46 protein-coding genes are annotated in these 49178 nt (G+C 67.1%); 27 read left to right on the top strand and 19 right to left on the bottom strand.

Going from position 1 to position 49178, the window contains the following annotated elements; genetic code table 11:
• The first annotated feature begins 229 nt into the window (after nt 1-229).
• Nucleotides 230-1006, top strand: coding sequence for a pyrroline-5-carboxylate reductase family protein (locus OS124_RS0105265; protein WP_010138328.1), 777 nt, complete (start codon nt 230-232; stop codon nt 1004-1006).
• A 158-nt stretch (nt 1007-1164) separates the two neighbouring features.
• Here OS124_RS0105265 and typA read toward each other — a convergent pair whose 3' ends face one another.
• Both typA and OS124_RS23755 read right to left on the bottom strand, forming a co-directional pair.
• Nucleotides 1165-2982 carry a translational GTPase TypA gene (typA, locus tag OS124_RS0105270; RefSeq protein ID WP_010138329.1) on the bottom strand — a complete coding sequence of 606 codons (1818 nt, stop codon included), beginning with the start codon at nt 2980-2982 and terminating at the stop codon, nt 1165-1167.
• 71 nt (nt 2983-3053) lie between these two features.
• Nucleotides 3054-3839 carry a GNAT family N-acetyltransferase gene (locus OS124_RS23755; RefSeq protein WP_050900816.1) on the bottom strand — a complete coding sequence of 262 codons (786 nt, stop codon included), beginning with the start codon at nt 3837-3839 and terminating at the stop codon, nt 3054-3056.
• A gap of 127 nt (nt 3840-3966) precedes the next feature.
• On the opposite strand from OS124_RS23755, the gene OS124_RS27320 reads away from it, so the two are divergent.
• Together OS124_RS27320 and mgrA are read left to right on the top strand one after the other, a co-directional pair.
• Nucleotides 3967-4104 (top strand): hypothetical protein, encoded by a 138-nt coding sequence (locus OS124_RS27320; RefSeq protein WP_168161439.1) that lies wholly within the window; start codon nt 3967-3969, stop codon nt 4102-4104.
• 180 nt (nt 4105-4284) lie between these two features.
• Nucleotides 4285-5319, top strand: coding sequence for an L-glyceraldehyde 3-phosphate reductase (mgrA, locus tag OS124_RS0105280; RefSeq protein WP_010138331.1), 1035 nt, complete (start codon nt 4285-4287; stop codon nt 5317-5319).
• A gap of 80 nt (nt 5320-5399) precedes the next feature.
• On the opposite strand, the gene ssb is transcribed toward mgrA, so the two are convergent.
• Complete coding sequence (gene ssb / locus OS124_RS0105285) at nt 5400-5948, bottom strand: single-stranded DNA-binding protein (protein WP_010138332.1); 549 nt, start codon at nt 5946-5948, stop codon at nt 5400-5402.
• Between the two features lie 308 nt (nt 5949-6256).
• Between ssb and OS124_RS0105290 the strand changes: the two genes are divergently transcribed.
• Entirely contained in the window at nt 6257-6847 is a 591-nt protein-coding gene (locus OS124_RS0105290) for a lytic transglycosylase domain-containing protein (RefSeq protein WP_010138333.1), read from the top strand.
• A 266-nt stretch (nt 6848-7113) separates the two neighbouring features.
• Nucleotides 7114-7698 carry a hypothetical protein gene (locus OS124_RS0105295; protein WP_010138334.1) on the top strand — a complete coding sequence of 195 codons (585 nt, stop codon included), beginning with the start codon at nt 7114-7116 and terminating at the stop codon, nt 7696-7698.
• Between the two features lie 222 nt (nt 7699-7920).
• On the opposite strand, the gene OS124_RS0105300 is transcribed toward OS124_RS0105295, so the two are convergent.
• From OS124_RS0105300 to miaA, 6 genes are all read right to left on the bottom strand, one after another.
• Nucleotides 7921-10008 carry a dipeptide ABC transporter ATP-binding protein gene (locus OS124_RS0105300; RefSeq protein WP_010138335.1) on the bottom strand — a complete coding sequence of 696 codons (2088 nt, stop codon included), beginning with the start codon at nt 10006-10008 and terminating at the stop codon, nt 7921-7923.
• A 123-nt stretch (nt 10009-10131) separates the two neighbouring features.
• On the bottom strand, nt 10132-11328 hold the full coding sequence (locus OS124_RS0105305) for an ABC transporter permease (protein WP_010138337.1): 1197 nt from the start codon (nt 11326-11328) through the stop codon (nt 10132-10134).
• A 13-nt stretch (nt 11329-11341) separates the two neighbouring features.
• Nucleotides 11342-12385, bottom strand: a complete 1044-nt coding sequence (locus OS124_RS0105310) for an ABC transporter permease (RefSeq protein ID WP_010138338.1) — start codon at nt 12383-12385, stop codon at nt 11342-11344.
• A 129-nt stretch (nt 12386-12514) separates the two neighbouring features.
• Complete coding sequence (locus tag OS124_RS0105315) at nt 12515-14155, bottom strand: ABC transporter substrate-binding protein (RefSeq protein ID WP_010138339.1); 1641 nt, start codon at nt 14153-14155, stop codon at nt 12515-12517.
• Nucleotides 14156-14523: 368 nt separating this feature from the next.
• On the bottom strand, nt 14524-15318 hold the full coding sequence (locus OS124_RS0105320) for a helix-turn-helix transcriptional regulator (protein ID WP_010138340.1): 795 nt from the start codon (nt 15316-15318) through the stop codon (nt 14524-14526).
• A gap of 80 nt (nt 15319-15398) precedes the next feature.
• Nucleotides 15399-16271, bottom strand: a complete 873-nt coding sequence (miaA, locus tag OS124_RS0105325; protein WP_010138341.1) for a tRNA (adenosine(37)-N6)-dimethylallyltransferase MiaA — start codon at nt 16269-16271, stop codon at nt 15399-15401.
• A gap of 110 nt (nt 16272-16381) precedes the next feature.
• Between miaA and pyrH the strand changes: the two genes are divergently transcribed.
• From pyrH to lpxB, 13 genes are all read left to right on the top strand, one after another.
• Nucleotides 16382-17113 carry a UMP kinase gene (pyrH, locus tag OS124_RS0105330; RefSeq protein WP_010138342.1) on the top strand — a complete coding sequence of 244 codons (732 nt, stop codon included), beginning with the start codon at nt 16382-16384 and terminating at the stop codon, nt 17111-17113.
• A gap of 162 nt (nt 17114-17275) precedes the next feature.
• Entirely contained in the window at nt 17276-17839 is a 564-nt protein-coding gene (gene frr, locus OS124_RS0105335; protein WP_010138343.1) for a ribosome recycling factor, read from the top strand.
• A gap of 56 nt (nt 17840-17895) precedes the next feature.
• Nucleotides 17896-18660: a polyprenyl diphosphate synthase gene (gene uppS / locus OS124_RS0105340; RefSeq protein WP_010138344.1), complete on the top strand. Its 765-nt coding sequence runs from the start codon at nt 17896-17898 to the stop codon at nt 18658-18660.
• A 4-nt stretch (nt 18661-18664) separates the two neighbouring features.
• Nucleotides 18665-19453 (top strand): phosphatidate cytidylyltransferase, encoded by a 789-nt coding sequence (locus OS124_RS0105345; RefSeq protein ID WP_010138345.1) that lies wholly within the window; start codon nt 18665-18667, stop codon nt 19451-19453.
• 1 nt (nt 19454) lies between these two features.
• Nucleotides 19455-20648: a 1-deoxy-D-xylulose-5-phosphate reductoisomerase gene (gene dxr / locus OS124_RS0105350; RefSeq protein WP_010138346.1), complete on the top strand. Its 1194-nt coding sequence runs from the start codon at nt 19455-19457 to the stop codon at nt 20646-20648.
• A complete protein-coding gene (rseP, locus tag OS124_RS0105355) occupies nt 20645-22003 on the top strand; it encodes an RIP metalloprotease RseP (protein ID WP_010138347.1) in 1359 nt (452 codons plus the stop codon). Before dxr ends, rseP begins: the two co-directional genes overlap by 4 nt.
• A gap of 277 nt (nt 22004-22280) precedes the next feature.
• Nucleotides 22281-22412, top strand: a complete 132-nt coding sequence (locus OS124_RS28160) for a hypothetical protein (RefSeq protein WP_272941942.1) — start codon at nt 22281-22283, stop codon at nt 22410-22412.
• Nucleotides 22413-22560: 148 nt separating this feature from the next.
• Complete coding sequence (bamA, locus tag OS124_RS0105365; protein ID WP_010138348.1) at nt 22561-24909, top strand: outer membrane protein assembly factor BamA; 2349 nt, start codon at nt 22561-22563, stop codon at nt 24907-24909.
• Between the two features lie 37 nt (nt 24910-24946).
• Entirely contained in the window at nt 24947-25600 is a 654-nt protein-coding gene (locus tag OS124_RS0105370; protein ID WP_010138350.1) for an OmpH family outer membrane protein, read from the top strand.
• Between the two features lie 127 nt (nt 25601-25727).
• Entirely contained in the window at nt 25728-26204 is a 477-nt protein-coding gene (fabZ, locus tag OS124_RS0105375) for a 3-hydroxyacyl-ACP dehydratase FabZ (protein ID WP_010138351.1), read from the top strand.
• A 3-nt stretch (nt 26205-26207) separates the two neighbouring features.
• Nucleotides 26208-27008 (top strand): acyl-ACP--UDP-N-acetylglucosamine O-acyltransferase, encoded by an 801-nt coding sequence (gene lpxA, locus OS124_RS0105380; RefSeq protein ID WP_010138352.1) that lies wholly within the window; start codon nt 26208-26210, stop codon nt 27006-27008.
• A 3-nt stretch (nt 27009-27011) separates the two neighbouring features.
• Nucleotides 27012-27866 (top strand): LpxI family protein, encoded by an 855-nt coding sequence (locus OS124_RS0105385; protein ID WP_010138353.1) that lies wholly within the window; start codon nt 27012-27014, stop codon nt 27864-27866.
• Entirely contained in the window at nt 27866-29023 is a 1158-nt protein-coding gene (lpxB, locus tag OS124_RS0105390) for a lipid-A-disaccharide synthase (protein ID WP_010138354.1), read from the top strand. The genes OS124_RS0105385 and lpxB overlap by 1 nt, the downstream gene beginning before the upstream one ends.
• A gap of 147 nt (nt 29024-29170) precedes the next feature.
• Here lpxB and mnmA read toward each other — a convergent pair whose 3' ends face one another.
• Nucleotides 29171-30316 (bottom strand): tRNA 2-thiouridine(34) synthase MnmA, encoded by a 1146-nt coding sequence (gene mnmA, locus OS124_RS0105395; RefSeq protein ID WP_010138355.1) that lies wholly within the window; start codon nt 30314-30316, stop codon nt 29171-29173.
• A gap of 165 nt (nt 30317-30481) precedes the next feature.
• On the opposite strand from mnmA, the gene sciP reads away from it, so the two are divergent.
• From sciP to OS124_RS28165, 5 genes are all read left to right on the top strand, one after another.
• Entirely contained in the window at nt 30482-30760 is a 279-nt protein-coding gene (sciP, locus tag OS124_RS0105400; RefSeq protein ID WP_010138356.1) for a CtrA inhibitor SciP, read from the top strand.
• Between the two features lie 94 nt (nt 30761-30854).
• A complete protein-coding gene (gene ctrA / locus OS124_RS0105405; RefSeq protein WP_010138357.1) occupies nt 30855-31574 on the top strand; it encodes a response regulator transcription factor CtrA in 720 nt (239 codons plus the stop codon).
• 116 nt (nt 31575-31690) lie between these two features.
• A complete protein-coding gene (gene ligA, locus OS124_RS0105410) occupies nt 31691-34114 on the top strand; it encodes an NAD-dependent DNA ligase LigA (protein WP_010138359.1) in 2424 nt (807 codons plus the stop codon).
• Complete coding sequence (gene recG / locus OS124_RS0105415) at nt 34111-36201, top strand: ATP-dependent DNA helicase RecG (protein WP_010138360.1); 2091 nt, start codon at nt 34111-34113, stop codon at nt 36199-36201. The genes ligA and recG overlap by 4 nt, the downstream gene beginning before the upstream one ends.
• Nucleotides 36202-36328: 127 nt before the next feature.
• Nucleotides 36329-36451, top strand: a complete 123-nt coding sequence (locus OS124_RS28165; protein ID WP_272941943.1) for a hypothetical protein — start codon at nt 36329-36331, stop codon at nt 36449-36451.
• Nucleotides 36452-36652: 201 nt separating this feature from the next.
• Here the strand turns inward: OS124_RS28165 and OS124_RS0105425 are convergent, their stop codons facing one another.
• Both OS124_RS0105425 and OS124_RS0105430 read right to left on the bottom strand, forming a co-directional pair.
• Nucleotides 36653-38059, bottom strand: coding sequence for a methyl-accepting chemotaxis protein (locus tag OS124_RS0105425; RefSeq protein ID WP_010138361.1), 1407 nt, complete (start codon nt 38057-38059; stop codon nt 36653-36655).
• 57 nt (nt 38060-38116) lie between these two features.
• On the bottom strand, nt 38117-38566 hold the full coding sequence (locus tag OS124_RS0105430) for an iron-sulfur cluster assembly scaffold protein (protein ID WP_010138362.1): 450 nt from the start codon (nt 38564-38566) through the stop codon (nt 38117-38119).
• Between the two features lie 78 nt (nt 38567-38644).
• Between OS124_RS0105430 and hisI the strand changes: the two genes are divergently transcribed.
• Nucleotides 38645-39004, top strand: coding sequence for a phosphoribosyl-AMP cyclohydrolase (gene hisI / locus OS124_RS0105435; RefSeq protein ID WP_010138363.1), 360 nt, complete (start codon nt 38645-38647; stop codon nt 39002-39004).
• A gap of 3 nt (nt 39005-39007) precedes the next feature.
• On the opposite strand, the gene gluQRS is transcribed toward hisI, so the two are convergent.
• The 4 genes from gluQRS to OS124_RS0105455 all read right to left on the bottom strand — a co-directional run bounded on the left by gluQRS (nt 39008) and on the right by OS124_RS0105455 (nt 43314).
• The gene (gene gluQRS, locus OS124_RS0105440) at nt 39008-39886 is read right to left on the bottom strand and encodes a tRNA glutamyl-Q(34) synthetase GluQRS (RefSeq protein ID WP_010138364.1); all 879 of its coding nucleotides are present in this window, start codon (nt 39884-39886) and stop codon (nt 39008-39010) included.
• Nucleotides 39883-40503: a class I SAM-dependent DNA methyltransferase gene (locus OS124_RS0105445; protein WP_010138365.1), complete on the bottom strand. Its 621-nt coding sequence runs from the start codon at nt 40501-40503 to the stop codon at nt 39883-39885. Before OS124_RS0105445 ends, gluQRS begins: the two co-directional genes overlap by 4 nt.
• Before the next feature lie 197 nt (nt 40504-40700).
• A complete protein-coding gene (gene trmFO / locus OS124_RS0105450) occupies nt 40701-42044 on the bottom strand; it encodes a methylenetetrahydrofolate--tRNA-(uracil(54)-C(5))-methyltransferase (FADH(2)-oxidizing) TrmFO (protein WP_010138366.1) in 1344 nt (447 codons plus the stop codon).
• 481 nt (nt 42045-42525) lie between these two features.
• A complete protein-coding gene (locus tag OS124_RS0105455; protein ID WP_010138367.1) occupies nt 42526-43314 on the bottom strand; it encodes an enoyl-CoA hydratase in 789 nt (262 codons plus the stop codon).
• A gap of 55 nt (nt 43315-43369) precedes the next feature.
• On the opposite strand from OS124_RS0105455, the gene OS124_RS0105460 reads away from it, so the two are divergent.
• The 3 genes from OS124_RS0105460 to rpsI all read left to right on the top strand — a co-directional run bounded on the left by OS124_RS0105460 (nt 43370) and on the right by rpsI (nt 44911).
• Nucleotides 43370-43792: a PaaI family thioesterase gene (locus tag OS124_RS0105460; RefSeq protein ID WP_029375196.1), complete on the top strand. Its 423-nt coding sequence runs from the start codon at nt 43370-43372 to the stop codon at nt 43790-43792.
• A 165-nt stretch (nt 43793-43957) separates the two neighbouring features.
• Nucleotides 43958-44419 (top strand): 50S ribosomal protein L13, encoded by a 462-nt coding sequence (rplM, locus tag OS124_RS0105465; RefSeq protein WP_010138369.1) that lies wholly within the window; start codon nt 43958-43960, stop codon nt 44417-44419.
• 3 nt (nt 44420-44422) lie between these two features.
• The gene (gene rpsI, locus OS124_RS0105470; protein WP_010138370.1) at nt 44423-44911 is read left to right on the top strand and encodes a 30S ribosomal protein S9; all 489 of its coding nucleotides are present in this window, start codon (nt 44423-44425) and stop codon (nt 44909-44911) included.
• Between the two features lie 722 nt (nt 44912-45633).
• On the opposite strand, the gene OS124_RS25970 is transcribed toward rpsI, so the two are convergent.
• The 3 genes from OS124_RS25970 to ppk2 all read right to left on the bottom strand — a co-directional run bounded on the left by OS124_RS25970 (nt 45634) and on the right by ppk2 (nt 48987).
• A complete protein-coding gene (locus OS124_RS25970; protein WP_010138371.1) occupies nt 45634-47433 on the bottom strand; it encodes a methyl-accepting chemotaxis protein in 1800 nt (599 codons plus the stop codon).
• Nucleotides 47434-47504: 71 nt separating this feature from the next.
• Nucleotides 47505-48125 (bottom strand): TetR/AcrR family transcriptional regulator, encoded by a 621-nt coding sequence (locus tag OS124_RS0105480; protein WP_010138372.1) that lies wholly within the window; start codon nt 48123-48125, stop codon nt 47505-47507.
• Nucleotides 48118-48987 carry a polyphosphate kinase 2 gene (gene ppk2, locus OS124_RS0105485; RefSeq protein WP_010138374.1) on the bottom strand — a complete coding sequence of 290 codons (870 nt, stop codon included), beginning with the start codon at nt 48985-48987 and terminating at the stop codon, nt 48118-48120. Before ppk2 ends, OS124_RS0105480 begins: the two co-directional genes overlap by 8 nt.
• Nucleotides 48988-49178 lie beyond the last annotated feature (191 nt).

Below are 49178 nucleotides of genomic sequence, written 5' to 3' on the forward strand. Positions count from 1 at the left end.
CCTCTGTCGATGGCTAAGGGGCAATGTCCGTACGTCATTGAAAAGAAACCGATCACGTTGCATCTATATTAGCAAGAGCCGACACCGACGCCTCGCATGGGTGCGACGCCTCTATGCGGCGCCAGTCTGGTACTCGAATACTCGTCCGGGCCAGTAGAACTTCAGCCTCCCCCCACGCTTCCCGCCAGCAACCCACACCTGCTAGCCTCCCTCCAAACAGGAGGCCCCCATGACCATCACCTACGGCATTATCGGTTCCGGCATGCTGGGACAGGCCATGGCGCAGGGCGCTCTCTCGGGCGGCGTGGCGGGCAGCAGCCTCTGGATGGCGAACCGCTCGGGCCAGCCGGTGCCGCTGACGGGCGGGGCAGGGGTCACGTTCACCGCCGATCCGCAGGAGCTGGCTGAAGCCTGTGACGTCGTCCTGCTCTGCATCCCGCCTGCCGCCATGCCCGCGCTGAAGATCGACGCCTCCGACAAGCTGGTGCTTTCGGTGGTCGCCGGGCTGACGCTCGCGGGGATCTCGCAGGCCACCGGCAGCGCCCGCGTGATCCGCGCGATGTCCAGCCCCGCCGCAGCCCAGTGCCTCGCCTACACCCCATGGGTCGCCAGCGCAGAGGTCACTGAGGCCGACCGCGCTGCCACCCGCAGTTTCTTCGGCGCCATGGGGCAGACGGACGAGATCACCGACGAGGCCCAGATCGACCATTTCACCGCCATGACCGGCCCGGTGCCGGGCTTCGTGGCCTATGTCGCCGACAGCATGATCCGCCACGCCACGGCCCAGGGCATCGCCCCCGAGGTGGCCGACCGCGCCATCCGCCAGCTCTTCCTCGCGTCCGGAGAGATGCTGAGCCAGGGCGCCAGCCCGGCGGCCCGGGTGCAAGAGATGATCGCCTACGCCGGTACAACTGCCGCCGGACTGGTGGCGCTCAGGGACAGTGCCTTTGACCAGGCGCTTTCACAGGCGCTCACCGCCGCCGCGGACCGCGCCAGGGAAATCTGAAACGGGCACCATCCGGCACGAAGAAGGGCGCCGGAGAACCTCTCCGACGCCCCTTGTTCATCACCAGGCTGAAAATACTCCCGCCGGAGGCGATCCGGCGGCAGCCCGCAGGCGCGCGACCCGATCAGCTGCGCGGCCTGATCAACTGCGCGGCCTGATCAGCTACGCGACTGGCGCTTGCGCTCATGCGGATCCAGGTAGCGCTTGCGCAGGCGGATCACGTTGGGCGTCACTTCGACCAGCTCGTCGTCGTTGATATAGGCAATGGCCTCTTCCAGCGACAGGGTGATCGGGGTGGTCAGGCGGACCGCGTCATCGGTGCCCGAGGCGCGGACGTTGGTCAGCTTCTTGCCCTTCAGCGGGTTCACTTCCAGGTCGTTCTCGCGCGAGTGCTCGCCGATGATCATGCCCTGGTAGACATCCGCCTGGGCGCCCAGGAACATCCGGCCACGCTCTTCCAGGTTCCACAGGGCGTAGGCCACGGTCTGGCCCTGCTCCATCGAGATCAGCACCCCGGCGCGACGGCCCGGGATGGCACCCTTGTAGGGCGCCCAGGAGTGGAACACGCGGTTCAGAACGCCGGTGCCGCGGGTGTCGGTCAGGAACTCGCCGTGATAGCCGATCAGCCCGCGCGAGGGGATGTGGGCGATGATCCGGGTCTTGCCCGCACCGGCTTGACGCATCTCGACCAGGTCGCCCTTGCGCGCGCCGGTCAGCTTCTCGATCACCGCGCCCGAGTATTCGTCATCGACGTCGATGGTGGCTTCCTCGATCGGCTCCAGCTTCTGGCCGTTCTCGTCTTCGCGCAGGATCACCTGCGGACGCGAGATCGACAGCTCGAAGCCTTCGCGGCGCATGTTCTCGATCAGCACGCCCATTTGCAGTTCGCCGCGGCCCGAAACCTCGAAGGCCTCGCCGCCGGGGGTGTCCTGCACCTTGATGGCGACGTTGGTCTCGGCTTCCTTCAGCAGGCGGTCGCGGATGACGCGGCTCTGCACCTTCTTGCCGTCACGACCGGCAAGCGGGCTGTCGTTGATGCCGAAGGTCACGGTGATGGTCGGCGGGTCGATGGGCTGGGCTTCCAGCGGCTCGTCCACGGCCAGGGCGCAGATGGTGTCGGCGACGGTCGACTTGGTCATGCCGGCCAGCGACACGATATCGCCGGCGATGGCCTCTTCGATGTCCTGCTGGGCGAGGCCACGGAAGGCCTGGATCTTGGTGACGCGGAACTGCTCGACCTTCTGGCCGATGCGCGAGATCGTCTGGACGGTCTGGCCGACCTTCAGCTTGCCGGATTCGACGCGGCCGGTCAGCATGCGGCCGACGAAGGGGTCGGCGCCGAGGGTCACTGCCAGCATGCGGAAGTCGTCGTTCTGCTTGGCCAGCTGCTTGGGCGCGGGAACGTGGTCGACGATCAGCTTGAAGAGCGCGTCGAGGTTCTTGCGCGGGCCGTCCAGTTCATTGTCGGCCCAGCCCGAGCGGCCCGAGGCGTACATATGCGGGAAGTCCAGCTGATCCTCGTCGGCATCCAGGCTGGAGAACAGGTCGAAGACCTCGTCCAGGGCGCGGTCGGGTTCGGCGTCGGGCTTGTCGACCTTGTTCAGCACCACGATGGGGCGCAGGCCCAGGGCCAGCGCCTTCGAGGTCACGAACTTGGTCTGGGGCATCGGGCCCTCGGCGGCATCGACCAGCAGGACCACGCCGTCGACCATCGAGAGAATCCGCTCAACCTCGGCGCCGAAGTCGGCGTGGCCGGGGGTGTCGACGATGTTGATCCGGGTGCCTTTCCATTCCACCGAGGTGGCCTTGGCAAGGATGGTGATGCCGCGTTCGCGTTCCAGGTCATTGGAATCCATGGCGCGTTCGGCCACGGCCTGGTTGGCACGGAAAGCACCGGATTGTTTCAGCAGCTCGTCGACGAGCGTGGTCTTGCCGTGGTCAACGTGGGCGATAATGGCGATGTTGCGCAGATCCATGTGGGGTCCTCTTGGGGTCTCGCGCAGGCCCTAGCCCGGGAAGGGCAGAAAAGAAAGGCCCAAAGCGGGGATCAGCCGATTAGGCGGCCCAATGGCGCAAGAAAGCGGCTGGCCAGCCATGTATGGCCCGCCGCCTCGATCCGGGCACCGCTGCCCAGCTTGAAACGGGCCAGTCCGGGGCTGTCGCGGTTGACGGGGCCGAGGTCCAGCCGGGTGATGCCCTGCGCCGCCAGCCAGCGTCCGGCCTCCCAGAGCAGCAGGTTGTGGGCCGAGGCGGCGCGACCTTCGGGCCCGCTCCAGCCGATGTGGTAGCTGGCGCCGGGGGCGTGCAGCAGGAAGAGCTGGGCGGCAAGCACGGATGTGCCGCGCCGGGCGAGGAACAGCCGGGTCTGCGGCCAATGCAGCGCGAACTCGGGCGGCAGGGCGCGGTAGCCCCGGGCGCATTGCTGCGCGGCCTCGGCCTGCAGCAGCCAGTGGGTCGGGTCTCGGGGCAGGGGGGCGTGACAGACCCGCAGCCCCTGGCTTTCCGCGTGGCGCAGCCGGTTGCGCCACTTCTGATGCTGCCCGGCCCGTTGCAGATCGCCGGCCTGGGTCAGCCGCAGCACCGCGCGCGCCTGCGGGGTCAGCAGGCGGATCGCGCCCGAGCCACGCAGCGCCCCGTCCTGTACCTGCGAGGCGGCCGAGATCACCGCCGCGGCGGGCAGGCTGGCAAGATCCGGCAGCACCATGGGCTGGGGCAGCCAGAGCAGGCGCAGCGGCCCGAACCGCCGGCGCAGGGCAAGCGTGCCGCAGGGCAGGCGTCCGACATCCGCCCCCATCCCCTGGAGGGTCGTAGCGTAGTGGGGATGGCGGTGCATCCGTCCGTCCGGCCCAGGATCTGGCCCAGGTTCTGGCCAAGGATCCGGCCCAGGTTCTGGCCACGGATCGGGGATGTGCTCATGTCGCATGTCGGAATTAAGGCGATGAAAACCTTCGCGAGGGTTAATGGCGACGATGAAAGAGCCCGCCTCTCCCCTGCCACCCGCGCCGCGCCCCACATGGCAGGCGGCGCTGCTGCTCTGCCTGATGCTCTCGCCACCGGTCTGGGGGCTGCTGAGCCTTGCCGCGGCGCTCTGGCCATAGGCGCTGGCCCTATACACTGGCCCTTAACGCCGGTGTCGGACAATGCCCTTACGGCCCCGGCGCAAGACCCCGGCCCCAGATGCGCTGCGAACAGAAAGCCGCCGATCCGGGCCGGAGGGTCTTTACCTTTACGGCGAAATGGCGAACCTCCCTGTCATGCGCTAACAGAGGAGGTCTCCCATGACCTATGTCGCGGCCGAGAGCCGATACGATACCATGCCCTACCGCCGCCTCGGGCGGTCCGGGCTTAAGCTGCCGGCGATCTCGCTGGGGCTGTGGCACAACTTCGGCGACGACACGCCGCATGAGACCAAGCGCGACATCCTGCGCACTGCCTTCGATCACGGGGTGACCCACTTCGACCTGGCCAACAACTATGGTCCGCCCTACGGCAGCGCGGAAACCGCCTTCGGGCGCCTCATGGCCGAGGACTGGCGTCCCTACCGGGACGAGCTGATCCTGTCGACCAAGGCCGGTTACGACATGTGGCCCGGCCCCTATGGCAACTGGGGGTCGCGCAAGTACCTGACCGCCTCGCTGGACCAGTCGCTGAAGCGGATGGGGGTCGACTACGTCGACATCTTCTACCACCACCGTGCCGATCCCGAGACGCCGCTGGAAGAGACCATGCTGGCGCTGGATGCCGCCGTGCGCGCGGGCAAGGCGCTCTATGTCGGCGTGTCTTCCTACAACTCCGAGCGCACCCGGCAGGCCCATGCGATCCTGCGCGAGCTGAAGACACCTTTCGTGATCCACCAGCCCAGCTACAACATGTTCAACCGCTGGGTCGAAGAGGACGGGTTGCTGGAGACGCTGGACGATCTCGGCATGGGCTCGATCGTCTTCACGCCGCTGGCGCAGGGGCTGCTGACCGGCAAGTACCTCAAGGGCATTCCCGAGGGATCCCGCGCGGCCCAGGGCAAGAGCCTGAACCCCGACCTGGTGGATGAGGCGATGATCGCCAAGCTGAACGGGCTGAACGAGGTGGCACAGGCGCGCGGCCAGACCCTGGCGCAGATGGCGATCGCCTGGGTGCTGCGCGGCGGGCGGGTGACCTCGGCGCTGATCGGCGCCTCGCGGGCCTCGCAGGTGGTGGACTGCGTCGGCGCGGTCGCCAACCTTGATTTCACGGACGAGGAACTGGCCCGCATCGACGCCAACCTGACCGACAAGGAAGTCATTCTGGGCGGCTGGAAGGAAAGCTCGGAGGTCTGAGGGCGACCTGCCCGAGGCCTGAAAGAGGAACCGCCGCCAGGAAGACCCTGGCGGCGGTTTTCATTTGGTCCCGGTGTCGATCAGAACGGGATCTCGTCGTCGAGGTCGTTGCGGCCACCGCCGCCGCCACCCTGGCCACCGCCATAGCCGCCGCCCGAGCCGCCGCGGTCGTCGTAGCCGCCACCCGAACCGCCGCCGTAGTCACCGCCGCCGTAGCCGCCGCCACCCTGGCCGCCGCCGTAGCTGCCGCCACCGCCGCCCTGGCCGCCGCCTTCACCGCGACCGTCCAGCATGGTCAGCTCGCCCGCGAAGGGACGCAGGACGATCTCGGTCGAATAGCGGTCCTGGCCGGACTGGTCCTGCCATTTGCGGGTTTCCAGCTTGCCCTCGATATAGACCTTCGAGCCCTTGCGCAGGTACTGTTCGGCGACGCGGACCAGCGGCTCGTTGAAGATGGCGACCGTATGCCACTCGGTGCGCTCGCGGCGCTCTCCGGTATTGCGGTCTTTCCAGTTTTCCGAGGTGGCGATGCGCAGGTTGCAGACCTTGCCGCCGTTCTGGAAGGACCGGATTTCGGGATCGCGTCCCAGATTGCCGATCAGGATGACCTTGTTGACGGAACCGGCCATGGCGCTTCTCCCTCTGAATGTAGCCTGTCGCGCCCGAATCCGGCGCGGATGTTCGAAGCGTTACATCAAAGCGGGCGCTAAAGGGCAAGAAGCTTGCCCGGTTCCCCCTGTCGAATGGTGCCGGGGCGGGCAGAAGACCGCTTCGGCGGCGCCCTGCCGCCTCCTGCGCTTCGGGGGTGCCCTTTTCCGCCCGATGGCGCTAATCTGCGCGCCAGGTTCCGGGGACGGGGACCGCGACAGGAGACGATAGACGGGGCCGGGGGGATGGACCCGAGCAGAGGCCCTGAAACAGATGACTGGGGACAGAGATGATCAAGCCCGCCATGCTGGCCTGCCTTTGCGCGGGTCTTTGCCTTTCCACATTTCCCGCCACCGCGGATGTCCTGGCATCCCAGGCCCGCAAGAGCCAGTTCGGCGCCCAGACCAGCCTGCTGGACCGGCGCGCCTCGACGCAATACGCGGCCTCGGTCCGGCTGACGCCCCAGGCGATCCGCACCCCGACCAAGTGGGATGGCGTGGCCTGGGAAGGCAGTTACAACGGACCCTACCTGGACATGGCGAAGTCCGCCGCCCTGCGCCACGGGATCCCCGAAGGCCTGTTCCTGCGCCTCGTGCAGCAGGAAAGCGGCTGGAACAGCAACGCGTTGTCGCACAAGGGCGCACAGGGGCTGGCGCAGCTGATGCCGGGCACCGCGCAGATCCTCAAGGTCGATGCGCTGGACCCCTACGAGAACCTCGACGGCGGCGCCCGCTACCTGGCCATGCAATACCGCGACTTCGGCTCCTGGCCGCTGGCGCTGGCGGCCTACAACGCCGGCCCCGAGGCGGTGCGCCGGCACGGCGGTATTCCGCCCTACGCCGAGACCAAGGCCTACGTGGCCGCGATCTGGGGCAGCTGAGCGCCCGCCACCCGGGTCTTATCCGCTTTTCCGGGCCCCCTTTCCCGGCCCAGCGGACCCTGGCGCCCTCTGCGGGTAATGATCCCGGGCGCGCGCAAATGCTTTTGCGGCGCCCCTGGTTCCCAAATTTTTTGGCATTTCAGCGCGAAAGTTTCCGGAACCCGGGCAGGGGGGAGACGTTCTCTTTCCACACCGCGACGCAACAGCGTGCCACCCCGCTCCGGGAGGCAGCGCCGCGTCGGAGAAAGATCGAAAAGGAACTCACCATGCGTAAGACCCTGCTCATTCCCGCCATCGCCGCAGCTTCGCTGACCGCCATTCCCGCCTTTGCCTACGAAGGTCCGGTCGCCTCGGTGACCGCCGATGTCGCCGAAGCTTCGGTTGCCGAAGGCAAGGTGCCCGCAAGCTACCTGCCGCGCGTCTCGGAAGATGTCGAGATGGCCATCGCCAAGCATCTGCCCGAGATGGTCGAAGGCGGTGAAGGTATCGCCATCGAAGCCTCGGTGCTGGGCCTGGACCTATCGCCGAACATGGGCACCATGTCTGCCCAGATCGCCGTCTTCGGCCAGAACGGTGACATCATCACCAGCTTCCCGGTCGAGCTTGAAGCCGATACCGCCTACGACGGCACCGACCCCGAGATCTACTACGGTCCGATGGTCGACAAGTTTGCCGAGATCGCGGCCGACCGCGTGATGGATCTGCCGATCGTCGACGGCAAGCTGGTCGAGGGTGAATCCCCGAAGGGCAATGACGACGGTGACGATGCGCCCGCCGGTGGTGACGAGGACGCCGCATCCGACAACGATGCGGGCGACGCGGCCGACGACACCACCTCGTCCGATAGCTGATCTCCGGCCCCTCGGAATACTCAGTCTGACGAAAGGCCCTCGCGCAAGCGGGGGTCTTTTGCGTTTCTGGCCACCGTTGCGGGCCTGATCCCCAGGCAGGCCCGGGCAAGAGGCAGGCCCGGGCAAGAGGCAGGCCCGGGCAAGAGGCAGGCCCGGACAAGAGAAAGGCCCGGGCAAGGCCCGGACTTTCGCGCAGTCGTTGCCCGCCGGGGGCGGGCGGGACTATTCGGCGGCGACGCCGGTCTCGGTGGTGATCACCGGCTCCATCTCAGCGAATTGCGCGTCGCTCAGGTGACACTTGATCTGGTGGCCGTCGAAATCACGCATCGGCGGCACCTCGCTGTCGCACTTGCCGCCCGGCACCATCTGCTTCCACCGGCAGCGGGTCTGGAAGGGGCAACCCGGCGGCGGGTTGACCGCCGAGGGGATGTCACCCTCCAGCACGATATGCTTCTTCTTCACCGAGGTATCGGCAATCGGCACCGCCGAGAGCAGCGCCTCGGTATAGGGGTGATAGGGCGGCGAGAAGACCTCTTCGGTGGTGCCCAGTTCGACCACATGGCCGAGGTACATCACCATCACCCGATCCGAGAGATAGCGCACGATGGACAGGTCGTGGCTGATGAACAGCAGCGTCGTCTTCTGCTCGCGCTGGATTTCCATCAGCAGGTCGGTCACGGCGGCCTGCACCGAGACATCCAGCGCCGAGACGGGTTCGTCCGCCACCACGATGCGTGCATCCCCGGCAAAGGCGCGCGCGATGCCGACGCGCTGCTTCTGCCCGCCCGACAGCTGGCGCGGCATCCGTTCGGCGAACTCGCGCGGCAGCTTGACGAGATCCAGCAGGGTCAGCATCCGGTCGCGCCGCTCGGCCGTCGAGCTGCCATGGCCGAAGACCTCGAGCGCGCGCATGATCTGGCGCCCGACGGTCATCGAGGGATTGAGCGTGTCGAAGGGGTTCTGGAACACCATCTGCACATCAGCCACGGTCTTGGTGTCGCGCTTCTCGATGGCGGTCGACTGGATCTCTCGGTTGTCCAGCACGATGGTGCCCTCGGTGGCTGTCTCAAGTCCCATCAGCACCTTCGCGAAGGTCGACTTGCCGCAGCCGCTCTCGCCGACGATGGCCAGGGTCTCGCTTTCGCGGGCCTCGAACGAGAGCGTCTCGTTGGCCTTCACCACCTTCTTCTCGCCGCCCTTGAACAGGGCCGAGGCGGCGACCTCGTAGTACTTCTTCAGGTTGTCGATCTTCAGCACGGTGCGGCCGATCTCGGCCTTGGCATTGGTCACGGCAGCGGCAATCGGCGCATCCCAGTTGATCTCTTCCTGGCGCAGGCAGCGGGTCTCGTGGCGCTCGTCGCCCTTCACCGGCCGCATCAGGATATCCTGCGCGTCGCAGCGCCCGGCTTCGAAGTAGTCGCAGCGCGGGCCGAAGTTGCAGCCCTGCGGGCGTTCGTGGGGCAGGGGGAAGTTGCCTGGGATCGCCACCAGCGGCCGGTCGGTCTTGGACGCGCCGGGCAGCGGGATCGAGCGGAACAGGGCCTGCGTGTAGGGGTGCCGCATCTGGTCGAAGACATCCTCGATGGACCCACGCTCGACCGCCTCGCCGGAATACATCACGCAGAGCCGGTCGCAGGTTTCCAGCACCAGCCCGAGGTTGTGGCTGATAAACAGCATCGAGGTGCCGTATTTCTTGCCAAGGTCCTTCACCAGCTCGACGATGGCCCCCTCGACGGTGACGTCCAGTGCCGTGGTCGGCTCGTCCAGGATCAGCAGGGCGGGTTTCGACATCAGCGCCATGGCGATGACGATGCGCTGCTGCTGGCCGCCCGACAGCTGGTGCGGGAAGCTCTTCAGGATGCGCTCGGGGTCGGGCAGCTTGACGTCCTCGATCACCTGCAGGGCACGGGCGCGGGCCTCTTTCTCGCCAATGCCCTCGTGGATCATCGGCACTTCCATCAGCTGCTTGCCGATGCGCATCGCGGGGTTCAGGCTGGCCATCGGCTCCTGGTAGATCATGGCGATCTCGTTGCCGCGGATCTGGCGCAGCTCCGAGGCCGACATCTCGGCCAGGTCGCGGCCCTTGAACTTGATCGAGCCGCCGACCACGCGCCCGTTGACGCCAAGATCCTGCATCACGCCAAGCGCCACGGTGGACTTGCCGCAGCCGGACTCGCCCACCAGGCCGACGGCCTCTCCGGGCCGGACAGAGACCGAGAAGTCCATCACTGCGGGGATTTCCCGCAGGCGGGTGAAGAAGGAAATCGACAGCCGGTCGATCTCCAGGATGGGTCCGTCATAGTCGCTCATGACACCTCTCCTCGGGAGCGCTTCGCTACTCCCATCCGATGGCTAAAAATACTGCGGGGGCCGCCATTGTACGCCATTGGTTCAAGTACAATGGCGGCGGGGCTGGCCCCCGGTCCCGCCGTCTCAGTCTTTCAGGCTTTCTTCCCGCAGACCGTCGGCCAGCAGGTTGAGACCCAGCACCATGCTCAGAAGCGCCACGGCGGGCACGATGGCGGGATGCGGGTAGATCGACAGCAGCTTGCGGCCCTGGTTGATCGTCGTCCCCCAGTCCGGGCTCTCGGGCGGCAGGCCAAGGCCGAAGAAGCCGAGCGTGCCCAGCAGGATCGTCGTATAGCCGATGCGCAGGCAGAAATCGACGATCAGGGGCCCCCGGGTGTTGGGCAGGATCTCCCACAGCATGATGTACCACGGGCCCTCGCCGCGGGTCTGGGCGGCGGCGACGTAGTCGCGCGTCTTGATGTCCAGCGTCAGGCCCCGGACGATGCGGAACACCGTCGGCGCGTTGACGAAGACCACAGAGACGAAGACCACCAGGATGCCGCCGGGCACGTTGAAGAGGTCCAGCGCTGCGGGCAGGAATCGCACCGGTGTCGCGGGGTCCGAGATCACTGACAGGTAGGCCCAGCCCAGCACGAAGAGCAGCACCGCCAGCATCACGTTGCGCCGCGCCGGCTGGGTGCGGTAGCGGGCGTTGATCAGCACCGTCAGGAAGAGGATCGGGAAGAGGAACAGCACGATCGCCATGTAGCTGGGGATACCGGTCTGCACCATTTCGGGGGTCACCAGCAGGTAGAACAGCAGGATCACCGGGAAGGCCAGGATCAGGTTCGCGGCGAAGCTCAGCGCGCTGTCCAGCCTGCCGCCGAAGTAGCCTGCCGGCAGGCCCAGGGTGATGCCGACCATGAAGGCAAAGAGCGTCGCCAGCGGGGCGATGCGGATCACCACCCAGGCGCCCTCGACCATGCGCGAGAAGACATCCCGCGCCAGGGTGTCGCCGCCCAGCAGATACCAGGCGAAGTCGTCCTCTCCGGCGCCGCGCATCGGCGTGCCGGGCACCTTGTTCTTCATTCCCGTCGCGGTCGAGAGCGGATCATGGGTGAGGATCCAGTCGAACAGGCCGACCGCTAGGGCGGTGTAGACCCAGAACATGACCAGGCCGAAGCCCACCATGCCGATGGTGTTGTCGAACAGCTTGCCGTAGAGGCCCAGACGGCGCTTGAAGGCGATCGACAGGGTGAAGGTGACAAGAAGGGCGATCCAGACCGGCAGGAAGCGGATCAGCAGTTGCAGGGCGATCTGGCCCCAGGACAAGGGTTCCATGCGCGGCGCCTCCTCAGGAAATCCGAATCCGGGGGTTCAGGTAGACATAGCCGATATCCGAAATCAGCTGCGTCACCAGGACCACCAGTACCGAGACGACCGAAATGCCGAGCAGAAGGTCGATGTCATTGTTGCCCGCCGCCTGCACCAGCGCCCAGCCCAGCCCCTTGTAGTTGAACAGCGTCTCGACCACGACGACGCCGTTCAGCAGCCAGGGGAACTGCAGCATGATCACGGTGAAGGGGGCGATCAGCGCATTGCGCAGGGCGTGTTTCAGCACGATGTTGCGGAAGCTCACGCCCTTGAGGCGCGCGGTGCGGATGTATTGCGCCGTCATGACCTCGGCCATCGAGGCCCGCGTCATCCGCGCGATATAGCCCATCCCGTAAAGCGAGATGGTCAGCACCGGCAGGAAGAAATTCTCGAAGGTCGCGTCTTCCATGGCCGCCGTGGCGGTGCCCTTGAACCACTTCAGGCCGACGGCGGACGAGGCGAAGACCGCGATCAAGATCACGCCCGAGACATATTCGGGCGTCGCCGTTGTCGCGATGGACAGGGTCGACAGGCTGCGGTCGGTCTTCGATCCCTCGCGCATGCCCGCCAGCACGCCGATGATCAGCGCCGAGGGCACCATCAGCAGCATCACCCAGAGCATCAGCTTGGCGGTCATCCACAGCCGCACCCCGACGATGGTCGAGACCTCGTCGCGGAACACCCGGCTGTCGCCCCACTGGCCCTGCAGCACGCCGCAGAAGCGCGGCGCCGTTTCCGCCGTCCTCTCGGGGGTGATGCAGCGCCCGGTGATGCGGCCGTCACGTTCGTTGGTCCAGCCCGGCACCACCCCCAGCCATTCGCCGAAACGCACCGGCATGGGCTGGGCGAAGCCGTTGTTGGCCAGCCAGGAGACGACCTCCTCGTCGGACATCCGGCTGTTGCCCTCGAACTTGGCGACCTTTTCCAGGTTCGGTGGCAGGTTGGTCAGGAAGAACACGATGAAGCTGAGGCAGAGCGCCGTCAGGATCATCACGCCGACCCGGCGGAGGAGGAAGAGAAGCATGCACAGTTCCTGTCAGTGGCGTCCGGGTTGTCGGCGCTTGGCGCGTGGGGCCCGGTCTTCGGTCTTGGCGGCCGCAGGACGTGAAACGGGGCCACGGACAGACCGTGACCCCGCGGATCAATCAGCGGATCAGGCCGCGATCCACCACTTGTAGTGGTGCATCTCGAAGGTCGGGTGCTGGTCGGCACCCATGACCTCTTCCTTCGAGTGGCGGAACAGCGAGCGCCAGTAGGGCTGCACCATGACGCCTTCGTCCAGCATGATGGTTTCCAGCTTTGCCATCACCTCGCGGCGCTTGTCCGCATCGGCGATCGAGAGCGCTTCGTCGAGGGCAGCGTCGAACTCGGGGTTCGACATCGCGGTCTCGTTCCACGAGGCGCCCGAGCGGTAGGCCAGCGACATGGTCTGCACGCCGAGCGGACGCATGTTCCATTCGGTTGCCGAGAAGGGGTAGACCAGCCAGTCGTTCCAGAAGGTCGAGCCGGGCAGGATCTCGCGCTTGATGTTGATGCCGGCGTCGCGCATCTGCGCGGCAACGGCGTCGCAGGTTTCCGACTGCCACTGGTCGTCGATCGAGATCAGCGTGAACTCGGTGTCGGCCATGCCCAGCTCTTCCAGCTTGGCCATGGCGGCCGCCGGATCGGTGGGGATGGCGGGGACCTCGGCATATTCCGGGTGGATCGGGCAGACGTGGTGGTTCTCGGCGACGGTGCCGTAGCCGGCATAGCCCAGCTCCAGGATCACCTCGTTGTCGACCGCCTGGATCAGGGCGCGGCGCACCTCGGGGTTGGTGTAGGGTTCCTGGGCGACGTTGAAGCGCACGCAGATGGTCGCCGCGGTGACCGCCTCGGACTTCTTCCAGCCCATGGCATCCAGCACCTCGATGAATTCGCCGGTGGACTGATAGGTCATGTCGATCTCGTCGGAATCGGCAGCCGCCACCCACGAGGCCATGTCGGTGCCGAAGTCGATGAACTCGATCCGGTCCAGCCAGGCGCCTTCGCCCCACCACTGGTGATCGGTGTTCTTGACCAGTACCTGGGTCACGCCGACCTCGTTGGTTTCGGGCAGGAAGGGGCCGGTGCCGATCGGGTTCTCGGAGGGATCGCCGCCATCGTAGCTCTGGTGGACCACGGCGGCCGGGTAGTCGGCGAAGCCGGCGATGATGGTGATGTCGGGGCTGGCGCAGACCAGCTTGACGGTATGCTCGTCGACCACGGCGATCGCGCCCTCGCGGGCCATGCCGGTTTCGCTGTCGATCAGCGTCGACATGCGCGAGGCCATCGAGTTGCCGTCGACGCCCTGTTCACACCAGCGCGCGATATTGAAGGCGACGTCCTCGGCGGTGAAGGGATCGCCGTTGTTCCAGGTCACGCCCTGGCGGACGTTCAGCGTGTACTCGGTCGCATCCTCGTTGGCTTCCCAGCTTTCCAGAAGCCGGCCTTCGAAGGTGCCGTCGTTCTGGTACTCGACCAGGTATTCCAGCCAGCCCCGGGCGAAGTTCGCCATCTGCGACCAGTCGAAGTTGCGCGGATCCTTCAGCGCCTTGGTCTCCATCTGCACCCGCAGCGTCCCGCCCGCGGTCGGCGTCGCTTGCGCCGCGGCAGGCTGGGCGAGGCCGCCAAGCGCGTAGATCCCGGTGGTGGCCACGCCAAGCGCCGAGCTGCGCGCCATGAACTCGCGCCGGCTGAGCTTTCCGGCCTTGAATTCCTCGGCATACATGCGGGCGGCGGGGTGGATCCGGTCCTGCTTCTGGGGTTTTTCGGTCATGTCATTCTCCCTGTGACGTACATCCGGGTGCCCCGCGAGGCGCTTGCCCCCACGAGATCGACTGAATCGCTGCAACGGCCCTGTGGTGCCTGGCGGGCGAGGTCCGGTTGCTGGATCCACTCCGGCAGGAAAATCGCCCCGGGTCAATTCAAGTCTCCGGTCTTTGGTAGTCCAGATGCGACATGATTGTCATCCAAAAGCGACATCTCCTGCCGCGTCAGGCACTTGCGCCGCCTGATTGCGCGCCGGCACGCCTCTGCTCAGGTGCACTGGCGCACCTGTGGCCGGAGGTATCTTCTGACAGGCCTGACGTCTGGACATGCCGGGAAGATGGAGCGCTTCCATGACAAGTCCACGACGGATCGGAACTATCTTCGCCGCCGCAGGCCCGAGGGCGTCTTGCCGGTGTGTTTCTGGATGAACCGGGTGAAGTAGGCCGCCGAAGAGAAGCCCAGCATTTCCGAGACCAGCCCGATCGGCAGGGTGCCGTCCTGCAGCATCAGCCGCGCCTCGTAGAGGCTGCGGCCGGTCAGGATATCGGCTGCGGTCAGGCCTGCGGTCTGGCGCAGCGTGCGGGTTAGGTGCGTGGGGGTCACCCCCAGGGCGAGGGCGAATTCGGCCATCGACTGGCCCGAGCGGAAGTCGCGCTCGACAAGGGCGCTGAAGGCGGCGGCGAGGCGGTCGGCGGCGCGCGGCGTGCCGGTGGTGGCGGGTTCGGCCGCCAGGGTCCGGCGCAGCCAGACCGAAAGCAGCCCGGCATGGGCCTGCAGGGCCTCGGCGCCGAAGGGCCGGTGCGTCGCCTGCTCGCGCTGCATCGCCTCGATGATCGCCACCAGCTCGGCCTGGGTCAGGCTGTCGCGCAGGCGCAGCTGCACCGGTTCGCTCGGCAGCTGCAGCCCGATCTCTGTGGGCACGGAAACCGCCAGCCCGTAGCTCTGTTTGCCGATGTCCAGCATCATCAGCGTGCCGGCGGGCACGAAGAGCGCCGTGTTCATCGTCAGCCCGCGGCGACGGCCCAGGACGATGGTCCGCCCCTGTCCCTTGCTGAGATAGACGAAGAGATGCGAGGGGCGGGCGTGCGGAAGTTCGAGCCGCCAGCTCTCGTTCGCGGAGAGCTGGGCGAGGGTCTGGCTCCTGACCGTTGGGGGCGCATAATCTGCCAAGTGCGGATCTGTCTGTTCAGTGAAAGACCTGGGGCGGCTCACAGGCGGAAATAGAACGGGATTGCACTGATAAGTAAAGGCTACGCGGCGGGTAGGACCTGCCATGCCGACATGCGGGCGCGGAACCAGGTTCGTTGCCGTTTTGCATACCTGCGCGTATGTATTAGGGCGCTCTCACGGGCCGCGTCAAAGGAAATTTCCTCACGCAGATAGGCAATTAGCTCTGGCGCACCGATGGCCTTCGATGAGGGCAGGGCAGGGTCCCATCCGGCCAGGTTGTCCCGCGCCTCGTCCAGCGCACCCTGGGCGAGCATCTGGTCGAACCGGGCCTCGATGCGCGGGCTCAGCCAGTCCTTCGGGGCCTCCAGCACCAGCCGGGTGCAGGCCTCGGGCGGCAGCAGCGGCGGCGGCGTCTCGGCCTGCCAGGCGGTGATGCCGCGCCCGGTGGCCCGCAGCACTTCCCAGGCGCGCTGCACGCGGGCGGGGTTGTTCAGGTCGAGGCGGGCGGCGCTTTCGGCGTCCAGCGCGGCGATCATCGCCGGCAGGTCGGCCTCGCGCAGGGCATTGCCCTCGGCGCGGACCTCGGGCGGCACTTCGGGTATCACCGCCAGCCCCTCGGTCAGCGCGGAAAGATAGAGCCCGGTGCCGCCGACGATCACCAGCCGTTCGGGGCCCGAAAGCAGCCCCTCGACCTCGCGCAGCCAGTCGCCGACGGAATAGGGCTGCAACCGGTCGACATGACCGAACAGGCGATGCGGCAGGGCGGCCTCTTCCGCGGCGGAGGGGCGGGCCGAGAGCACGCGCCAGTTGGCATAGACCTGCAGCGCATCGGCATTGACGATCACCCCGCCGCCATCTTCGGCGATCCGCATCGCCAGGGCCGACTTGCCCGAAGCGGTCGGCCCCGCGATGAGCACATGGCGGTCTGCCGGCACCTGTTCTGCCTGTCTCATCCGCACTGGCCCGCCTTCCTGTCGATCTGTCCCAATTCCCGCATTGAACCTGCCCGCCTTTTCCGACATTTTGCGCGCGATCCTAGTCCCCCGCCGTGAAGGAGCGCAACATGGCCGATACCGAGCAGGACCCCACCTACAAGCGGGTGATGTTGAAGATCTCGGGGGAGGCGCTCATGGGCGACCAGGGCTACGGCCTGCATCCGCCGACCGTCGAGCGGATCGCCAAGCAGGTGCAGAGCGTGCACGAGATGGGCGTCGAGATCTGCATGGTGATCGGAGGCGGCAATATCTTCCGCGGCCTCGCCGGCTCGGCCCAGGGCATGGAGCGCACGACCGCCGACTACATGGGCATGCTGGCCACGGTGATGAACGCGCTGGCCATGCAGGCCGCGCTGGAGGGCCTCGGCGTCTACACCCGGGTGATCAGCGCGATCACCATGAACGAGGTGGCCGAACCCTACATCCGCCGCCGCGCCGTGCGTCACCTCGAGAAGAAGCGGGTCTGCATCTTTGCCGCGGGCACCGGGAACCCCTATTTCACCACCGATACGGCCGCCACTCTGCGCGCCAACGAGATGGCCTGCGAGGCGATCTTCATGGGCAAGAACGGCGTCGACGGGGTCTATGACAAGGATCCCAAGACCAACCCCGATGCCAAGCGCTACGATACCGTCAGTTACGACGAGGTGCTGCAGAAGAACCTCAAGGTGATGGACGCCTCGGCGATCGCGCTGGCGCGGGACAACCACAAGCCGATCATCGTCTTCCCGCTGGACGACCCGAACGGCTTCCGCGGCATCCTGCAGGGCAAGGGCGCCCATACCCTCGTCAAGGGCTGAGGCCCGGCCCAGTGTCAGGCCAGCCTGTCGCGCCGGGAGCGACCCCGGTGCCGACCCTGGTGCCGGCCGGCGCCGCGACGATTGTCGCAAATCACTATACATCCCGGGTGCGCTGTCCTAGAACGCCCGGAAAGACGAACCAGCTCAGCGGGCTATATTACCATGTCTGAAGATTTCGAACTCGACACCGACGACCTCAAGCGCCGCATGGATGGCACCATGTCGAACCTCAAGACCGAATTCGCCTCACTGCGGACCGGCCGGGCCTCGGCCTCGATGCTGGAGCCGGTGATGGTCGACGCCTACGGTCAGCCCACCCCGATCAACCAGGTCGGCACCGTCAACGTGCCCGAGCCGCGCATGGTGACGATCAACGTCTGGGACAAGGGTCTCGTGAACAAGGTCGAAAAGGCGATCCGCGAAAGCGGCCTGGGCATCAACCCGCAGCTCAACGGCACGATCATCATGCTGCCGATCCCCGAGCTGAACGAGGAACGCCGCCGCGAGCTGACCAAGGTCGCCGCGCAGTATGCCGAGCATGCCCGCATCGCCGTGCGCAACCTGCGCCGCGACGGCATGGACCAGATCAAGAAGGCCAAGGCCGACGGCATGTCCGAGGACGACCAGAAGCTCTGGGAAGCCGAGGTCCAGGAGCTGACCGACGCCTATATCAAGAAGGTCGATCAGGCGCTGGAGACCAAGCAACAGGAAATCATGCAGGTCTGAGGCATGCGGCCGGGCGACCTGCCCGGCCCGGCCGGCCGCATCAGGGGGAGGGGCGCATGGCGGACGAGGCGAAAGCCCTCGCGGAGCAGACCGGGAACCTCCCGGCGGGCATCGGTGGCGCAGGCCCCCGCCATGTGGCGATCATCATGGATGGCAACGGGCGCTGGGCCACGATGCGTGGCCGTCCGCGGCTGTTCGGCCATCACGCCGGGGCGCGACGGGTGCGCGAGATCGTCCGCGCCTGTCCCGACCTGGGCGTCGGCTACCTGACCATCTTCGCCTTCTCGACCGAGAACTGGAAACGGACCCAGCTTGAAGTTGCCGGGTTGATGGCGCTGTTCCGCAGCTACATCCGCAAGGAGGCACGGGCGCTGCGCGATCACAACGTCCGGGTGCGCTTCATCGGCGACCGCCCGGGGCTGGACAAGAAGCTTCAGGTGCAGATGGACGAGCTGGAAGAGATGACGGCGCATTGCACCGGCACCAACCTGACCATCGCGCTGAACTACGGCGGACGTGACGAGGTTGCCCGCGCCACCCGCCGCCTTGCCGAAGATGTCGCCGCCGGCCGCCTGGCCCCCGAATGCGTCGACGAGGAAACCCTGCCGAAGTACCTCGATACCTGCGTGCTGCCCGATCCCGACCTGGTGATCCGTACCAGCGGCGAGGCGCGGATCTCGAACTTCCTGCTCTGGCAGTCCGCCTATGCGGAATACGAGTTCATCGATACGCTCTGGCCCGACTTCACCCGCGAGGTCTTTGCCGGGGTGCTCGAGAACTTCGGCTCTCGTGACCGCCGCTTCGGCGGCGTGAAAGGCTGATCCGATGGCAGATCGCAAATGGTCCGACCTGGCGCCGCGCCTGGTCTCGGGGCTGGTTCTCGTTGTGGCCGGCCTGCTGGTGATCTGGGCCGGAGGCCTCTGGTTCAAGCTGTTCATCGCGCTGGTCTGCGGCGGCATGGTCTGGGAGCTGGCGCGGATCTGCGCCCCCGGCGAGGATGGCGTGGCACTGCAGATGGGCGGCGTGGCGGGGCTGTGCCTTGCGCTGGCGGTCTTCGTGCCCGGCGGCTTCGCGCTGCCGCTGCTGCTGGCGCCCTCGATGGTCGGCCTGTCGCTGGTGCCGCGTCGCCGCACGCTGTTCCTGGTGTTCTGCGCCATGATCCTGATCGCCGGCTACGGCATGGTCCGGCTGCGTGCCGACCAGGGCGCGCTCTGGCTGGGCTGGCTGGTGGCCGTCGTCGTCGTCACCGACGTGGCGGGGTACTTCGCGGGCCGGATGATCGGCGGGCCGAAGTTCTGGCCCCGCGTCAGCCCCAAGAAGACCTGGTCGGGCACCATCGCGGGCTGGGTCGCGGCGGGGCTGGTTGGTCTGGGCTTCGGGCTGTGGATGAACGAAGGCGTGACCCTGGCGGGCGTATCTATCGCATTGTCCATGGCCTCGCAGATGGGTGACATGGCCGAAAGCGCGCTGAAGCGGCGCGCGGGCATCAAGGACAGTTCGAACCTGATCCCCGGGCATGGCGGGCTGATGGATCGCTTCGACGGCATGCTGGGCGCCTCGCTCATGCTGCTGCTGACCGGGCCCTGGACGGGGCTCTTCTTCATCGCGGGGTAACATGCGCCGGATCACGATCCTGGGGGCCACGGGCTCCATCGGACAGAGCACCATCGACCTGATCGCGCGCCGGCCCGGCGACTTCGAGGTCGAGGCGCTGACCGGCGGCCACAATATCGACCAGCTGGCCAAGGACGCCCGGGCGCTGAACGCGAGGCTTGCGGTGACCGCCCACGAAGAGCGGCTGCCCGAGCTGCGCGCGGCTCTGGCGGGCACCGGTATAGAGACGGCGGCGGGGCAGGGGGCGCTCATCGAGGCCGCCGAGCGGCCTGCCGACTGGGTGATGTCGGCCATCGTCGGCGCTGCCGGCCTGGCCCCCGGGCTGAAGGCGCTGGAGCGCGGCGCGGCGCTGGCGCTGGCCAACAAGGAAACCCTCGTCTGCGCCGGGCCGCTGGTGCTGGAAACCGCCAGGCGCGCGGGCGCCGAGCTGCTGCCCGTCGACAGCGAGCATTCGGCCATCTACCAGGCCCTGCTGGGCGATGATCCGGCCTCTGTCGAGCGGGTCATCATCACCGCCTCGGGCGGGGCGTTCCGCGACTGGCCGCTGGAGAAGATGCGTGCCGCGACGCCCGAGCAGGCCGCGACGCATCCCAACTGGGACATGGGGCTGCGCATCACCGTCGATTCCGCCTCGATGTTCAATAAGGCGCTGGAACTGATCGAGGCGAAGGAGTTCTTCGGCTTCTCCCCCGACCAGCTGGAAGTGCTGATCCACCGCGAAAGCCTGGTGCATGCGCTGGTCGGCCATGTCGATGCCGGGCTGATTGCCCACCTCGGCCCCGCCGACATGCGCCACGCCATCGGCTATGCGCTGAACTGGCCTGACCGCGCTGCCCTGCCGCTGGAGCGGCTGGACCTCGCCCGCATCGGCAGCCTGTCCTTCGAGGCCCCCGACCCCGAGCGTTTCCCGGCCCTCGGCCTCGCCTACCGGGTGATGGAACGCGGCGGCCTGTCGGGCTGCGCGCTGAACGCGGCGAAGGAGGTGGCGCTGGATGCCTTCCTCGCCCGCCGCATCGGCTTCATGCAGATGGCCGAGGTCGTCACACGCGTTCTTGACCGGGTTGAGACCGATTCCGGTCTCATTGATGCCCCGTTCAGCCTTGATAACGTGCTGAACATGGACCAGATCTCAAGGCGTTATGCCGAAGAGAGCATGGCACAGGTGCGCAAGACAGGGACGGTTCAGGCCATATGACGAGTTTTCTGCCCGAGTTCGGGAACATGCTTTACGTGGTGATCGCCTTCGTCGTGGCGCTGTCGATCATCGTCGCGATCCATGAATACGGGCATTACATCATCGGCCGGATCTCGGGCATCAAGGCCGAGGTCTTCTCGCTTGGCTTCGGGCCTGTGCTGTTCAGCCGGGTTGATCGCCACGGCACCCGCTGGCAGGTTGCCGCGCTGCCCTTCGGCGGCTACGTCAAGTTCCTCGGCGATGGCGACGCGGCCTCGGCCGGTCCCGACGAAGAGGTGATCTCGACCCTCAGCGAGGACGAGCGGCGCCACACCATGCTGGGCGCGCCTCTCTGGGCGCGGGCGGCAACGGTTGCGGCGGGGCCGGTGTTCAACTTCTTCCTGTCGATCCTGCTGTTTGCCGGGCTGCTCTTCGCGCGCGGCGAGGTGGCCGAGCCGCTGGCCGTCGGCCAGATGCGCCCGTTGCCCGCGGTGGAAGCCACCGAGGAGGGGTTGCAGCGGGGCGACCAGATCCTTGCGATCGGCGGGGTGACCCTGCCGGCGCTGGATGACGCCGAGGGCATGGCGGCCTTCTCGGACGGTCTGCCCATGGCGGCGACGCTGACCTACCGGGTGATGCGCGACGGCACCGCGCGAGAGGTCACCGGCCCCTATCCCTATCCGCCCATCGTCACCCAGCTGGCGCCGAATTCGGCGGCCTATGACATCGGGCTGAAGCAGGGCGACGTGATCACCGCCATCGACGGCACGCCGATCTTCGCCTTCGAGCAGCTGAAGGAGCAGGTCGAAAGCTCGAACGGGGCGCCGCTGCTGCTGAATGTCTGGCGCGAGGGTGTCGAGACGCCGATGGACTTCGTGCTGACCCCGCGTCGGGTCGATGAGCCCGCCCCCGAGGGCGGCTTCCGCACCGAATGGCGCATCGGTATCGCCGGTGGCATGGCCTTCGAGCTGGCGACCGAGCGCGCCGGGCTGTTCACCTCGCTCTGGGGCGGGGTGCAGCAGACCTGGAGCGTCATCGGCAGTTCCCTGTCGGGGCTGTGGCACATGATCACCGGGGCCATTTCCTCGTGCAACATGTCGGGGCCAATCGGCATCGCCAAGACCTCTGGCGCCATGGCCAGCCAGGGCCTTGTCAGCTTCGTCTGGTTCGTCGCGGCGCTGTCGACCGGGGTGGGGCTGCTGAACCTCTTCCCCGTGCCGGTGCTTGACGGCGGGCACCTGGTCTTCCACGCCTACGAGGCCGTGACGGGCAAGCCGCCCTCGGATCGCGCGCTGCGGGTGCTGATGGCGGCCGGGCTGACCATCGTGCTGTCGGTGATGCTCTTTGCGCTCAGCAACGACGTCTTCTGCCCCTGAGACCTCCCCCTTGAACTGGCCCCTGACACTGGCCCCGATACTGGACAAGACCCGGATCAAGGCCAGCCCATCGGGGGCACAGGATCACCGGACAGCGAGGGGACCGGGCGGAAAACCGCCTGACCTTCGGGTCGGCAGGGGCGTCGCCCGCTTGGGACGGATTGTGGCCGCCCAGATCTTGCCATATTCGACACCCGAAATGCGCCGCATTTCAGGACCATACTTGACGGAATGCCGGGGTCGTCCCGGAGTCAGGGTATAGAATTTGTGGGGCCCTATGACACTTCTTCAAAAAGGTTACCGCGGTTTCGCGGTGCTCTTCGATCTCAATTCCGACCTTCTGCTCTACGTGGGCACGATGGTCTTGGCCCTCGTCGGCGCCAGCTACATCGCGCAGATCGCCTTCTAACCGCCTCGGGCGGGGCGAAGGCGTGCAGGACTGCGACACCTCCCAAGGAACGCGCGACCCGGAGACGGGCGCGCGTTTTCCAGTTTTGACAAGCGCTTATTAACCCGATACTCACATCTCAAATGGGATGTCTGAGTGGGTCTGGAATATGACGAATACCTTTGGAGCCGGGGCTGCCACCTCTGCGCGCCGCAACAAGTTTTCCTTTCCTCTGGCGGCTGCGATTTTCGCCATTGTTTCAGGCGTTTCGGTCACGGTTCCCGAGGTCTCCCTGGCCCAGAGCTATCGCTTCTCGACCGTAAGCATCGAAGGCAACCGCCGGATCCCCGCCGCGACGATCATGACCTATGCGGGAATCGCGCAGGGGCAGAGCGTCTCGGCCGCAGAGCTGAACGACGCCTACCAGAACATCGTCAATTCCGGCCTCTTCGAGACCGTCGAGCTGACCCCGCGGGGCGGGACTCTGGTCATCGAGGTTACCGAATTCCCGACCATCAACCGCATCTCCTTCGAGGGCAACCGCCGCATCAAGGATGATGCGCTGTCGGAGATCGTGCAGTCGACCTCGCGCCAGGTCTTCTCGCCCACCAAGGCCGAGGCCGATGCCGCGCTGATTTCCGAAGCCTACGTGGCCCAGGGTCGCCTGGCCGCCCGCGTCACGCCGCGCATCATCCGTCGCAGCGACAACCGCGTCGACCTGGTCTTCGAGGTCTTCGAAGGCGGCAATACCGAGGTCGAGCGGATCTCGTTCGTGGGCAATACCGACTACAGCGACCGTCGCCTGCGCCAGGTGCTGCAATCCAAGCAGGCTGGTCTGCTGCGCGCCTTCTTCCGGTCGGATACCTTCGTTGCAGACCGTATCGAGTTCGACAAGCAGGTGCTGCAGGACTTCTATCAATCGCGCGGTTACGTCGACTTCCGCATCACCGGCGTCAACGCCGAGCTGGCGCGCGAGCGGGACGGTTACACCGTCACCTTCAACGTGCAGGAAGGCCAGCAGTTCAAGGTTGGCCAGGTGACCACGGTCAGCGAGTATGAAGGCGTCGATGCGGCGATCTACCAGGAGGCCCAGAACCTCAAGTCGGGCGACATCTACTCGCCCTCCGACGTCGAGAACGCCATCGCGCGGATGGAACGCCAGGCCAACCGCGACGGCCGCGACTTCCTGCGCATCGAACCGCGCATCACCCGCAATGACCGCACCCTGACGCTGGACGTCGAGTTCGTGCTGTCGCGTGGCCCGCGCATCTTCGTCGAGCGGATCGACATCGAAGGCAACACCACGACGCTGGACCGGGTGATCCGCCAGCAGTTCAACGTGGCCGAGGGCGACCCCTTCAACCCGCGCGAAATCCGTGAAAGTGCCGAGCGCATCCGTGCGCTTGGGTACTTCTCCAACGCCGAGGTCAATGCCCGTGAAGGCACGCGGCCCGACCAGGTGATCGTCGACGTGGATGTCGAGGAAGCGCCCACGGGCTCGCTCTCCTTCGGCGGCACCTATTCGACCACCGATGGCTTCGGCCTGCAGATCTCGTTCCGCGAGAACAACTTCCTCGGTCGGGGCCAGACCCTGGGCGTGACCCTCTCGGGGGCGTCGGACGACCGCACCTATGCGGTGAACTTCGTCGAGCCGCGCCTGCTGGGCCGGGATCTGGCACTGAACTTTGGCATCTCCTATGCCGAGACGGAATCCAGCTATTCCGACTACAACACCCTGAATGGGTCGTTCACCACCGGCCTGACCTTCCCGCTGACGGACAAGTCGCGGCTGAACGTCAACTACAAGCTGGCGGCCAACGACATCACGCTCGACACCGGCGTCACCATCGGCTCGCTGCTGACGGCCGAGGCCGCTGAAGACCTGCGCTATGCCTCTTCGCTGGGTTATCGCTACTCCTTCGACACCCGCCTGAGCGGCCTGAACCCGAATGCCGGCCTGCTGCTGGAATTCGCCCAGGACTTCGGCGGTGTCGGCGGCGATATCGAGTTCATCCGCAGCACCGGCCGTGCCGTCGCCCAGACCAAGGTCTGGAACGAAGAGATCACCCTGCGCGCCACGGTGAAGGCCGGCACCATCTCGATGCTGGGAGGCAGCAACTCGCAGGTGACCGACCGCTTCCTGATCGGCTCGTCGATCATGCGGGGCTTCACCCCCGATGGCATCGGGCCGCGCCAGTATTCCGACGGCAACTATGACGACGCTCTGGGCGGGACCGCCTATGCGGTGGCGCAGTTCGACGCCGAGTTCCCGCTGGGCCTGCCCGAAGAGCTGGGCATCTCGGGCGGTGTCTTCTATGACATCGGCTCGGCCTGGGGGCTGGACCAGACCGCTGCCGACGTGCTCTACGAGGATGCTTCGCTGCGTCAGGTCGTCGGCCTGTCGCTGTTCTGGAACACCCCGATCGGGCCGCTGCGCTTCAACTGGAGCCACGCGCTGCAGAAGGAAGAGTACGACAAGGAACAGACCTTCGACCTGTCCATCCGGACGGAGTTCTGAGGTCGCCTTGCCGGGCCTTCGCAGCAGTTTCCGACAGATGTTTGCCGCCAGCCTCGTGATCGCGGGGCTGGCGGGCTCCGTTGCGGCGCAGGACGCTGTGGCGGATGTGGTGCCGCGCACTCCGGTGCTGGTGGTCGACAGCGAAAGGCTGTTTTCCGACAGTGCCTTCGGCCAGCAGCTCGCTGACCGGATCGAGCAGGCCGCCACCGAGATCGCCGCCGAGAACCGCCGGATCGAGGCCGCGCTGGCCGAGGAAGAGCAGGCCCTGACCGACCGTCGTCCGACGATGACGCCGGATGAGTTCCGCGCCATGGCCGATGCCTTCGACGAGAAGGTGACCCGGATCCGCCGCGAACGGGACGAGGCCGCCGCCGGACTGGGCGAGGACAGCGACGCGGTCCGCCGCCAGTTCCTGGTCGCCGTCGAGCCGGTGCTCTACGGGCTGATGCAGGAAGCTGGCAGCGCGGTCATCCTTGAGCGGCGCACGGTCTTCGTCACCCGCGAGGTGGTCGATGTGACCGACGAGGCCATCCAGCGGATCGACACGCAGCTGTTGCAGCCGCAGGACCCCGTGGCGGGGCAGGGGGATGCGCCCGCCGATCCTGCCGATCCCGCCGATCCTGCCGCACCCGAAGCGGCGCCTGCCGAGACCGGGAACGCCGCCGGCGGTGACGCGCCCTCTGGCGAGTGACCCGGGAGCGGCGCTTTACCGCCCCGTGCCGCCACGCTTGCCGCCATGGGGGCGACTTGCTAGGGACAGGGCAGACTATGGACCATGCCCCGGCTGCTCAGGCCCGGGCGCCGCGAGGACAGATTTCATGACCGAGACGCTTCAGAGCGCCGATATCGCCCGTATCCAGCGCATCATTCCGCATCGCTACCCGTTCCTGCTGGTGGACAAGGTGGTTGATATCGACGGCTATGCCTCGGGCAAGGGCATCAAGAACGTCACCATGAACGAGCCCCACTTCCAGGGCCATTTCCCCGGCAAGCCGATCATGCCCGGCGTGACCATCATCGAGGCCATGGCCCAGACCGCCGGTGTCATCGTGGGCGCGGCTCTCGGGCTAGAAGACAAGAACGCGCTGATCTACTTCATGTCGATCGAGAAGGCCAAGTTCCGTCGCATGGTGGTGCCCGGCGACGTTCTGGAAATGCAGGTCGAGACCCTGCGCGGCAAGCCCGGCGCCAAGATGTGGAAGTTTGGCGGCAAGGCCACGATCGGCGGCGAGCTGGCCTGTGAGGCCGAGTTCATGGCCATGCTCGACCTGCCTGCTGACGCTGCGGAGGCCTGAGCCATGGCGATCAGCCACGAAGCGGTGATCCATCCCTCGGCGCTGATCGAGGACGGGGCGCAGGTCGGGCCGGGGGCCCGGATCGGCCCCTTCTGCCACATCGGCCCCAAGGTGGTGATCGGCAAGGACGTCGAGCTGATGAGCCACGTGGTCGTACAGGGCGTGACCGAGATCGGCGAGGGCACCCTTGTGCATCCCTTCGCCGTTCTGGGTGGCATTCCCCAGGACCTGAAGTTCAAGGGCGAGGAAACCCGCCTGACCATCGGCAAGCGCAACCGCATCCGCGAGCATGTGACGATGAACACCGGCACCGAGGGCGGCGGCGGGCTGACCTCGGTCGGCGATGACGGGTTGTTCATGGCGGGCTGCCACGTGGCCCACGACTGCCGGGTCGGCAATAACGTGATCATCGTCAACAACGCCGCCCTTGCCGGCCATTGCGTGATCGAGGACGAGGTGATCATCGGCGGCCTGTCGGGCGTACACCAGTGGGTGCGCATCGGGCGGGGCGCGATCATTGGCGCCGTGACCATGGTCACCAATGACGTGATCCCGCATGGCCTCGTGCAGGCGCCGCGCGGCCATCTCGACGGGCTGAACCTTGTCGGGCTGAAGCGTCGCGGCGTGGCGCGGGCCGATATCACCGCCCTGCGTGCCGCCTTCCAGATGCTGGCCCAGGGCGAGGGCGCCTTCCAGGATCGCGCCCGCCGCCTCGGTGATGAAACCGAAAGCGACTACGTGCGCGAGATCGTGGATTTCATCCTCGGTCAGAGCGATCGCTCCTTCCTGACCCCCGGAGGCTGATCCATGGGCCTGCTGAAACGTCGCAGCGCGGGGGCTGCCAGCACCCCGACCGGCCCCCGGCTGGCGATCATCGCCGGCGGCGGCCGTCTGCCGGTGCGCCTGGCCGAGGCCGAACCGGGGGCCTTCCTCGTCTCCTTCGAGGGCACGCCCTGCGAACTGCCCGAGGCGCGGCTGACCCGTTTCCGCTTCGAGAAGCTGGGCGGTCTCTTCGATCGTCTGCGCGACGAGGGTGTCGAGCGCATCGTCATGGCCGGTGGGATGGCGCGGCCTCAGCTGGACATGAAGCAGGTCGACCGCAAGGTAATGATGCTGGCGCCCAAGCTGATGGCGGCGCTTGGCTCCAAGGGCGATGACGGGGTGCTGCGGCTCATCGTGTCGATCCTCGAGGGCGAGGGCTTCACTGTCGAGGGCGCCCACCAGATCCTGCCCGAAATGACGGCCCGCCCCGGCAAGATCGGCGGCCCCGCGCTGTCGCGCGCTGCGAAGGGCGATGTCGAGCAGGCGCAGAAGATCCTCGCGACCATGGCGCCGCTGGATATCGGCCAGGGCTGCGTCGTCGCCGCCGGGCAATGCCTAGGCATCGAGACGGTGCAGGGCACCGATGCGCTGCTACGCTTCGTCGGAGAGACCCCCGAGGACCGCCGCCCCGGCAAGGGCGTGCTGTTGAAGGCCCCGAAGGCCGGTCAGGACCTGCGCGTCGACATGCCCGCCGTCGGCCCCGAGACGTTGCGGGCCGCCGCTGCCGCCGGGCTTGAGGCCGTGGTCATCGCCGCGAACCGCGTCCTGTTGATCGACGGCCCCGCGCTGCCGGACCTCGCCGCCGAACTGGGCCTTGCCTTCCACGCGGTCGAGACCTGATGCGCATCTTCACCATCGCGGGCGAGCCCTCGGGCGACAATCTCGGCGCCGCCGTCATGGCGGGGCTGAAGGAGCTGACCGGCGGAGAGATCACCTTCGCCGGTGTCGGCGGCCCGGCCATGCAGGCCGAGGGGCTGACCTCGCGCTTTCCCATGTCCGAGCTTTCGGTCATGGGCCTGGCCGAGATCCTGCCGAAGTACTTCCACCTCAAGCGCCGCATCCGCGAATGCGCCGAGGCGGTGCTGGCCGATCCGCCGGACGTGCTGCTGACCATCGACAGCCCGGATTTCTGCCTGCGCGTGGCGCGGCTGGTGAAGGCCGCGAACCCCGCGATCCGCACCGTCCACTATGTCGCCCCCACGGTCTGGGCCTGGCGCCCGAAGCGTGCCACGAAGATGGCCGAGGTGATCGACCATGTCCTCGCGCTCTTCCCCTTCGAGCCGCCGCTGATGCAGGCCGCGGGGATGGACTGCGATTTCGTCGGCCACCCGGTGACGACCCAGCCCCAGGCCACCCCCGACGAGATCCGCGCCTTCCGCGCCGAGAGCGGCATCGGCGAGGCGCCGATCGCCCTGATCCTGCCCGGCTCCCGCGCCGGAGAGGTCACCCGCCTGGCCCCGATCTTCGGGCCCGTGGTCGAGAAGCTGCGCGCCCGCCACCCCGAACTGGTCTTCGTGCTGCCCGCCGCCGCCGGTGTCGCCGATCTGGTCGAGGAGAAGATCCGCGACTGGCCAGTCAATGTCGTCGTGCTTGATCCGCGCGACAGCACGCCCGACAGCTTCGCCGTCACCAAGCGTGCCGCCTTCGCGGCGGCCGACGTGGCGCTGGCCGCCTCGGGCACCGTCTCGCTGGAACTGGCCGCAGCCAATACGCCGATGGTCATCGCCTATGACATGGCCTGGCTGACCCGGGTGATCATGCAGCGCATGCTGCTGACCGACACCGTGACGCTGGTCAACCTCGTTTCCGACACCCGCGTCGTGCCGGAATTCATCGGCGCCGACTGCGACCCCGACAGGATCGCCCCCGCACTGGCCCGTGTCTACGAGGCCCCCGAGGCGCAATACGAGGCCATGGAGCTGTCGATGCAGCGTCTTGGCCGAGAAGGAGAGCCCCCCGGCCTGCGCGCTGCCCGTGCCATCCTCGCCCGCCTCTGACGCCAGGCACGCGCCTGTTCCATTCCTAGGCTGGAAATACTCATGGGGGAGCCTCGCAGCGGCGGGGGGCGTAGCCCCAGCGACCCCTCAAACGAGAACGCGCGCCGGGAAGGGCGCGCGTCTCGACTTTCAGACCACCAATGACGCTCAGTAGCCGCGCCAGATCCAGCCGCCGCCGAGGATCCGCGTCCCGCCGGTCTCGTAGAAGACGCAGGCCTGACCGGGAGAGACACCCTCTTCGGCGGTCAGCAGCTCGACCTCGGCCTCGGTGGCCGAGATCGGGCGGATGATCGCCTCGCGCGGGGGGCGGGTCGAGCGCACGCGGACCGAAACGTGGCGCTCCTTCATGTCCGCGAAACCGCCTTCGCCGATCCAGTTGATCTCGCGCACCGGGATGGTGCGGGTCGCCAGCATCTCTTTGGGGCCGACGATCACCTGCTTGGCGTCGACGTCCAGCTTGACCACGTAGAGCGGCTCGGAGAGCCCGCCGATGCCCAGCCCCCGGCGCTGGCCGACGGTATAGTGAATCACCCCCTCGTGTTCGCCCAGAACCCGGCCATCCACATGGACGATTTCGCCCGGTTCCGCCGCGCCGGGGCGCAGTTTCTCGATCACCGAGGCGTAATTGCCGTTCGGAACGAAGCAAATGTCCTGGCTGTCGGGCTTGTCGGCGACGCTCAGACCATACTGCGCGGCCAGCTCGCGGGTGGCGGCCTTCGAGGGCAGGTGACCCAGCGGGAAGCGCAGGAAGGAGAGCTGTTCGGGCGTGGTCGAGAACAGGAAATAGCTCTGGTCGCGGTTGGCATCGGCGGCGCAATGCAGCTCGGGTCCGCTCTCGCCCATCATCCGCTGGATGTAGTGCCCGGTGGCCATGCAATCGGCGTCGAGGTCCTTGGCGGTCTGCAGCAGATCCTTGAACTTGACCCGCTCGTTGCAGCGGATGCAGGGCACCGGCGTGGCGCCCGCAAGGTAGCTGTCGGCGAATTCGTCGATCACTGCATCCTGGAAGATGTTTTCATAATCAAGGACATAGTGCGGGAAGCCCATCTCTTCGGCGACCCGGCGCGCGTCGTGGATATCGATCCCGGCGCAGCAGGCGCCCTTCTTGGCAAGCGCGGCACCATGGTCGTAGAGCTGCAGCGTCACGCCCACCACGTCATAGCCTTCCTCGGCCAGCTTCGCAGCCACGACCGAGCTGTCGACACCGCCCGACATGGCGACGACGACACGGGTTTCCGACGGCGGCTTGGCGAAGCCCAGCGAGTTCAGCGCGGGTCCGGTATCGAGTGCCATGTCTGCTCCTGATCTGCCCGGGGTGGTGACGAAGGGGGGGACTCACCTTCCCGGCGCGGTAAGATCAAGAGAATATAGGAAAATGCGAGACACTCTCAACCCGCCGTTTCATCGGGCGTTAAAACACTGGGCCAAGAATTGCGACGGGCTATGAGGGTCGGAGCGATGTACTTGAAGAAAGTCCAGGGGCCGAGGGCAGTTACTCTGCCCGATGGTCGCGTGATGACGAGGGCGGATTTGCCCCCGGCGGACACCCGACGCTGGGTGGCGTCGCGCAAGGCGGCCGTCGTGCGGGGGGTGGTCCATGGTCTTATTTCCCAGGACGAGGCTCTGGAGCGATACTCGCTGTCACCGGAGGAATTCCTGGAATGGGTCAGCGCAGTCGCCAATCACGGCGAAGAGGCGCTGAAGGCCACCGCCGTGCAGAAGTTCAGACAACCCTAGGGCGTGTCGGCATTCTTATCCACACGGTAACCCAAGGTTAACCAATTGGCGGCACGATCAGATACGTCCAAGGGATTAATGGAGAGAACTCGGCATGCGCGTGCTTTTGGTAGAAGATGATCCGACCACTTCGAAAAGCATCGAGCTGATGCTGACCCATGCCAACCTGAACGTCTACACGACCGACCTGGGCGAAGAGGGCATCGACCTTGCGAAGCTCTACGACTACGACCTGATCCTGCTGGACCTGGGGCTGCCCGACATGAACGGCCACGAGGTGCTGCGCCAGCTGCGCCTGGCGCGGATCGAAACGCCGATCCTGATCCTCTCGGGGGCGGACGACACGGAAAACAAGCTGAAGGGCTTCGGCTTCGGGGCCGACGACTACCTGACCAAGCCCTTCCACCGGGAAGAGCTGGTGGCGCGGATCCATGCGATCATCCGCCGCTCGAAGGGGCATTCGCAGTCGATCATCCGCACCGGCAGGATCGAGGTGAACCTGGATGCCAAGACGGTCGAGGTGGACAGCAAGCCGGTGCATCTGACCGGCAAGGAATACCAGATGCTCGAGCTACTCAGCCTGCGCAAGGGCACCACCCTGACGAAAGAGATGTTCCTTAACCATCTCTACGGCGGCATGGACGAACCCGAGCTGAAGATCATCGACGTTTTCATCTGCAAGCTGCGCAAGAAGCTCTCGACCGCGACCGAGGGCGACAATTACATCGAAACGGTCTGGGGGCGGGGCTACGTGCTGCGCGATCCCGAACCGCAGCGCATCGACGAAAAGAAGATGGCGCTCGGCGCCGGGTGATCCCGCGCCGCCCGCCGAAGTCCCACTCACGGAAAGACCCGGCTGGACCTCGTGAGGCCCGCCGCCTATCACATTCTCATCGAGCTTAGATGAGACCAGTGAGGGGGGCGCGTTCCATGTCCGAGACGGCCGGGATTGCAGTAGAGGATCTGACCGAAGCCCAGGCCGTGGCAGAGCTGGCACGTCTGGCCGAGCTGCTGGGACAGGCCAACCTGGACTATCACCGTGACGACGCGCCCGAGATCGCCGATTCCGACTATGACCGTCTCAAGCTGCGCAACAAGGCGATCGAGCGCCGTTTCCCGGCGCTGAAACGCGCCGACAGCCCCTCGGATCAGGTGGGGGCCGCGCCCTCTGAAGGCTTCGGCAAGGTTCAGCACGAGATTCGCATGCTCTCCCTCGGGAATGCCTTCGAGGATGGCGAGGTGCGTGACTTCGATGGCCGCATCCGCAAGTACCTCGGCCTCTCCTTCGAGGCGCCGCTGGCCTATACGGCGGAACCGAAAATCGACGGCCTCAGCCTCTCGCTGCTCTACGAGAACGGAGAGCTGATCCGCGCCGCTACCCGTGGCGACGGCGCCGAGGGCGAGAACGTCACCGCCAATGCCCGCACCATCGCCGATATCCCCGCCCGGCTGGAAGGGGCGCCCGACCGGCTGGAGGTGCGCGGCGAGGTCTACATGAGTCACGAGGACTTCCAGGCGCTGAACGCCCGCCAGGAAGAGGCCGGGGCCAAGACCTTTGCAACCCCCCGCAACGCCGCCGCCGGCTCGCTGCGCCAGCTCGATGCCGAGATCACCCGTGCCCGTCCGCTGCGTTTCTTCGCCTATGCCTGGGGCGTACTGTCCGAACCGCTGGCAGAGACGCAGATGGGCTCCATCGAACGGCTCAAGGCCCTGGGGTTCCAGACAAATCCGCTGACCAGGCTCTGCGACGGCCCGGCGCAGATGCTGGCGCATTACGCCGATATCGAGGCGCAGCGCGCGACGCTGGGCTATGATATCGACGGGGTGGTCTACAAGGTCGATGACCTGGCGCTGCAGGCGCGGCTCGGCTTCCGCTCGACCACGCCCCGCTGGGCCATCGCCCACAAGTTCCCCGCGGAACTCGCCTGGACCCGGCTGGAAGCCATCGACATCCAGGTCGGGCGCACCGGCGCCCTGTCCCCCGTCGCGCGCCTGCATCCGGTGACGGTCGGCGGTGTGGTGGTCTCGAATGCCACGCTGCACAACGAGGATTACATCGCCGGCCGCGACAGCAAGGGTGAGGAGATCCGCGCCGGCAAGGATATCCGCCCCGGCGACTGGGTGCAGGTCTACCGGGCCGGCGACGTGATCCCCAAGATCTCGGATGTCGATCTGTCCAAACGCCCCGAGGGCACCGCGCCCTACAGCTTCCCCGAGGTCTGCCCCGAATGCGGGTCCGAGGCGATCCGCGAAGAGGGCGACAGCGTGCGTCGCTGCACCGGGGGCCTGATCTGCCCCGCGCAAGCCGTTGAAAGGCTGCGACATTTCGTCGGCCGCAAGACCTTCGACATTGAGGGGCTTGGCGCCAAGCAGGCGGAATTCCTCTACGACATGTGCTGGATCGCCGAGCCCGCGGATATCTTCACCCTGCGCGCCCGCGACGCCGAGGGTGCCCGCCTGACACGGGACCCCAGCGAGGTCGTCGCGCGCCACGCCGAGGATCCCGACCGCCAGCATGAGCTGCTTTCGGAACTGGCCGAGCATCTGCGCGGCGCCGGCTTCCCGGTCGACGAAAGCCAGCCGAGCCAGGTCGCCGCCGCCATGGGCGAGCTGGCGAAGAAACCCCTGGCGCAGGTGAAGGGCTGGGGCGAGAAATCCGCCGAGAACCTCTTTGCCGCCATCGAGACCCGGCGCGAGATCGCGTTGAACCGCGTTCTCTTCGCCCTGGGTATCCGCCATGTGGGCGAGGTCGTGGCAAGTGATCTGGCGCGGCATTTCAACAGTTGGGAGCGCCTGACGGAAGTGCTCGACCGGGCCCGCGCGGCGCAGGAACGTCACCTGCTGGCCGACGAGGCCGAGGCGGAAGAGCGCGCCGAGGCCAGCCGCGCCGGGCGCCGCGCCAGCCCGAAGGGCGCGCGCGACGCCGCCTGGGCGCTGGAGCCGAAGGTGCCCGCCGAGTCCACCACCGCCTGGAACGAGATCACCGGCATCGACGGCATCGGCGCCAAGGTTGCCGCCGCCCTGGTGGCCGCCTTCGCCCAGCCCGCCGAACGGGCCTCGATCGACCGGCTGGCCGACCAGCTGAGGATCCTTGATGTCGAGGCCCCCGCCGCCGCCGACAGCCCGGTTGCCGGGTTGACCCTGGTCTTTACCGGCACGCTCGAGAAGATGAGCCGCTCGGAAGCCAAGGCGCGGGCCGAGACCCTGGGCGCCAAGGTGGCGGGCTCGGTCTCGAAAAAGACCGATATCCTGATCGCCGGCCCGGGCGCCGGGTCGAAGGCGACCAAGGCCGCCGACCTGGGCGTGCGGGTCATCGATGAAGACGACTGGCTGGCGCTGATCGGCGACGCATGAGCAGCCGGCCCGAAATCCTCTTTCCGCTCTTTGCCGGGCTGGAAACCCTCGACGGGGTCGGGCCGAAGACGGCCAAGCATCTGGCTCAGCTGGATATCTCAGTGCCTCGGGATCTTCTGTTCCTGCTGCCGCACGGGGTGGTCGACCGCCGCCGCCGCGACACGATCCTGGGCTTGACCCTGCCGACCACCGCCACGGTCGAGGTCACCGTGGGGCGCCACAGCCCGTCGCGCAGCCGCGGCGGGGCCTATCGCATCCGGGTGGCCGATGCCGAGACCGAGTTCGACCTGATATTCTTTCATGCCCGTGCGCAGTACCTGCAGCAGATCCTGCCCGAGGGCAGCCGCCGCCTGGTCTCGGGCAAGCTTGAGCTTTACGACGGCATGGCCAACATGCCTCATCCCGAGCACGTCCTGCCGCTGGAGGAGGCCGACGAGATCCCCGATTTCGAGCCGGTCTATCCGTTGACCGCAGGGGTGACGCAGCGGGTCATGGCGAAGGCGGCGGGCTCGGCGCTGGCCCGGGCCGAGGCCCTGCCTGAGTGGATCGACCCCGGGCAGCGGGCGACGAAGCAATGGCCGGACTGGCTTTCGGCGGTGCGGCAGGCGCATCGGCCCGACGACCTGCAGGCGGTGCGCCCCGAGGATCCGGCGCGCGAGCGGCTGGCCTATGATGAGTTCTTCGCCCATCAATTGACCCTGGCCCTGGCCCGCAATGTCGAGCGCAAGCGAGTTGGGCGGGTGACGCAGGGCGACGGGCACCTGCGAGACAAGGTGCTGAAATCACTGCCATATGCGCCAACCGGCGCACAGACGCGCGCGGTGGCCGAGATCGCCGCAGACATGGCGGGCGGGGATCGCATGTCGCGTCTGTTGCAGGGGGACGTTGGCGCGGGCAAGACGCTGGTCGCCTTCCTCGCGCTGCTGATCGCCGTCGAAGCTGGCGGGCAGGGGGTGATGATGGCCCCGACCGAAATCCTGGCGCGCCAGCATCTCGAGGGGCTGGGCCCCTTTGCCGAGGCGGCTGGGGTTCGCCTTGAGATCCTGACCGGCCGTGACAAGGGGGCCGAGCGGCGCAGCAAGCTGGCTGACCTGGCCGAGGGGCGCATCGATATCCTTGTCGGCACCCATGCGGTCTTCCAGGCCGATGTGAACTTTGCCGATCTGCGGCTGGCGATCGTCGATGAACAGCACCGCTTCGGGGTTCGCCAGCGGCTGGAGCTGGGGCGCAAGGGCCAGCGCGCGGACATCCTTGTGATGACGGCAACGCCGATCCCGCGCTCGCTGAGCCTGGCGCAATATGGCGACATGGATGTCTCGGTGCTGGACGAGAAGCCGCCGGGGCGCAAGCCGGTGAAGACGACGCTCAGCTCGACCGAGCGGCTGGACGAGATCGCCGCCCATCTCGACCGCGCCACCCGCGAGGGGCGGCAGGCCTATTGGGTCTGTCCACTGGTCGAGGAGAGTGAAAAGAGCGACCTGACCGCCGCCGAGGAGCGTTTCAAGCACCTGCGCGCCCTGTTGGGCGAGGGGCGTGTCGGGCTGGTGCATGGCCAGATGCCCCCTGAGCAGAAGGACGCCGCCATGGCCGCCTTCCAGCGTGGCGAGACCGATGTGCTGGTCGCGACCACGGTGATCGAGGTCGGGGTCAACGTGCCCAATGCCTCGATCATGGTGATCGAACGGGCCGAGATCTTCGGGCTGGCGCAGTTGCACCAGCTGCGTGGACGGGTCGGGCGTGGCACCGCCGAGTCGACCTGCCTGCTGCTCTACCAGGCGCCGCTGTCGGAAAGCGGGATGCGGCGGCTGACCCTGCTGCGCGAAACCGAGGACGGCTTCCGCATCGCCGAGGCCGACCTGGAAATGCGCGGCGCCGGCGATCTGATCGGCACCGCGCAAAGTGGCGTGCCACGCTTCCGCATTGCCGACCTGGAAAACCAGACCGCGCTGATGGCCATCGCCCAGAGCGATGCCCGTACGCTGCTGGCCATGGATCCCAAGCTTGAGGGCGAGAGGGGCCGCGCGGCGCGGACCCTGCTCTGGCTGATGGGACAGGATGAGGCAATTCGCCTGATCGCGGTCGGCTAACTGTCTGACTCTGCGGGAATTTTCATTTTGTTCGCAAAAGTTCTTAAAAAGTTCTTTACCGACTCGGCCGTATGTGGGAACAAAAGAGCAACGGAGCTGAACGCTTTGACCGGAGAGGACCAGAGAGATGCTGAACGACATTCTTCGCACCGCCCGCCGCGCCCCCGCTGCCTTCCTTCAGGATCTCTTCGGAGCGGCTGCCCTGGTGGTGCTTCTCGTCGGCTCTCTCTACCTTCCGGCTCTGACCTGAAGCCTCGTTTCTGCCTGCATGTCGTCGTCAGGGCAGGGCCTTATCCCCATCTGCGGGTGGATGGCCTGTCCACCCGGCCGGGATCGCCTCATCCCCCGGTGTCCTGCCCCGCTGTCCCAAGCGACACGCATACTTTGCCGCCGCCTCCCCCCGGAGTGCGGCGGTTTTTTCTTCCGGTTGCCATCTCGGCGCCGGGAGGGATCAGAACCGGTAGGCCAGCCGCAGCCCGCCCCAGTGGCGGTTCTTGACGAAGATCGGCGCGGACAGGTCCTTCATCAGGACGAAGTCGCCGCCGCCCATGTCGCGCCGGTAGACCTGCAGCAAGAAGGGGTCCTGGTTGCGACCGGCCTTGAGGCCGACGCGGTCGTCGAAGATCCGTCGGTTGCGGCAATGGGCCATGTTCCACACCGGGTCATCGCCCTGCGGATGCGAGAACTTGCGGTTGTGCGTCGGCAGATAGCCGTTGCGGTCGACGGCGGCGCAGAAGGTCACCTTGGGATCCAGCTCAAGCGCCTCTTCCAGGATCGGCGGCAGCAGGCTGTCGGTCAGGTTGGTGAAGCGGGCGGTGACCTGTTGGGGATCGCTGCGCGGCACCGGGCGATAGGCGGTGTCGAAGAGATCCTCGATGCGGATGCGCCCCTCGTCCACGGCCTCGTCGAAGGCATCCGAGATGCGGCGGGCGCGGGCCTTCACATCGGTGATGAAGGGGCCGTCGGCGGTATCTCCCCCGGCCAGGACCGAATCCTGCACAAGCGCTTCCGAACGGTCACGCAGGCTGCGGACGCGGTCATGGACATCCTCGACCGCTTCGGTGCTTTCGCGCACGATGTTGAAGGTGTCGTTGATCTGCGGTGTGTACTCGCGCAGGGCGCGGTCGGCTTCGACGGCATCGTCGCGCACCAGTTTCATCCGGGTGACCGAGCGATCCATTGCCTCAATCACTTCCGTATTGCGGGCCGAGACCTCCTTGCCGGCGCGGGAGAGGTCGCGCGAGGTGGTCGAGACATCGCCGGTTTCCTGCTGCAGCCGGGTGATCCAGTCGACGAGGCGCTGGATATTGCCGCTGATCGTCTCGGCGGCGATGCCGGTCTGCTGGGACAGGGTGTTTATCGCATCGGCCACGACAGAGAAGCCACGCCCGGCCTCGCCGGCGCGCGCGGCCTCGATCTTGGCGTTGATCGCCAGCATGTTCACCTGCGCGGCAATGGCGGCGATCTGGTCGTTGCTGACCTGCACGTCCTCCAGCACCGATTCGACATCCTTGGTGCGGCTGTCGAGGGTCAGCACCCAGGTCAGCACGGTCAGCGCATGGCGCCCTGCCACCTCGGACAGGTCGATGGCGCTGCGGAAACTGGCCTGGGTATCTTCCAGCTGCGCATAGGCATCCTGGATCGTGGTCATCACCGAGGCATTCATCTGCAGCACCTGCCCGGTGCCTTCGCGCACCTGCTTTAGCTGCGCCAGCAGGTCCTCTGTGTGCGAGGTCAGATCCTCGAGAAAGCCATCGACATCGACGACCTCCTGGCCGAGCGCGGTGGCGTTGCGGGCCAGCCGGTCGAGGGAGGGACCCGCAGGCTGCGGATCAGGATAGTCGTGGGAATGTTCCATGCCGGGCCGTCGCTGCTTGCACCCGGTCAGGCTTAGGGCCGAAACCCGAAGAAGCCGTTAAGCGCAGTCGCTTTCCGCCGCCTTCTCCAGCGCTTCCGAGAGCGCGTCGAGGGTCAGCATGATCGAGGCATGGCGGTTCTTGTACTCGCGCGCGGGCAGCAGCACCTCGAGCCCGTCGAAGGGGGCCCCGGGCACCGGGCCCTCGTCCTTCAGCATGGCGCGCAGCTGGTCGCGGGCGGTGTGGATCTCGTCCCGCGTGCGGCCCAGCACCGCCGCGCCGACGACCGAGGCCGAGGCCTGGCCAAGGGCGCAGGCGCGCACCTCCTGGCCGAAACGGGCGATGCGGCCGTCCTCGACGGCGACATCCACCGTCACCGTCGAGCCGCAAAGCGGCGCGCGCTTGCGCACGGTGGCGTCGGGGGCCTCCAGCCGGTCCTGATGCGGGATCTCCGCCGCCAGGGCGAGGATCCGGTTGGAATAGAGTTTGATCAGGTCGCTTTCGCTCATCTCTGGTCCTTTCGGCGCGTTGTCCATAGATAGGCCCGCAGGGCGGCACAGGAAACCCCCGCCGGAAAGGTGAGCAGAATGCAGTTCGATCCGAGCACGCTGAAATTCGACGACAAGGGGCTGATCCCCGCCATCGCCCAGCAGGAGGGCACCGGAGAGGTGCTGATGATGGCCTGGATGAACGCCGCCTCGATCGCGAAGACGCTGGAGAGCGGCCATGTCACCTACTGGTCGCGCTCGCGGCAGGGCTTCTGGGCCAAGGGCGAAAGCTCGGGCCATGTGCAGAAGCTGGTCGAACTGCGGGTGGATTGCGACCGCGACTGCCTGCTGGTGATCGTCGATCAGACCGGCCCGGCCTGTCACACCAACCGGCGCAACTGCTTCTATACCGCCGTGCGCGAGGGCGAAGAGGTGGTGATCGCCGATCCGATGGTCTGAGGCTCAGCGCCGCGCGAGGCCGATCATCTTCAGGATATCGGCGGGGGTCTTGCCCTCGTCGCGGTAGAGGCGGATGGCACGGGCGTCATCGCGCTTGGCCAGCCGCTTGCCCTCGTCATCGCGGATCAGCCGGTGATGATGATAGAGCGGCGCGGGCAGGCCCAGCAGGCGTTGCAGCAGGGCGTGGATCGGGGTCGCGTCGAACAGGTCCTGTCCGCGCACCACCTCGGTGATGCCCTGGGCGGCGTCATCGACCACCACCGAGAGGTGGTAGGAGGTGCCCATGCCCTGACGCGCCAGCACCACGTCTCCGACCTTGTCGATCATCCGGCGGCGGGCAATCGGCCGGGCGCCGCTTTCGCCGTGCGGGCCCTTGCCGGTTTCGGTGAAATAGAGCCCCTCGTGACGGCAGGCGCGCTCCAGCGCGCGGTCCATGTCGAGGCGCAGCACCGCGTCGGGCAGGGGGCCGGTCGGCGGCAGCGCGGGGCGGCAGGTGCCGGGATAGACGAGACCGTCAGGGCCATGCGCGGGTTCAGCGCCCTCCTGCGGGGCCGAGACGGCCTCGGCGATATCGCGGCGGGTGCAGGCGCAGGGATAGAGCAGGCCCATGTCCCAGAGCTGTTGCAGCGCCGCCCGGTAGGCGGGCAGGCGCTGGCTTTGGCGCATCACGGGGCGCGGCCAGTCAAGGCCGAGCCAGGTGAGGTCCTCGTCGATCTGCGCCTCCCATGCGGGGCGGGCGCGGCTCTGGTCGATGTCCTCGATGCGCAGCAGGAATTGCCCGCCCGCCACCTCGGCCCGGCGCGCCGCGACCATGGCCGAAAAGGCATGGCCCAGATGCAGCGGCCCCGTGGGCGAGGGGGCGAAACGGGTGCGGTAGCTCATCGGCGGCGGATCACCATCACGCGGGAGGTGCTGCCGAGACCCTCGATATGGGGGCCGTCCTCGCTCAGCTCCAGCACGGCTTCCGAGCTGCCGACGGTGCGTTCCAGCATCTTCATGTAGTCCTCGTCCTCAAGGGCGCGCGCATTGTAGCTGAGCGCGAGGCGACCGCCAGAGGGCAGGGCCATGACGATGGCCGGCAGGCAGGAGGCCGGCGCCGCGCCGGGCGAGATCGCGCCGGAGGCGGTGACCAGCCGGTAGCGCGAGACGAGGCCGGGGTCGGGGTTGCCGAAGGGCAGGGGGTGGAGCTGCTCGTAGCAGCCCTTCTGCTCGGCCATCTTCAGCATCCCGGCCGAGACATCGGCGCCGTGGATGCGCCCGAAGCCTTCCTGGGCCAGGGCCTCGCCACAGAGGCCGGTGCCGCAGCCGAAGTCCAGCACGGGGCCGGAGAGCTCGGTCTCTTTCACCAGGGATTTCAATGCCGCCGCGATCCGTGACGGGGTCACGTAGTGGGCCTCGTCCAGCTCCTTGTCGTAGCTGTCGGCCCATTGATCGTAGAGGTCGCGTTGCGTTTCGGCGTCGGGGACGCCGTAGATTTTATCCAGATATGTTTCAGCCATGGGGCGGACTATGCACATTCCGCGCGGAAGTTCCACCCGATGGTCCGACCGGGGCGTAGGGCGGGAGATATCCCGCCATGGCCGGGCCTCTGGCCGAGGGCGGGCAGGCCAAGACGCGGGGTGTCAAGCAGGGTGGGATATCTCCCACCCTACGCCCATGGCCGAGGCCTGCGCGCTATTGCACGCGACCGGGCCTGTTACCGGGCGCCTTCCAGCCAGCCGGTCCAGAGCTCTTTCGCGCGGTCGGTGTAGCCCTTGTAACGGTCCTTGCGGCCGCGACGGCCGCCGCGCACGCCGTCCAGCGGCGGGAACAGCCCGAAGTTCACGTTCATCGGCTGGAAGGTCTTTGCCTCGGCGCCGCCGGTGATATGGGTCACCAGCGCGCCCATGGCGGTCTCGGCCGGGACCGGGGGCAGGGGCTGGCCCTTGATCTCGGCCACGGCAAGGCGGCCGGCCAGCAGGCCCATGGCGGCGCTTTCCACATAGCCCTCGACACCGGTGATCTGCCCGGCAAAGCGGATGTTGGGCCGCGACTTCAGCCGCATCTGCCCGTCGAGCAGCGTCGGCGAGTTGATGAAGGTATTGCGGTGGATGCCGCCAAGCCGCGCGAAGCTGGCGTTTTCCAGCCCGGGGATCATCTTGAAGACCTCGGTCTGGGCGCCGTATTTCATCTTCGTCTGGAAGCCGACGATATTGTAGAGCGTGCCCAGCTTGTTGTCGCGGCGCAACTGCACCACGGCCCAGGCCTTTTCGTCCGGCTTGTGGGCATTGGTCAGGCCCACGGGTTTCATCGGCCCATGGCGCAGGGTCTCGCGGCCACGTTCGGCCATGACCTCGATCGGCAGGCAGCCATCGAAATAGCCCGCCGTCTCGCCCTCGTGGAACTCGGTCTTCTCGGCGGCCAGCAGGGCGTCGATGAAGGCCTCGTACTGATCCTTGGTCATCGGGCAGTTCAGGTAGGCCTTCTGCTCTTCCTCGGTCTCGCCCTTGTCATAGCGCGACTGCATCCAGGCCACGTCCATGTCGATGCTCTCGGCATAGACGATGGGGGCGATGGCGTCGAAGAAGGCGAGGGAGTCGGCACCGGTCTCGGCGCGGATTGCCTCGGCCAGGGCGCCCGAGGTCAGCGGCCCGGTGGCGATGATCCAGTGCCCCTCGCTCGGCAGCTCGGAGATCTCGCCGTCCACGACCTCGACCAGCGGGTGGGCGCGCAGGGCGGCGGTGACGTCTTCCGAGAAGGGATCGCGGTCGACCGCCAGCGCACCGCCGGCGGGCAGCCGGTGCTTGTCGGCCATCTGCATGATCAGCCCCCCCGCCTGGCGCATTTCCCAATGCAGCAGGCCGACGGCGTTCTGTTCGCTGTCATCCGAGCGGAAGGAGTTGGAGCAGACCATCTCCGCCAGGTTGCCGGTGCGATGCGCGAAGGTTTCCACCTGCGGGCGCATCTCGTGGATGGTCACGGGGATGCCGGCCTCGGCGGCCTGCCAGGCGGCTTCGGATCCGGCCATGCCGCCGCCGATGATATGGAGTCTCTCTGTCATGGTCGCGATCTAGGGCAAAGGGGGCGTGATTGGAAGGGGCTTGGGGGCGCCCGGCCTCCGGTGCGGATCACCCGGCAGGGCAGCACCGCAGCCCGATGCCGCGGCTGGCGGCGTGGGAGCGGCCGGCTGGGCCAGGACTTCGCGGGGCGGGGTAGAGGAGCGAGCGGGTCACCTTGCGATGTCGGCGCCAGAGAGAGCTTGGCATGGAGGGGAGCCGACGGTGACCCGATCTCGCGATCTCAATGGGCGCAGAGCTGCGCGCCCGGTCCGCTTTACCTAGTGTAAGGCATTGGGGCCGAATAGTGGCAAATTCCGAACCAGACTGGCCCCGGATCGGAAACACTGGCCGCAGGCGGGCCGGAGGATGGCGCCTTCGCGGCACGCGAAGGGCAACGGGGGGCGGCGATCCTGGGCCGGGATCGGCTTCGGCTGCCGGCCGCGCGCCCCCGGATGATGACGTCTTGCCGCCCGCCTCGGGCGGTCAGCGGTCCTGCCAGGAGGGAGGACGCTTTTCCAGGAAGGCGCTGATCCCCTCGTCGGTGTCCTGCTCCAGCATGTTCGCCACCATCACCTCGGCGGTATAGTCGTAGGCGGCATCCACCGGCAGCTCGAGCTGGTGATAGAAGGCGCGCTTGCCGATGCGCAGCGCGATGTCGAGCTTGCCGGCCAGGGTCGCGGCCAGGGCCTCGCCCTCGGCCTGCAGGCGATCGGCGGGGACGGCGCGGTTGATCAGCCCCAGCTCGGCGGCGCGGGTGCAGTCGATCATCGCGCCGGTGGTCAGCATCTCGAAGGCCTGCTTGCGCGGCACGTTGCGGCTGAGCGCGACCATCGGCGTCGAACAGAACAACCCGATGTTCACCCCGTTGACGCCAAAGCGCGTGCCCTCCGCGGCAATCGCCATGTCGCAGCTGGCGACCAGCTGGCAACCGGCGGCGGTGGCAATGCCATGGGGCAGGGCGATCACCGGCTGCGGCAGGTCGCGGATCGCCGTCATCACCCGGGCACAACGGGCGAAGAGATCGGCAAAGGCGGCAGCCCCGCCGTCCTCGGCCTGGCGCGCGGCCTGCATCTCTTTCAGGTCATGCCCGGCGCAGAAGGCCCGGCCCGCCCCCGACAGCAGCACCACGCGGATGCCGCGATCCCCGGCCAGCGCCCCGAGCGCTTCGTCCAGGGCCTCCAGCATCGCATCGCTCAGCGCATTCAGCCGCTCGGGCGCGTTCAGCACCAGCTGGGCCACGGGCCCGGTGTCGTGACGTTCCAGAATTGCCATCTTGTGTCCTCCTTCTCCCTGGCGAACTCTAGGCGCGAGGAGAACGGGAGGAAACATGCCAATTGCGATGGATGCCGAAGCGCTGAGCCGCTTCCTGGAGGAGGCCTTTCCGCAGGTCGCGGGGGACTACGTCATCGAGGAGGTCGCCGAGATGGCCCTGAAGGTCCGCCTGGCGGTGGCCGAGCGCCACCTCAGGCCGGGCGGCACGGTCTCGGGGCCGGCGATGTTCGCCCTGGCCGACGTGGCGGTCTACCTGGCAGTGCTGGCGATGGTCGGGCCGAAGGCCCTGGCGGTGACCACCAACTGCTCGCTCGACTTCATGCGCAAACCCGCTGCCGGGCAGGACCTGGTGGCTGAGGCGAAGCTGCTGAAGCTGGGGCGGGTGCTGGCGGTCGGCGACGTTCTGATCCTGCCGGCGGACGGCGGAGCCCCCGTCGCCCGGGCCACGCTGACCTATTCGCTGCCCCCGGCGCGATGAAATTGTTGGGGTATTTTGATACCTATTTTGCAAGAAGCTGATTTCGTTTATGTTTTCACTCTGCGTGGCGCTTGACTGGCCGGTGGGCGGCTGTATAAACCGCCCATCACTTCGCCCGCGGGTCCTTTCGGCTTCGCGGGCTGCCAATTTCCAAAGGGCACCCCCATGAAAACCTTCTCTGCGACTCCCGCAGACATCGAGAAGAAGTGGATCATCATCGACGCCGAAGGCGTGGTGCTGGGCCGTCTCGCCTCGATCGTCGCCATGCGCCTGCGTGGCAAGCACAAGCCGTCCTTCACTCCTCACATGGACATGGGCGACAACGTCATCGTGATCAACGCCGACAAGATCCAGCTGACCGGCAAGAAGCGCGCTGACAAGCGGTTCTACTGGCACACCGGCTTCCCGGGCGGCATCAAGGACCGGACCTACGGCCAGATCCTCGAAGGCAAGTACCCCGAGCGCGTCGTGACCCTGGCGGTCAAGCGCATGCTGCCGGGCAACCGCCTGTCCCGCCAGCAGATGACCAACCTGCGCGTCTATGCCGGCTCCGAGCACCCGCACGACGCCCAGGCGCCGGAAGTGCTGGACGTCAAGTCCATGAACTCCAAGAACACCCGGAGCTGATAAATGGCTGATCAAGTGAATTCCCTGGAAGACCTGAAAGACGCCGTTTCCGCCGAGGCCGTGGCCGTCGAGTTCGACGCCCCCCGCGAGCCCGTCCGTGACGAGCTGGGCCGCTCCTATGCGACCGGCAAGCGGAAGGACGCCGTTGCCCGCGTCTGGATCAAGCCGGGCTCCGGCAAGGTCACCGTGAACGGCAAGGAGATGGACAAGTACTTTGCCCGTCCCGTTCTGCAGATGATCCTGCGTCAGCCCTTCACCGTTGCCGGTGTGGAAGGCGAGTTCGACGTCTACGCCACCGTCAAGGGCGGCGGTCTGTCCGGTCAGGCCGGTGCCGTGAAGCACGGTGTCTCCAAGGCGCTGCAACTCTACGATCCCTCGCTGCGCGCCGCGCTGAAAGCCGCTGGCTTCCTGACCCGCGACAGCCGTGTGGTCGAGCGTAAGAAGTACGGTAAGGCCAAGGCCCGCCGCAGCTTCCAGTTCTCCAAGCGCTGATTTCCAGAGCTTGCGATTTGCGAAAGGCCGCCCCTCGGGGCGGCCTTTCTGCTTTCTGCTTTCTGGCGCCGGGTTGGGGCAGGGTCAGGTTCGGGCGCCTTGACAGGATATCGCGCAGGGATGCGGGCGCCACGTCCAAGGGTCGTCGGTTCAGGCCGGCAGAGCGCGGACGTGGCTGAGACCCTTGGACGTGGTCCGTTACGGTGGGTCATCGGTCACGTGAGGCCAGGCTGTGGCCGGGACCGCAAGAACTCGGACGTGGCCGAGGCCCTTGGACGTGGTCCGCTAGGGTGGGTCATCGGTCACGTGAGGCCAGGCTGTGGGCGGGACGGCATGAGCTCGGACGTGGACCGAAGCCCTTGGACGTGGTCCGCTACGGAGGGTCATCGGCCACGTGAGGCCAGGCTGTGGCCGGGTACGGCAGGCGGACGAGCTGCGGGATCGCGTGCCTTCTCGGGCTGCCCGGCCCTGTCGCCATAAGGGAGACGTGAAGGCGCGATGCCGTGCCGATACAGGCCGCCGGAGGGGAGGCCGGTCGAGCCGCCGTTGGGGATGCTGCGCCCCGTTGTGGGCGGGCCACATTGGCAGGGCGCGGGGTATCCGGCGGCGGCTGGCGGCAGAGGCCGGGTAGCGCTGGCCGGGCCCGGTCCGATTGCGGGGGCCGCGCAAGAGGCGGCGACAAGTTCCCTGCGCCCGATCCATGGCCCGCCCGTGGTACTTGCTCAAGCCCGTCGGCGCTGTTCGATCCGCCGGTCCTTGCCCTCGGTCAGCCAGGCTTCCTCGGCGTAGGAGGCGCGGTTCTCGCCGATCCGAAACTGGCCGATCCGGGTCGCCAGCCCTTCTGCGGTCTCCGACAGCATCGCATTCGCGGTCAGGGTCTCTTCGAAGATCGCGGCATTGCGTTGCGTGAAGGACTCAAGCTCCTTGATGGCGGCATTGACCTCGTGCAGTCCGCGCGACTGGTCGGCGGTGGCATCGGCGACGGCCTGCATCCTTTCGGCGGTGCGCTCCACGGCCTCGCGGATTGACCCGAGCGCGGTGCCCGTGCTCTTGACCAGCGACACGCCGCGTCCGACGTGACCGGCCGAACTGTTGATCAACGAGTCGATCTCCTTCGCCGCCTCTGAACTGCGCTGCGCCAGGGCCCGCACCTCGTTGGCGACGACGGCGAAACCACGTCCGGCGGTGCCCGCCCGCGCCGCCTCGACCCCCGCGTTGAGGGCCAGAAGATTGGTCTGGAAGGCGATGTCGTCGATGACGGTGATGATCTTGCGGATCTCGGCCGAGGACCCTTCGATCTGGTCCATGGCCGACACGGTCCGTGTCATCACCTCGCTGCCCGAGACGGCCTCGCCACGGGTTTCCTCGGTCGCGGTACGCGCCGCGCCGGTGTCCGAGGCGATCTCTCCGATCAGGGTGGTGAGTTGCTGCAGGGTGCAGGCGGCCTCGGAAAGGGTGGTGACCTGCTTTTCGGTACGCCGGCCAAGATCCTCGGCGGCATCGTTGATCTCGCGCGACTGGACGCGGATCGAGACAACCTCGGCCTGGACGGCGGCGAAGGCCTCTTCCAGGCGGGCGACGCCGATATTGAAGCTTTGCGACAGGTCGGCAAAGGCGGCGGGCAGGGGGCGGTCGATGCGGGTGGTCAGATCGCCCTGGGCCAGGCAGGAAAGCTTCTGCTGCAGATGCGCGATCACCTCTTCGACCTCGCGGGCATGCTGTTCCTGGTTTGCGGCATTGCTCGCCTCGGCGGCGCGGGCCGCACCGGCATTGGCGCGGGCCTCGGCCAGCGCCGTTTCGGCGGCCTTCTGGGCCCGGCTGGCGGCGTCATGCGCCTCTTCGGCGCGCCGGGTGGCCTCTTGCGCCTCTTCCTTCTGGCGCCTCGCCTCGCGCAGGGCCTGCTGTGCCTCGCTCATCGTCGCCTCGAGCTTTTCGGCCCGCCGTTCCGAGAAATAGGTCTGCAGCAAGCGGAAATGCACGATGATCATCAGGTTGCAGCCCGCCAGCACCACGGTCGCCGCGTGAAAGATGACGCGCCAGAGGTTGAAGCCCAGATCGGCCGTCAGGAAGGCCAGCGCCGGGGCGGTGAAGGTCAGCACGAGGTGATGCGCAGCCACGACCCCCCCGGACCAGAGCAGCGCCGGGCGCGAGCTGAGCGTGGCGATGGCGGTCAGGGCGACGAAATACAGCATGTGGCTGTCGGGCTGCATCGGGTGGCCCATCATCGCGGCATTGAACAGGATGCACTGCCCGGTCAGCGCGAGCGAAACGACGATCCGCGCCGTCTTCCCGGTCATGCGGAGGGTCGCAGAGGCGATCATGGCCAGCAGAATCGACGCCAGGGTGGTGGGCAGGAAGGTGCCATTGCCGACCAGCAGGCCGGCGGCGGCGACCGCCGGTACGCAGGCCAGGCAGGAGAAGGCCACAAGCCTCTGCGCCATGGCGCGGGCCTTGGTGAACCGCGGGCCCAGCGTGGCTTCGTTGATGACCGGCGCGTCCCGGTGTCCGGTTGAGACAGTCACGTATCTACACCCCCGACCTCGTATCTCCCGGGGTGTCGCAGATTCGCCTTTGCCGCAGGTTAACGCCGCCTCTAGCGATCTTCCTCGATCAGCCCGAGCCCGCGCAGGTAGACCCCGATACCGCTTTCCAGCAGGTCTTCGGGGGGAAAGGGGCTCTGCCGTCCGGGAGAGTTGCGGGCGAACAGCTCGACCACGCCGTGGCTCAGGGCCCAGATATGGGCCGAGAACATCGAGGCGGGAGGGCGCTTTTCGGGCGGGATGTGCTGCGAAAGGTCATGGGCCGCGCGTTCCAGCACATCCCAGGCGCGCCGCGCCTCGCTGGCCAGCTCGGGTGTGCGATTGACCGAGATGCCGCTTTCGAACATCGCGATGTAATGGCCGGGATACTTGCGGGCGAAGGCCAGGTAGGCGCGCCCCGTGGCCTCGAAGGCCGCCAGCGCCGAGGGCTGCCCCTTGCGATAGGCGTAGTCGATGACATCGGCGAAGATCTCGTAGCCCTGCCGCGCCGCCTCGGCGATCAGGTCCTCGCGGCCCTCGAAGTGCCGGTAGACGGCGGCAGGGGTCACGCCGGCCTGCTTGGCGGCCTCGGAGAGCGTGAACCCGGTCGGTCCGCGCGCCTCGATCAGCTGCAGCGCGGCCTCGACCAGCGCCTGGCGCAGGTTCCCGTGGTGGTAGCCACGTTTCTTAGACATCCCAGATCTCCGGCCCGCCCCCGATCCCGGGATCGAGCGGGCCGAGCGCGGCCTCGTCCTTGCCGGAATAGGGCAGGGCGTGCAGCACCTGCCGGATCGCCTCGAGCCGGGCGCGCCGCTTGTCGTCCGAGCGGATCACCGTCCAGGGGGCAGCATCGGTATGGCTGTAGGCCAGCGTCTCGGCGATGGCGCCGGTATAGGCATCCCAGCGGGACAGGCCCTTCACGTCGATGCTGCTCAGCTTCCACTGTTTCAGCGGATCGCTTTCGCGCGCCAGGAAGCGGCGCAGCTGCTCGGCCCGCCCGAGGTTGAGCCAGAACTTGAACAGGTAGATGCCGTCCTCGACCAGCATTTTCTCGAAGGCGGGAACCTGGGCGAAGAAGGTCTCGCGCTGTGCCGGGGTACAGAAGCCGAAGACATGTTCGACGACGCCGCGATTGTACCAGGAGCGGTCGAAGAAGGCGATTTCGCCGGCGCCGGGCAGATGGGCGACATAGCGCTGGAAGTACCACTGGCCGCGTTCGGTATCCGAGGGGGCGGGCAGGGCGACGACACGGGCGCCGCGCGGGTTCAGGTTCTCGCGGAAGCGCTGGATGGTGCCGCCCTTGCCCGCCGCATCGCGTCCCTCGAAGAGACAGGCGACACGGGCGCCGCTGTCCTTCACCCAGGCCTGCATCTTGACCAGTTCGACCTGGAGGTCGGCGTAGGCGCGGTCATAGTCCTTGCCGCCCATGCGCTCCCGGTAGGGGTAGCTTTCGGACAGCACGTCATCCTTGTCGGCGTGGCGGATCGCCTCGCGCAGCGCCTCGGGGGCTTCGGTCTGGTAGAAGGCGCTGATCGCCCCGTCGAAGGGAAGGTCCATCGGAGTTGTCCTTTTCTACCTATATGGCGGGGGCGGTCGCCGCGTGCAACGTGTCGCGCGACCGGAGGGGCGCGGGGGTCAGACCCCGGTCGGCTGCGCGGCTGGCCCGGGGGAGACCGGCACGGCGGCCCCGGGCGGGGCAGCGGCGATCAGGCCACCCCGGCGCGCGGCGCGCTGGATTGCCTCGATAC

The organism is Oceanicola sp. S124, assembly GCF_000220565.1.
Classification (GTDB): Bacteria; Pseudomonadota; Alphaproteobacteria; order Rhodobacterales; family Rhodobacteraceae; genus Pseudooceanicola.

Excerpts from the sequence above, each read along its gene's own strand:
- OS124_RS0105265 (WP_010138328.1), top strand. The coding sequence starts at position 230 with ATGACCATCACCTACGGCATTATCGGTTCCGGCATGCTGGGACAGGCC.
- typA (WP_010138329.1), bottom strand. The coding sequence starts at position 2,982 with ATGGATCTGCGCAACATCGCCATTATCGCCCACGTTGACCACGGCAAG.
- OS124_RS23755 (WP_050900816.1), bottom strand. The coding sequence starts at position 3,839 with ATGCACCGCCATCCCCACTACGCTACGACCCTCCAGGGGATGGGGGCG.
- OS124_RS27320 (WP_168161439.1), top strand. The coding sequence starts at position 3,967 with ATGGCGACGATGAAAGAGCCCGCCTCTCCCCTGCCACCCGCGCCGCGC.
- mgrA (WP_010138331.1), top strand. The coding sequence starts at position 4,285 with ATGACCTATGTCGCGGCCGAGAGCCGATACGATACCATGCCCTACCGC.
- ssb (WP_010138332.1), bottom strand. The coding sequence starts at position 5,948 with ATGGCCGGTTCCGTCAACAAGGTCATCCTGATCGGCAATCTGGGACGC.
- OS124_RS0105290 (WP_010138333.1), top strand. The coding sequence starts at position 6,257 with ATGATCAAGCCCGCCATGCTGGCCTGCCTTTGCGCGGGTCTTTGCCTT.
- OS124_RS0105295 (WP_010138334.1), top strand. The coding sequence starts at position 7,114 with ATGCGTAAGACCCTGCTCATTCCCGCCATCGCCGCAGCTTCGCTGACC.
- OS124_RS0105300 (WP_010138335.1), bottom strand. The coding sequence starts at position 10,008 with ATGAGCGACTATGACGGACCCATCCTGGAGATCGACCGGCTGTCGATT.
- OS124_RS0105305 (WP_010138337.1), bottom strand. The coding sequence starts at position 11,328 with ATGGAACCCTTGTCCTGGGGCCAGATCGCCCTGCAACTGCTGATCCGC.
- OS124_RS0105310 (WP_010138338.1), bottom strand. The coding sequence starts at position 12,385 with ATGCTTCTCTTCCTCCTCCGCCGGGTCGGCGTGATGATCCTGACGGCG.
- OS124_RS0105315 (WP_010138339.1), bottom strand. The coding sequence starts at position 14,155 with ATGACCGAAAAACCCCAGAAGCAGGACCGGATCCACCCCGCCGCCCGC.
- miaA (WP_010138341.1), bottom strand. The coding sequence starts at position 16,271 with ATGAGACAGGCAGAACAGGTGCCGGCAGACCGCCATGTGCTCATCGCG.
- pyrH (WP_010138342.1), top strand. The coding sequence starts at position 16,382 with ATGGCCGATACCGAGCAGGACCCCACCTACAAGCGGGTGATGTTGAAG.
- frr (WP_010138343.1), top strand. The coding sequence starts at position 17,276 with ATGTCTGAAGATTTCGAACTCGACACCGACGACCTCAAGCGCCGCATG.
- uppS (WP_010138344.1), top strand. The coding sequence starts at position 17,896 with ATGGCGGACGAGGCGAAAGCCCTCGCGGAGCAGACCGGGAACCTCCCG.
- OS124_RS0105345 (WP_010138345.1), top strand. The coding sequence starts at position 18,665 with ATGGCAGATCGCAAATGGTCCGACCTGGCGCCGCGCCTGGTCTCGGGG.
- dxr (WP_010138346.1), top strand. The coding sequence starts at position 19,455 with ATGCGCCGGATCACGATCCTGGGGGCCACGGGCTCCATCGGACAGAGC.
- rseP (WP_010138347.1), top strand. The coding sequence starts at position 20,645 with ATGACGAGTTTTCTGCCCGAGTTCGGGAACATGCTTTACGTGGTGATC.
- OS124_RS28160 (WP_272941942.1), top strand. The coding sequence starts at position 22,281 with ATGACACTTCTTCAAAAAGGTTACCGCGGTTTCGCGGTGCTCTTCGAT.
- bamA (WP_010138348.1), top strand. The coding sequence starts at position 22,561 with ATGACGAATACCTTTGGAGCCGGGGCTGCCACCTCTGCGCGCCGCAAC.
- OS124_RS0105370 (WP_010138350.1), top strand. The coding sequence starts at position 24,947 with ATGTTTGCCGCCAGCCTCGTGATCGCGGGGCTGGCGGGCTCCGTTGCG.
- fabZ (WP_010138351.1), top strand. The coding sequence starts at position 25,728 with ATGACCGAGACGCTTCAGAGCGCCGATATCGCCCGTATCCAGCGCATC.
- lpxA (WP_010138352.1), top strand. The coding sequence starts at position 26,208 with ATGGCGATCAGCCACGAAGCGGTGATCCATCCCTCGGCGCTGATCGAG.
- OS124_RS0105385 (WP_010138353.1), top strand. The coding sequence starts at position 27,012 with ATGGGCCTGCTGAAACGTCGCAGCGCGGGGGCTGCCAGCACCCCGACC.
- lpxB (WP_010138354.1), top strand. The coding sequence starts at position 27,866 with ATGCGCATCTTCACCATCGCGGGCGAGCCCTCGGGCGACAATCTCGGC.
- mnmA (WP_010138355.1), bottom strand. The coding sequence starts at position 30,316 with ATGGCACTCGATACCGGACCCGCGCTGAACTCGCTGGGCTTCGCCAAG.
- sciP (WP_010138356.1), top strand. The coding sequence starts at position 30,482 with ATGTACTTGAAGAAAGTCCAGGGGCCGAGGGCAGTTACTCTGCCCGAT.
- ctrA (WP_010138357.1), top strand. The coding sequence starts at position 30,855 with ATGCGCGTGCTTTTGGTAGAAGATGATCCGACCACTTCGAAAAGCATC.
- ligA (WP_010138359.1), top strand. The coding sequence starts at position 31,691 with ATGTCCGAGACGGCCGGGATTGCAGTAGAGGATCTGACCGAAGCCCAG.
- recG (WP_010138360.1), top strand. The coding sequence starts at position 34,111 with ATGAGCAGCCGGCCCGAAATCCTCTTTCCGCTCTTTGCCGGGCTGGAA.
- OS124_RS28165 (WP_272941943.1), top strand. The coding sequence starts at position 36,329 with ATGCTGAACGACATTCTTCGCACCGCCCGCCGCGCCCCCGCTGCCTTC.
- OS124_RS0105425 (WP_010138361.1), bottom strand. The coding sequence starts at position 38,059 with ATGGAACATTCCCACGACTATCCTGATCCGCAGCCTGCGGGTCCCTCC.
- OS124_RS0105430 (WP_010138362.1), bottom strand. The coding sequence starts at position 38,566 with ATGAGCGAAAGCGACCTGATCAAACTCTATTCCAACCGGATCCTCGCC.
- hisI (WP_010138363.1), top strand. The coding sequence starts at position 38,645 with ATGCAGTTCGATCCGAGCACGCTGAAATTCGACGACAAGGGGCTGATC.
- gluQRS (WP_010138364.1), bottom strand. The coding sequence starts at position 39,886 with ATGAGCTACCGCACCCGTTTCGCCCCCTCGCCCACGGGGCCGCTGCAT.
- OS124_RS0105445 (WP_010138365.1), bottom strand. The coding sequence starts at position 40,503 with ATGGCTGAAACATATCTGGATAAAATCTACGGCGTCCCCGACGCCGAA.
- trmFO (WP_010138366.1), bottom strand. The coding sequence starts at position 42,044 with ATGACAGAGAGACTCCATATCATCGGCGGCGGCATGGCCGGATCCGAA.
- OS124_RS0105455 (WP_010138367.1), bottom strand. The coding sequence starts at position 43,314 with ATGGCAATTCTGGAACGTCACGACACCGGGCCCGTGGCCCAGCTGGTG.
- OS124_RS0105460 (WP_029375196.1), top strand. The coding sequence starts at position 43,370 with ATGCCAATTGCGATGGATGCCGAAGCGCTGAGCCGCTTCCTGGAGGAG.
- rplM (WP_010138369.1), top strand. The coding sequence starts at position 43,958 with ATGAAAACCTTCTCTGCGACTCCCGCAGACATCGAGAAGAAGTGGATC.
- rpsI (WP_010138370.1), top strand. The coding sequence starts at position 44,423 with ATGGCTGATCAAGTGAATTCCCTGGAAGACCTGAAAGACGCCGTTTCC.
- OS124_RS0105480 (WP_010138372.1), bottom strand. The coding sequence starts at position 48,125 with ATGTCTAAGAAACGTGGCTACCACCACGGGAACCTGCGCCAGGCGCTG.
- ppk2 (WP_010138374.1), bottom strand. The coding sequence starts at position 48,987 with ATGGACCTTCCCTTCGACGGGGCGATCAGCGCCTTCTACCAGACCGAA.